The following is a 54,303-nucleotide window of genomic DNA, read 5'->3' on the forward strand; positions in this document are numbered from 1 at the left end:
CTGGACGACATCCTGTGGCTCAACAGGCTCCACAACCACACGCCTCGAAAGTGCCTGGGCTTCCAGACACCCGCCGAGGTCTACGCCCTGTTGCACTTCAAGTGTGAATCCACATCCCGACTTTCGTCGGGATGAGTGGAATCTGAGGGCACGAACAAGCCCGCCTGCCGGGGGACAGACGGGCTTGCCGCACGGGCGGGCCTTTACGCTAAGCGGCCCGCCAGAACCGGTTGGGGCCTAGGCGCGATAGACGTAGGCGCTGCTGACATAGCCGACGCCGACGCCGTCCTGGCCGACGAGGATCCACTTGCCGTCGCCGGTGCGGCCCAGGGCCTGGAACACTTCGCCGGCCTGGACCGAGCCGATCTTGGCGCTGCGGGTCGAGGCCGCGCCGCGCAGGTTCAGGGTCGAGCGGGCGACGTACTTGCCCTTGATCGCGGTCATCGGCGCGGCCTCGACCGAGTCGGCGAGCCGGATGCCGTCGCTGGTGTAGGCCCCGCCGGCATTTTCCGCAGCGCGGGTCTTCTGCATCTGGCAGCCGGCATAGGAGCCCGCGCCCGCGCCGACCACGGCGCCGATGGCCGTGCCCGTGCTGCGGTCATGCTTGGCCAGCTTATTGCCAGCGACGGCGCCCAGCAGGCCGCCGATCACGGCGCCGACTTCCTGCTTGCCGCCCGAGGCGTTGCAGCCGATGACGCCGCCCAGCTTCTGCGACATGGCGCTGGCGCTGGTGGGAGCAACAGCCAGGGTCAGGGCGGTGGCGGTCATGGCCAGGCCCATCCCAATTTGCTTGAGGCCGATCTTCTTGGTCAGAATGATGATGCTCATGGTCGTGGTCCCTTGCGAATGGTGCGGAGCGTACCGGCCCCTTGAGGCACACCATGACAAGGTGAAGCTGAACGGCGACGGGCGGCGCGCCGACAGATTTCGTTCATCTAAGAATTTTCCACGCCGTACGTGGTGCAGCTAAACGCCGCCTCGGCCGTTCACCATTCATGCCTAAACCTTCAAAGCCCGCGCGCATCGGTACCGGCGCGCTCCTCGTGGCCCGCGAAAGCCGCCCCGTCGAATTCGCCGTCCATCTCGTCAATGAACTGAACGGCTCGCGGGGCGGCAAGGGCGCCGTGACCGGCGACCCCGACGCCATGCGCGAAGCCTTCCGCGCCGGCCGCGCCCGCCTGACCCTCGACGACGGGGTCGAGATGGATGTGATGGTGGTCGCCCACTCCGAGGGCAGCGACACGGCTTACTTCCAGGTGGGTTGAGGACTTGCGAAACCCTCTCCCTCCGGGAGAAGGTTTCAGAGCGTCCTATTCCCCCAGCTTGTACGGCCCGCTCTTTTCCAGCGCCGCCTGCCAGGCCGGACGCGCATGCATGCGCTCGATCCAGGCGGCCAGGTTCGGATAGTCGGCGAGCTTGCCGTGCGCCTTGGCGACCTCGGCGATGAAGCTCATCTGGATGTCGGCGCCGGTCAAGCCGTCGCCGACGAAGAAGTCGCGGCCCTCCAGCGCCCCCTCGACATAGGCCAGATGATTGGCGATCTCGCTCTCGATGCGCGGGTGCAGCGGCGCGCCGGCCTCGCCCAGCCGGCCGACATACATCCGCAGCAGCATCGGCAGCATGGCCGAGCCCTCGGCATAGTGCAGCCACTGCTGATAGGCGTCGTAGTCGGCCGAGGCCGGATCGGGCGCCAGCTTGCCGCCGGCGTGGCGGCGGATGACATAGTCGGTGATCGCCCCGCTCTCGATGATCGTGGCGTCGCCGTCGGTCAGCACCGGCGACTTGCCCAGCGGGTGCACGTGCAGCAGGGCTTGCGGCGCCAAGCGGGTCTGCTTGTCGCGTTCGTAGAACCGGATCTCGTAGGGCAGGGAGAGCTCCTCCAGCAGCCAGAGGATCCGCTGCGAGCGCGATTCGTTGAGGTGATGGACGACGAGCATGCTTGTTCCCTGCCTTTTTAGCCTTTGGCCCCCCATTATGTTGCACTGCGGCATTGCTCGCAGGTGCGAAAGGCTCCAGAGTAAAAGAAAACAACTGTTTGGCGCACGGGAGCAAGCCATGACCGATACGGTCGTTCAGGAAACTTCGGAAAGCTTGATCCTGCCGGGTCTGACCGTGCTGTTGCGCGAAGCCGCCAGCGCCGCCCAGCTGTTCGTCGCCGAGGCCAAGCCGGCGGTGAAGGCCGCGATCACGGGCGCAGGCGGCAAGATCGACCGCAAGCTGGCCGATGACAAGCAGCACCAGGTGCACGGCTATGGCTGGTACGCCGCCTATGCCGAGCTGCTGAACCAGGTCGCCGGCTGGGCCGAGCGGCTGGAGGCCGAGGGCCGGTTCGGCGAGATCGAGGCCCTGCTGGCCCAACTGCTGTTTTCCGAATACTGCGCCCAGCTGGTCGGCGGCGTGCCGATGAACCAGGGCGAGATCGTCCGCCCCGCTCATCTGGTCACCGACCGGGCCGTTTTGAACCGGCTTTATTCCAACGGCCTGATGAAGCTGATGGTCGAGGGCGGCACCCAGGCGGTGAAGACCCGCATCGCCCGGCGACTGGCCGAGGCCCGAGGTCGCCCTACGCTGGAAAACACCGGCCTCGACGAAACCTTCGAGATGATCCGCGACCAGTTCCACGCCTTCGCCGAGGAGAAGGTCACGCCCTTCGCCCACCAATGGCACCTGAAGGACGAGCTGATCCCCATCGAACTGGTCGAGGAACTGGGCGCCCTGGGGGTGTTTGGCCTGACCATCCCCGAGGAATATGGCGGGGCCGGCATGGGCAAGATGGCCATGTGCGTGGTCTCCGAGGAGCTGTCGCGGGCCTGGATCGGCGTCGGCTCGCTGGCTACCCGCTCGGAGATCGCCGGTGAGCTGATCCTGACCGGCGGCACCGAGGCGCAGAAGCACTACTGGCTGCCGAAGATCGCCGACGCCTCGATCCTGCCGACCGCCGTCTTTACCGAGCCCAACACCGGGTCGGACCTGGGCAGCCTGCGCACCCGTGCGACCCTGACCGGCGACGCCTATCTAGTGACCGGGAACAAGACCTGGATCACCCACGCCGCCCGCGCCGACGTCATGACCCTGCTGGTCCGCACCGAAGCCGACACCAGCGACTATCGCGGCCTGTCAATGCTGCTGGCCGAGAAGCCGCGCGGCACGGATGAGGCGCCCTTCCCCGCCGACGGCATGAGCGGCGGCGAGATCGGGGTGATCGGCTATCGCGGCATGAAGGAATATGAGCTGGCCTTCGACGGCTTCACGGTGAAGGCCGAGAACCTGCTGGGCGGCGTGCCCGGCCAGGGCTTCAAGCAGCTGATGGCCACCTTCGAGAGCGCCCGCATCCAGACCGCCGCCCGCGCCGTCGGCGTGGCCCAGGCGGCGCTGGAAACCGGCCTGGCCTACGCCCTGGACCGCCAGCAGTTCGGCCAGGCGATCTTCGAGTTCCCCCGCGTCCACAACAAGCTGGCGATGATGGCCGCCGAGATCATGGGCGTGCGCCAGCTGACCTATTTCGCCGCCCGCCAGAAGGACGAGGGCAAGCGCTGCGACCTCGAGGCCGGCATGGCCAAGCTGATCGCCGCCCGCGTCGCCTGGGCCGCCGCCGACAACGCCCTGCAGATCCACGGCGGCAACGGCTTCGCCGTGGAATATGTCGCCAGCCGATTGCTGGCCGACGCGCGGATTCTCAACATCTTCGAAGGCGCCGGCGAGATCCAGGCGCAGGTGATCGCGAGACGGCTGCTGGAGGAGGGGAACTAGCCCCGCCGCCCCGGTCCCGGATCAGCGCGCTACGCGCTTGTCCGGGATGACAGTCGTATTGCCTGACGGCTGGCCCAGGGTCCGAGAAGGATGGTTGTCGGACCTCGAAAACCCTCTCTCATAGAGAGAGGGAGGGGCCCGCCGCGCAGCGGTGGGAGGGTGAGAGGTTTCACCGCCCACCGGAAAATCCTGGTTTCTTCCGTTGAATGCGTCCACGGCCTTGGCTCAAGCTCTCGCCGTGGACACGGCCGCCAACGCTCGTCGCCTTCGTCAGAACCAGACCTTGGCCGAGAGGGTGGTCTGGAAACTTGTCCGAAACCGCCGGCTGGGCGGGTTCAGGTTCCTGCGACAAGTCTCGATAGACCGCTACTTCGCGGACTTCGTCTGCGAGTCGGCGAAGGTGATCGTTGAGTTGGACGGCGTCGCTCACGAGGGGCGTGAAGACTATGACGCGCGTCGCACTCAAACGCTGAAGCTCTTCGGGTACAAGGTTCTGAGGTTCAACAACGAGCGCGTGTTGGCCGACCCCGGCGGGGTAGCGGACGACATCCTGGCGGTGCTCCGATCGGCGAGGGTGTAACCTCTCACCCTCCCACCGCCTTCGGCGGCGGGCCCCTCCCTCTCTCCATGAGAGAGGGATTACTCGACCCTACGCCCTCAACCCCGCCAGATACCCATAACTCACCCCCACCGACTCCAGCCGCGAATGCGCGAACGGCGGCTCCTGCTCGACGAAGAAGTCGCGCACCCCGGCGGCGTAGGCGGCCGGCAGCAACCGCGTCCAGTCGATCATGCCGGAGCCCACCTCGGTCGGGTCCTGGACGAACACGAAGTTGGGCTTGGTCGTCGCCTTGATGTCCTTGACGTGCATGGCCGTGAACCGGCCCGGGTGGGCCTTCAGCAGAGCGAAGGGGTCCTGGCCCGCCGCGGCGACCCAGCCGGCGTCCATCTCGAACTCGACCAGGGTTGGATCGGTGCGGGCCAGCAGGATCTCGTAGCCGGTGCGTGCGCCGGGCTTGCCGTCCGCTAGGAGCCGGAACTCGGGATTGTGATTGTGATAGGCCAGCCTCAGCCCGGACTTGGCCAGCACCGCGCCCTTGGCGTTGAGGAAGTCGGCGTTGAAGCTCCAGTCGTCGGCGGTCATGGCGCCGCCGATCCGGCCCAGGACCTGGCCGAACGCCTCGCCCGCGCGGGGCTTCAGGTCGAAGCGCGCGGGCGTGTAGAAGATCGGCATGACGATCCGCTTGACCCCCAGGATGTGGGCCTCGTCGGCCAGCCGCGACAGGTCGCCGTCGAGGCTGGACTCGCCGCCCTGGGCCTGGACCTGGACGTGGGCGCTGGGCGTGCTCAGCCCCACGGCGTCCATCGCAGCGCGCAGCTGAGCCGGGGTGCGGCCCTGATAGCCCGCCAGTTCGATGGTCTTGAAGCCGATCGCGGCGACGGCGCGCAGCGTGCCCTCCAGATCGGCCTTGGCCTGGTCGGCAAGGGTGTAGAGCTGCAACCCAATCGGCAGGCCGGTGCGCGCGAAGAACGGCTGGGCGGCGGCCAGGCCGACGCCTGGGAAGGTCACTGCGCCCAGGCCAATGGCCCCGACAAGGCCGCGTCGCGTGAGGTCAAGCATTTCCGTTTCCTGCATCTTCCTCGGACTATGCATTGATCCCGCGCCGCGTCGATGGCCGTCGCGCGCCGCGCGCCTTGCCCCAAACACCGACGCAGGCTTAGCTGCGGCCTCTATACGAGGACCCCGCATGATCGCCACCACCCGCCGCGCCGCCCTGTTGTCGGCCTTCGCCACCGTCGGGGCCGGCGCCCTGGTCGCCACGCCGCGTTCGGCGCGGGCCGCCGAGACCGGCCAGGCCGCCGCCGCGATCGACCTCTACGCCCAGCAGGTGATGGCCGCGTTCCCAGACGAGCCGGGCCTGGGGATCTGCGTGGTCGAGGACGGCCAGATCACCCTGGCCAAGGGCTATGGCGTCAAGCGAATGGGCGGGACCGACAGGGTCACCGACTCCACCCTGTTTGGCGTGGCGTCCAACACCAAGGCCTTCACCGCCGCCGCCTTGGCCATGCTGGTCGAGGCCGGCAAGGTCGAGTGGGATGCGCCGGTCACGCGTTATCTGCCCAGTTTCGAGATGAGCGACCCGGTGGTCACCAAGCTGATGACGGTGCGCGACCTGCTGTGCCACCGCAGCGGCCTGACCCTGGGGGCCGGCGACCTGATGATCTGGCCCAACCCCACCCACAGCCGCGCCGACATCGTGGCCGGCATGAAGCACCTGCCGCTGGGCGAGGGTTTCCGCACCGGCTACGCCTATGACAACGTGCTCTATGTGGTGGCCGGCGAGGTGATCGCCGCCGTCACCGGCAAGCCCTGGGAAGACTTCATCCAGACGCGGATCCTGGATCCCCTGGGCATGAGCGACAGCGTGCCCCTGCCCTCAATGATCGGCGATCGATCGCGGGCCGAGCCGCATGCGCGGATGGGTCCGCCGGTGCGGGGCCTGGGACCGCAGACCGTGCTGCCGTTCGACGGCAGTTTCGGCGCCGCTGGAGCGGCGGGCGGTCTCAACACCTCCGCGCGCGACATCGGCAAGTGGCTGCAGGTCCAGCTGGGGCTGGGCGCGACGCCCGGCGGGCTAAAGCTGTGGACCGAGGCCTCGTCGCGCGAGATGTGGAAGCCCCACACCATCACCGCCTGGACCGACGGCCCTACCGCCGACAACCCCGTGCGCCCGACGATGCAGGCCTATGGCCTGGGCTGGTTCATCCAGGACCATCGCGGCGAGCGGCTGCTGTCGCACACCGGCGGTCTGGCCGGCTTCATCTCCTATACGGGTCTGCTGCCGGGCCGGAAGTCGGGGATCATGGTGATGACCAACGCGGAGGAGGCCCCGCTCTTCCGGGCGTTGCGCTATGGCGGCCCCGATCGGCTGCAGGGCCGCGCCGACTTCGACTGGATCGGCTCGTCCAAGCGAGTCCAGGCCACCACCGACGCCAAGACCATCAAGGACGCCGCCGAGGCCGTCACCCCCAAGGGCGGCGGCGTCAAGCCAAGCCTACCGCTGGCCGCCTATGTCGGGACCTACCGCGATCCCTGGTACGGCACGATCACGGTCAGCGTGGTGAAGAAGGGGCTCAAGATCGCCTTCGACAAGACCCCCGCTCTGCGCGGCACGCTGGAAACCTTCGATGGGGATACGTTCCGCACGCGGTTCGAGGACCGCTCGCAAGAGGACGCGTTCATGGTGTTCGAGGTCAAGGCCGGGGTGGTTGTGGGGGCCACGATGCGGGCGGTCTCGCCGCTGGCGGACTTCTCGTATGACTATCAGGATCTGCGGCTGACAAAGGTTTAGCCTGCAATTTGAAACCCTCTCCCAGCGGGAGAGGCTTCAAGACGTGCGGCCTCACACTTGCCGGCTGGAGGATTCTCGATCCCGAAAAAGGACACTGATGCCCCGCCCATATCGACGTCTGCGCGCTTTCGCCCAAGACACCAGGGCCGCTTCGGCCGTGGAAAACGCACTGTTGCTCAGCCTGACGGCGGTGATGGTCTACGCGTTCAAGGGGACCGGGGTCGTGAAGCTGGTCCAGCCCACGCGGCAAGCCTTTGACACCCTGATCCGCGCGCTGTCTTAACGCGGCCGCCAGCCTTCGGCGATGAACACGATCTGCTGGTCCATGGCGGCCGCTAGCTCGTTGGCCTGGGCCCCGTTGGCCGCAGCCAGGCGATAGTTCCAGGCATAGGCGGCCTTGAGCACATTGATGGTCAGGTCGGAGTCAAGATCGAGCCGTACGTCGCCGCGCGTCTTTCCGTCGTCCAGCACCTCGCGGAGCATGGAATTGAGCCGTACATTGCGGCCGTAGGGGGTGACGCCAGGGTCGTTGGAGGGGCTGTAGGACGCGGCGATGTGGGCCAGGAACAGCTTCACCCGGCGCGTCTCGAACGCGTAGTGGATGGCGAAGATCGAGGACAGACGGTCGGCGGTCGCACCGCGCAGGAACGGCACCACCCGGTCGAACTCGGCGTAGAGGTCGGCCAGTCGCGTCTCCATGACGTGGCTCAGCACCTCGGCCTTGGAGGCGAAGGTTGTGAAGACGCTGCCGACCGAAACGCCCGCCCGTTCGGCGATCGCGCGGATCGTCGTCTCGTCGTAGCCCGTGTCGTTGAACAGGTCTCGCGCGGCCTCGAGGACCTTCTCACGCGTCGCCTGTTTCTGCTCTTCCCGTACGCCCAAGCACCGTCCCCCCGGATAGCCTGCGTCACAAATGCATCTGGGAGCGGCCTCTCCGGCAAGGGGCGGCCGCCCCCGGTCGGTTCTTAAGCGCGCGCGCCCGCCAGAATGACCTTCAGTTGATCCGAAAGTCGCGACAGCAGTGCCTCAACCGTCCAGGCGTCGAAGATCGCCCGGCGATAGTTGGCGACATACACGTCCCAGATGATCTCGGCGAGCAGCTTAGTGTCGGCGGCGGCTTTAAGCTCGCCGCGTTCGACGCCGCGGATCAGCACGTCACTCAGCAAAGTGAAGATGTGCTTCAGGTGACCGCGGTTACGGCGCTCGGCGGTTTCCGACCGGGTCCAGGACACGGCGATGCTGGCCTGCAACAGGGGCAGTTGCTCAACATGGAAGCCGTAGGCGACGGCGAACATGCCGATCACGCCTTCCTCGACGCTGACGGCATTGGCGCCAGCCTGCTTCATCTGAGCGTAGATGACCTCGTAGTCGGCGGTCAGGATCTCGTCGAACAACTCGCTCTTGTCGGCGAAGCTGGCGAAGACGGCGCCCGTCGACATGCCGGCGGCCTGGGCGATATCGCGGATGGTCGCCCCCTCATAGCCACGCTCGGTGAACAGGCGGCGGGCGGCCGACAGGACGCGCTCGCGCGTGTGCTGCTTGGCCAGCGCCCGGCGGGTCATCTTGATCGGGGTTTCGGTGTTGTACCCGGGATTCAAAGCGACAAAACTCATGCGACGGACTCCAGGCGAGCAAGCGCGGCTTCCGCGCGCTTCTCGAATTCAATGCAATATTCATCGACGACGTTCTGAAGAACCTCGGCGTATCGGAGCGCCAGGGCGCGGCCATCCTGAGCGGCGTCGCGCAGGTCGGTGATCAATTGGCGGACTTCCACCATGGCTTCATCGCGCTCGGACGCGGAAAAATCGGCGGCGGCGTCGGCGCTGCGGGCGCTCTGAGCCATCGGGTCTCTCCTGCCTCGCCGCTGGGAAATGGCGCTGACATGACCTGCGGTGAGGAATTGATCATGTTCAGCGAACGCGTACGGAAATTCGAAGTTGGCGCGTGTACCCTCAGCTTCAAGGGGTTGCAACTCGGAACTGAACTAAAATCGCCGAACAGCAGCGTTTGAGCTGTGTATGGTACCGGTAGATCTGCGTCACTGCGACAAATGCACTCAACGAACAGAGTCGACGAACGCAGTGTCGGATCGGTACGCCGGATCAAACGGCGGTCGGGGGACCCTCCCCTTCTCGGTGCGCTGCGAGACGCTCTGGCCAAGCCTGGAGCGAGCGCCTAGTTTGCCGCCATGGACAAACTGTTCGACCTTCTCGTCCCCGTCACCCTTGGCGCCGTGTTGATCACGCTCTGCTTCGGCATCTTCGCCCTGTTCAAGGGCGGCGACTTCGGACGTTCCCATTCCAACAAGCTGATGCGCCTGCGCGTGGCGCTGCAGTTCCTGGCGGTGGTGGTTTTGATGGCCGCCTTCTGGTGGCGCGGTCGCTAAACCAGACTCCCCTAATGGTCGAGTAAGCCAGAGGGTTGCGCCATTCGCGCTAGGACATCTTGCCCCAGGGCGCCTTGCCACTGGCGCGGCCAACACGGAACCTTCGACCCATGGTGACGCTCAACTGCATCTACACCCGCACCGGTGACAAGGGTCTGACCCGGCTTTCGACCGGACAGCCGGTCAGCAAGGCGTCGATACGGGTTGAGGCCTATGGCGGAGTCGACGAGGCCAACGCCTGTATCGGCGTGGCGCGCCAGCACACGAAGGCAGACGCCGAACTCGACGCCCTGCTTGAGCGCATCCAGAACGACCTGTTCGACCTGGGCGCGGACCTGGCCACCCCCGAGCAGAACGAAAAGCCGGAATGGGAGCCGCTTAGGGTGGTCGACAGCCAGGTCGAGCGGCTGGAGCGCGAGATCGACATGATCAACGCCAGGCTCTCGCCCCTGACCTCGTTCGTGCTGCCGGCCGGCTCGCCCGCCTCGGCCGCCCTGCACGTGGCCCGCACTGTCTGCCGGCGAGCCGAACGCTCGGTCGTGGAGCTGATGAGCGTGGAGGGCGAAATCGTCAGCGAGCCGGCGCTCAAGTACCTGAACCGCCTTTCGGACCTGCTGTTCGTGGCCTCCCGCCGGGCCAATGACGACGGCGCGGCAGACGTGCTGTGGAAGCCGGGGGCGACGCGGTAGGGGGCGTTCGAGAAACCCTCTCCCAGAGGGAAAGGGTCTTATCTACTTCGCCGGCCGAGACACCGACGGACCTTCCATCTTCTGCGGGTCGGTATTGATCGGCGGAAGGTTCGACGGCCGCATGGTCAGGCGCTCGATCGGGTAGACCGTGCCGCACTTCATCCACTTCTCCGCCCAGGCGCCGCCGCGCTCGCCGCAGCGCTCCTTCGGCCACACATAAAAATAGTGGTAGGCGAAGACGCTGGCGCACGAGACCAGGAAGATGCCGAAGAAGATCTTCTGCAGCTGGATGATGTTGCTCTTCATGAACGCCTCATAATCGCCCGCCGAGCCAGTGGCCAGAGGGTTCTACGCACACCCGCGCCAGCGCGGCGCCACGCCAATCCTCAGCTTCAGTGTGCAGCGCAGCAGACGCGGCCGCGCAAGTGGCCTACGATTGTTTGAACGCCTCGGCCGATAATGCATTACGCTTACGTCAGGGGAAACTTGCAAACCTGCCGCAACGCGCTAATTCCGTCGGCGCAGGCAGGAAAAACTAGCCAGGAGGCGGCGTAGACCGATGAAGGTTCTGGTCCCGGTCAAACGGGTTATAGATTACAATGTGAAGGTCCGGGTGAAGCCCGATCAGACCGGAGTCGACCTTGCGAACGTCAAGATGTCGATGAACCCCTTCTGTGAGATCGCGGTCGAGGAAGCCGTGCGTCTCAAGGAAAAGGGCGTCGCCACCGAGATCGTGGTGGTCAGCATTGGTCCGCAACAGGCGCAGGAAACCATTCGCACCGCCCTGGCCATGGGCGGCGATCGCGGCATCCTGATCGTCACCGACGCCGATCCCGAGCCGCTGGCCGTCGCCAAGCTGCTGGCCGCCGTCGCCGCCGAGGAACAGCCGAACCTGATCCTGATGGGCAAGCAGGCCATCGACGGCGACAACAACGCCGTCGGCCAGATGCTGTCGGCCCTGCTGGGCTGGCCGCAAGCCACCTATGCCTCGGCCGTCGAGGTTTCCGGTTCGACCGCCAAGGTCACCCGCGAGGTCGATGGCGGCCTGCAGGTGCTGGACGTCGATCTGCCGGCCGTGATCACCGCCGACCTGCGCCTCAACGAGCCGCGCTACGCCTCCTTGCCCAACATCATGAAGGCCAAGAAGAAAGAGATCGCCAGCAAGACCGTCGCCGACTACGGCGTCGATGTCGCGCCGCGTCTCAAGGTGGTCAAGGTGGCCGAGCCCGCCAAGCGTTCGGCGGGCGTCAAGCTCGAAACCGCCGCCGATCTCGTTTCCAAGCTGAAAACCGCGGGGGTGCTCTGATGGCCGTTCTCGTCGTCGCCGATAACGACAACGCGCACCTGCGCGATGGCACCCACAAGACGGTCACCGCCGCCCTGAAACTGTCGTCCGAGGTGGACGTGCTGGTTCTGGGGTCGGGCGCCGACGCCGTGGCCGCCCAAGCGGCCAAGATCACCGGGGTGCGCAAGGTGCTGCTGGCCCAAAGCGACGCTCTCGGCCACGGTCTGGCCGAGGCGCAGGCCGACGCCGTGCTGGCCCTGGCGGGTAACTACGACGCGATCCTCGTGCCCGCCACCTCGGGCGGCAAGAACTTCGCGCCGCGCGTCGCCGCAAAGCTGGATGTTGCCCCGATCAGCGAGATCGTCGAGGTCGTCTCGGCCGACACCTTCACCCGCCCGATCTATGCCGGCAACGCCCTCGAGACCGTCCAGACCTCGGACGCCAAGAAGGTGATCACCGTGCGCCCCACCGCCTTCGCGGCGGCGGAAGAAGGCGGCTCGGCCCCCGTGGAAACCGTCGGCGGCGCAGAAGCCGGCCAGGCCCGGTTCGTCAGCGAAAAGATGGTCAAGTCCGACCGTCCGGAACTGGCGGCCGCCAAGATCGTGGTCTCCGGCGGTCGCGCCATGGGGTCGGCCGAGGAGTTCTCCAAGGTCATCGAGCCGCTGGCTGACAAGCTGGGCGCCGCCGTCGGCGCCTCGCGTGCGGCGGTCGATGCGGGCTATGCGCCGAACGACTACCAGGTCGGCCAGACCGGCAAGGTCGTCGCCCCGGCGCTGTACATCGCCATCGGCATCTCGGGCGCCATCCAGCACCTGGCTGGCATGAAGGACAGCAAGATCATCGTCGCCATCAACAAGGACAGCGACGCCCCGATCTTCCAGGTCGCCGACTACGGCCTGGTGGGCGACTACAAGACCGTCGTACCCGAACTGATGGACGCCCTGACGGCGGCTGGTAAGTAAGGCTTTCGCGGATAGCGGAATAGAGAAGGCCCGGGAGCGATCCCGGGCCTTTTTCTTTGGGCGCTGCGATGAAGGCGGGGCCCCTCACTTCGGGCTGTGGATCGGCATGGTGGCCGACCACACCGCGTCGCCGTACCGCAGCGGCGGGCCGACATTGTCGCCGGCGGCAACCAGCAGGGACAGCACGGCGACGGCGGCGATCAGGAGGAGTTTCATCGGAGCACCTGTGAGCAAGAATGTCGGCCTCGTCGGCCTGTGCCGCTAAGATGGTCCGACAAAGCGGGGTTTACGAACGACGGTATCTGGGCGACCTTGTCAGCCTGACTAACAAGCCTGAGCCGCCATGCGCCTGCCGCCGTTCCTGACCTTGACCGCCTTGGAGGCCGCCGCCCGGCACCGCAGCTATAGCCGCGCGGCGCGGGAGTTGTTCGTCACCCACGGCGCGGTCAGCCAGCAGATCCGCAAGCTGGAGGACGAACTGGGAACAAAGTTGTTCATCCGCCGGGGCAACGCCATGATCCCCACCGCCACCGGCCAGCGCCTGGCCGATCAGGTCACAGCGGCGCTGGCCACTCTGCGCGCCGGGGTCGATGACGCCCGCGAGGCGACGCGCGGTCCTCTGGTGATCAGCAGCAGCGCCGCCTTCGCCAGCCGCTGGCTTGTCACTCGCCTGGCCCGGCTGGCGGCCGACACCGGCGAGCCGGACCTGATCGTCCGCGCCGAGGACCGCGTCGCCGACCTGACCACCGACGGCGTCGACATCGCCCTGCGGTTCGGCTGCGGCGTGTGGCCCGGCGTCGAGGTCGCCACCCTTATGATCGAGCGGGTGTTTCCGGTCTGCAGCCCCGAGTTCCTGGCAAAGCACCCGATCCGCGAGACGCGGGATCTGCTGGACGTGCCGCTGCTGCGCCACGTCGGCCTGCCCTGGTCGATCTGGTTGACCGCCACGGGGGTGAAAGAGGCGCCGCGCCAGCAGGCCTGGCCTTCGAGGACACCGCCCTGATGCTCGACACGGCCGCCCATGGGGTAGGCGTGGCCCTGGCCCGCAGCGGGCTGGCGGAACGCGACCTCAGCGAGGGCCGGCTGGTGCGGCCGTTCTCCGGCGAGGTCAGCGTCGAGACCGGCAACCACTTCGTCTGGCGCGCCGACAGCCCCAAGCTGGCCCGCATCCTCAAGCTGCGCGACTGGTTCCTGGCCGAAACCGCAACGGCCCGAGCGGAAACGACGGCCGGCTAGCTTCCCCGGGCTAGACCGAACAGGCCCGCCGCCAGCAGCAGGGCCGCGTTCTCGCTGGTCTGGCCTTCGTTGGAGGCCCAGGAGCCGTCGGCCTCGCAGGCGTCCACGAAGCACTTGGCGGGCGGGGTTCCGGCCTCGATGACCGCCTTCAGCCGCGGGTCGGCCCCGGTCAGCCCGCCATTGGGGCCGCCACTGGCCCAGCCCGGCATGACGATCCCCCAGACCCGGCAGGTCCAGTGATACGGACGCCGCGTGGCGCGCGCGCCGTGGCCGGTGACGAAGCCATGGTCCAGGGCGTTGCAGCCCAGGACATAGTCGAGCAGGCGCTGGGCTGTCTCGCGCGCGCCCTCGCCGCCCAGCTCGCTGGCGAACAGGCACAGCACGGCGGTGTTCAGCGCCAGCTCGACCGAGCCCCAGATGTAGGCCTCGGGCCGAACCGTGAATCCGTAGGGATCTTCGGCGGCAGAGCCCGCGACGACCTTGGCGGCTTCCAGGATCGCCGCCCGCGCCGCAACCCCGGCCTCGCCCGTCGTTCGCGCCAAGCTCATCACGCCCAGCAGCTGAGGTCCCGGCCAGAAGAACGGGAAGACGCCCAGGTCCTTTACGCCGGCGGTCGCGCGCGCGGCGAGCTGAGGCGCGCCGGTCAGGACGGCCATCTCGCACGTCGCCCAGAGGATCTCCTGGCGCGGATTGGGGTCGGTATAGGCATAGTCGTCGTGCACGACCTTGGGGTGGGCCTCAAGCCAGTCCCAGGCGCGCAGGGCAGCGGCCTTGCAGCGGGCCGCGAACTCAGGGTCGAGCGGCGCGAACACGCGCGCGGCCTGCAGCATAACCCCAACGAACACCCCCGCGTCGAGGCTGGACGCGCCCTGGGCGGCGCGCGGATGCGGATCGCGCTCGGGCGGCTGGCCCCAGGCGTATTGGCCGCTGGAATCGACCTTGTGCAGCACCGAGCCGTCAGGGTTCTGCATCTTCAGCAGCCACTCCAGGCCCCAGCGCGCCTGTTGCAGCAGGTCGTCCAAGCCTGGCCAGTTTTGGGGAACGCCAAGGGTCAGGGCCTGGGCGGCATCCGGTCGCAGGGTATGCAGCCATAGCATCTGACTGACGCTGATCGCCGCCATGTGGGACCACTTGCCGTAGTCACCAGCATTGTACCAGCCACCCGTCAGGTCACGCGATGCGCCATCGACGAGCAGGGCGGCCTCGCTGAGATGGCCCGCCGCGTGCTGGATCCCGGTCACGGGGTCATCGAGCGCGACATTGGCCCGGATCAGAAAGAAGGCGCGGGCGGCGTCGCGGACCAGCGGGGCGTAGATCGCCGGCCCGACCTCGAACGGCGCCGAGGCGAGCCTGTCGATCCGCACCCGGTAGCGGCCCGCCCGGCTCAAGGCCGAGAAGTCGCCGGTCCGCACATGTTCGCCTGCCGTGGCGGTCGCGTCGTGAACCTCCGGGTCCAGCCGACCGCTGAAGACCCGTTGGCCCGCCAGGGTCTCGACCGTGAACGGCCGAGCCCCCTTATCGCCGGGCGGGACCGGTAGGACGAAGCGCTTGGCGGCCTTGGGCAGGAAGCCCAGTTGGTTGAGCCGGGGTCCGGGAAGTGGCGCGCCGGCGCCGGAGCCGCGCGCCGCGCCAAGGGCCAGCAGACCGGCCGTCACCGCCGTCAGGTCCCGCCGGGTCAGCGCGCTTGGAGAGTTCGACATCCTGGCCACCCCGCTTCGTTCGACCTAAGGTAGCGCTTTGGCCCACCCTCGACAATCGCGGCCGCCGCGCCAGGTTCACGGGAACCCATCGTGGACATCGACAACAGCGTTCCCCAGTCCTGAGCCCAATCAGGCGTGGGAGAAGGTCGTTCCCGCAGCGGCGGCGGTGATCCGGGGCAAGGGGCGAGCTTGGAAAGGAGAGACGCGACCATGGAGCCGCTTGACCTTGGAACAGGCTCGAATGCGTGGGTCCCCGCCCTTGCCGCCGCAGCGCAGCAAAGTCTTGGCGACGGTGGGGGTGCTCGTGCTAGAAAAGCAGGCATGAAATTGGACGGGACGCGCAAGGCCCCGCTCCGCCTCGAAAACGGCCCTCTGACAAGGCTAGTCTGAATGACGGATATCAAGACGGTCGGCGTGATCGGCGCGGGCCAGATGGGGTCGGGCATAGCCCATGTCGTCGCCCTGGCCGGCTACGAGGTCAGGCTGCACGACATCTCGCGCGAGCGCATCGACGCCGGCCTGGCCCTGATCGAGAAGAACATGGCCCGCCAGGTGAGCCGCGGGATCATCGACGAGGCCGCCATGGCCGCCGGCCTGGCCCGCATCACTGCCGCCGAGGCCATCGCCGACATCGGCGCGACCGACCTGGCCATCGAGGCCGCCACCGAGAACGAAGAGCTCAAGAAGGCGATCTTCCGCAGCCTGCAGCCCCACCTGGGCGCCGACACCCTGCTGGCCTCCAACACCTCGTCGATCTCGATCACCCGCCTGGCCAGCGCCACCGACCGCCCCGAGCGGTTCATCGGCCTGCACTTCATGAACCCCGTCCCGCTGATGAAGCTGGTCGAGATCATCCGCGGCATCGCCACCGACGTGCCCACCTACGAGCGCGCCGTGGCCTTCGCCAAGTCGCTGGGCAAGATCACGTCCAACGCCGAGGACTTCCCGGCCTTCATCGTCAACCGCGTGCTGGTGCCGATGATCAACGAGGCGATCTACACCCTGTACGAGGGCGTGGGCACGGTCGACGCCATCGACACCGCCATGAAGCTGGGCGCCAACCATCCGATGGGCCCACTGGAGCTGGGCGACTTCATCGGCCTGGACACCGTGCTGAGCATCATGAACGTGCTGCATGAGGGCCTGGCCGACAGCAAGTATCGCCCCTGCCCGCTGCTGGTGAAGTATGTCGAGGCCGGCTGGCTGGGCAAGAAAGCCGGGCGCGGCTTCTACGACTACCGCGGGGATGTTCCGGTCCCGACGCGGTAGGCGGCGGTCACCAGAGGGTCGGGACGCCGTAGGCCGAGAAGGCATCGTCCTTGGTCATGATCGGGATCTGGCTCCGCGCAGCCTGAGCGATGAGCAGCCTGTCCCAGGGGTCGCGATGGTGACGGGGCAACCTTGCGACCGTCACCGCGTCTTCAGGGGTAACGGCTAACCAGTCAAACCCTTCGGCGAAAACCGCATCGACAAGATCGATTGGAAGCCGCTGAAGTAAGGGATCAACAGGGCGCTTGAGCTCGATTTCATAAGCGCTTACGGCGCTCACCAGCACCTCAACGTCATCGGCGTTGACCACGTCGAAACCGCGAGACGAGAGTCGAGACGGATCGGTGAGCCACCAGATCAACACGTGCGTGTCGATCAGCAGTTTCATTTTTCCGGAAAGATCGGCCCGTCGGCCGCCTCTTCCAAATCGGGATCGGGACGCAGGAAAAGGTTCGGATCCTGCAGCTTCCCGTAATGAGCCCAGACCCCAGGAACCCGTTTTCGTGGCGTGCTCGCCGCCTTCTTCGCACTGTTGATCGTTGCGACAGTCTCGCCGTCACGCAGCAGTTCGAAGTCCTCGCCCGCATCGATGTGCGCGAGGAATTCGGCCAAGTCGGCCAGGTCGCTGACGTTGACGCGGATAGTCATGCGCCAAAATTAGCACAAGACGTGCTTGGCGGCCAATATCACCTCACCCTCTCGCCCAACCTACAAACCCGTATTACGCAAGGCTCCTGCCTCGGGGGAGCCAGTCTTGCGCAATCTGTATCTCGCCACCGTGCTGGCCTTTGTCGTCATGCTCGCGGGTTTTGGACCCAGCTTCATGGGGGCGGCAAGGCCGCAGGATCCGATGCGGGAGGCGCGTGGCGCCCTGGCCGTCGCCTGGATGACCCTGCTGGTGGTCCAGAGCTGACTGATTGGCCATCGCCTATCGCCGCACGATGTTCCTGGTCTGCCTCCGCGGCGTTCACGCGCCTGATCGGCCTGCCGCCGGGTTAGAGCCCTAGCCGCCGCCCATCGCCACGGCGATATGGTAGGTGGCGAACGAGGCCAGATAGGCCAGGGTGGTCATGTAGAGGACCATCACCGCCGGCCAGGTCCAGCCATTGGTCTCGCGCTTGACCACGCCCAGGGTCGCCATGCACTGCGGGGCGAAGATGTACCAGGCGAGGAACGACAGGGCTGTCGCCAAGGACCACTGGTGCGAAAGCAGGGTGCTCAGGGCCACGTGGGAGTCGGCGTCGCCGCCCACGGCATAGACCGTTCCCAGGGCCGCCACGGCCACTTCTCGCGCCGCGAAGCCGGGGATCAAGGCGACGGTCATCTGCCAGTTGAAACCGATGGGCTGCATCACGGGCGCGATCAGATGCCCCAGTCGGCCAGCCAGGCTGTAGTCGATGGCCGGGCCCGTCGCGCCCGCGGGGGGATAGGGGAAGGTCGACAGCACCCAGACCACGATCATCAACGGCAGGATGATGCGTCCGGCGCGGTTGAGGAAGATCTGGGCCCGGGTCCACAGGTTCATCAGCACGTTGCGCGGCTCGGGCCAGCGATAGGTCGGCAATTCCATCATGAACGGCTCGACCGTGCCGCGCCAAAAGATCTTGCGGATCACGAACGACACGACCAGGGCGCTGACGATGCCGGCGGCGTAGAGGCCAAACATCACCAACCCCTGCAGGCTGAAGACACCCCAGACCTGGGTGTGGGGGATGAAGGCGGCGATGATCAGGGTATAGACCGGGATCCGCGCCGAGCAGGTCATCAGCGGGGCGACCAATATGGTGGTCAGCCGATCATGCTTGTTGTCGATCACCCGGGTGGCCATGATCCCGGGGATGGCGCAGGCGAAGCTGGACAGCAGCGGGATGAACGCCCGGCCGTGCAGGCCCGCCCCGCCCATGATCTTGTCCATCAGAAAGGCCGCGCGGGTCATGTAGCCGCTGTCTTCCAGGATCAGGATGAAGAGGAAAAGGATCAGGATCTGCGGCAGGAAGACCAGCACGCTGCCCACCCCGGCGATCAGGCCGTCGGTCAGGAAGCTGCGCAGCAGGCCCTCAGGCAGGACGGCGCCGATCAGCACCCCGACCTGCTCGAAGCCCAGCCCGATCAGGTCCATGACCGGCTGGGCCCAGGTGAACACCGCCTGGAACATCACGAACAGCAAAGCAAACAGGATCAGCAGGCCGCCGACCGGGTTGAGCAGCACCGCATCGACCTTGCCGGTGACGGTGTCGGGGCGCTCGGCCGGGCGGACGCAGGCCTTGACGATGCGCTGGGCCTCGCGGTGGGCGGCGCGGATCTCGGCGGCGTCGGGCTCGCGCCAGACATTGTCCTGCTCGCCGGCATGGCTCAGCACCAGGGCGTCGGCCGCAGCGACCAACTCTTGCAGTCCCCGTTTGCGGGTGGCGACGGTGGGGATGATCGGCGCGCCGATCTCGGCCGATAGCCGCTCCAGGTCGATGCGCAGGCCCTGGCGTTGGGCGATGTCGTACATGTTGAGCGCCAGCACGAACGGCCGGCCCACCTGCTTGAGCTCCAGCACGAGGCGCAGCACCAGCCGCAGGTTGGTGGCGTCGGCCACGCAGATCACCACGTCGGGCGCGGTTTCACCAGCCAGCTTGCCCAGCACGGCGTCGCGGGTCACCACCTCGTCGGGGCTGCGGGCCCGCAAGGAATAGGTGCCGGGCAGGTCGAGCACGTGGGCGCCGCGGCCGCTGGCCAGGGTCAGCACGCCTTCCTTCCGCTCGACGGTGACGCCGGCATAGTTGGCGACCTTCTGGCGGCTGCCGGTCAGGGCGTTGAACAAGGCGGTCTTGCCGGAATTGGGATTGCCGACCAGCGCCAGGCGAACGGGCCGTGAAGCGGCGGACGAAGGGGGCGATGGGGTCGCCGAAGGAGCGACGAGGGTGTCGGGCAAGGTCTCAGGCCTCGTGGAACTGGACGGTGACGGCGGCGGCCTCGCGGCGGCGCAGGGCCACGCGCATGTCGTCGATGCGGACGGCGATGGGGTCGCGACCGAACAGGCCCTCGTGCAGCACCTCGATCAGGGCGCCCTCGACGAAGCCCATCTCCAGCAGCCGGCGTTCCAGCTCGGCCGAATCGACGGCCTCGTGGGCGCCGGTCTGGCCGCTGACCTTGGTGATGACGCCCGCCTGGCCCTTGGACGCCGTGCTGAGCGGCCTCTCCATGCCCAGCGCCGACGCGCCGCTCGCGGCGGGACGGTCCAAGGTTTCGGGAGAGAGGTGAAGGACGTCGGACATGGTCGCACCGCAAAAACTTGCGAACGATTATCAGTCCTAGGTCACGCTGTCATGTCCCGATTAGAGCGGCGGATTGTCGCCGATCAGGAGAGGCGGTCGCGGAAGTCGCTATAGTCGAACTGGCGGACCAGTTTCAGGCAGTCGGTCTCGCTGTTCCACAGCGCGATAGCCGGCAGGGGGACGCCGTTGAAGGTGTTGGTCTTGACCATCGAATAGTGGGCCTGGTCGAGGAAGGCGATGCGCGTTCCCGGCGTCGGCCGCGCGGCGAAGCCATAGTCGCCGATGATGTCGCCGGCCAGGCAGGAGGGGCCACCCAGCCGAACGGTGACCCCGTCGTCTTGCTCGTCCAACATTGCTGGCCGGTAGGGCGCCTCGATGACGTCTGGCATGTGGCAGGTGGCCGAGATGTCGGTGATGGCGACGGGCATGGCGTTGTCGAAGACGTCGAGGATCTCGCCCACCAAGATACCGGTGTCGAGGGCGATGGCCTCGCCGGGCTCGATATAGACCTGCAGCCCGTGGCGTTCGGCGATCTGGCGAAGCAGGCCGACCAGATCGTCGATTCGGTAGTCGGCGCGCGTGACGTGGTGGCCGCCGCCCAGGTTCAACCATTTCAGACCGCCCAGCACTCCCGCCAGCTTCGGCTCCAGCGACGCCCAGATCCGCTGCAGCGGCTCGAAACCCTGCTCGCACAGAGCGTGGATGTGCAGGCCGTCGACGCCCTGCAGATGTTCCGGGCGCAACTTCGACACCGGAAAGCCCAGCCGCGAGCCCCGTTGGCAGGGGTCGTACTTGGCGACCTCCGCCTCGCTGTGCTCGGGGTTAAGCCGCAGGCCGATGTCGAACACCTGGTCCTGCTCGCGAGCCGCCGCGATCAGGTCTGCGAACCGGACGATCTGGTCGGGCGAGTTGAAGATCACCGAGTCCGACAGTCGCAGGATCTCGGGCAGGTCCTCGCGCTTATAGGCCGGCGAATAGGTGGTCAGGTGGCCGGAATAGAACTCCCGCGCCAGCCGCGCCTCCCACAGGCCCGAGGCGCAGACGCCGTCCAGATACTGGCCCACCAGATCGGCCAGCGACCACATCGAGAACGCCTTGAGCGCCAGCAGCACCTTGGCGCCGGACCTGTCCCCGACATCCTTGAGCGTGGCGAGATTGCGCGCCACCGCCACCTCGTCGACCACGAAACAGGGCGACGGAACGCAGCTCAGATCAAAGCGCGCGAAGGTTCCGGGACCGGCGGCTTGGGTTTGCATGGCCATGATCGATCAGAAGGCCAGAGGCGCGTCCAGGTCCTGGACCTTCCAGGGCAGGCCATGCCGGTTCAGCATGTCCATGAACGGGTCGGGATCCAGCTGCTCCATGTTGAACACCCCCGCGCCCTGCCACTGGCCGGTCAGCATCAGGGCCGCGCCGATCATCGCCGGCACGCCGGTCGTGTAGCTGACCGCCTGGTTGCCGGTCTCGGCATAGGCTGCCTCGTGATCGCAGACATTGTTGACATAGACCGTGCGGGCCTGGCCGTCCTTCTGGCCCGTGGCGATGGTGCCGATATTGGTCTTGCCCTTGGTGATCGGGCCCAGCGAGGCGGGCTCGGGCAGCAGGGCTTTCAGGAACTCGATCGGGATGATCTCGCGGCCCTGGAACATCACCGGGTCAATCCGCGTCATGCCGACGTTCTGCAGCACGTCCAGGTGCTTGAGGTAGGAGTCGCCGAAGGTCATCCAGAAGCGGATGCGGCTGATCTCCGGATAGAACTTGGCCAGCGACTCCAGCTCCTCGTGGTACATCAGGTACATGTTCTTCGGACCGACCTGATCGAAGTCGAAGACCTGCTTGTGCGACAGGGCGGGGCCCTCGACCCACTGGCCGTTTTCCCAGTGGCGCGAGGGCGCGGTCACTTCACGGATGTTGATTTCCGGATTGAAGTTGGTGGCGAACGGCAGGCCGGTGTCGCCGCCGTTGCAATCGAGAATGTCGAGCGTGTCGATCCGGTCCAGCAGATGCTTCTTGGTGTAGGTGGTGAACACCGAGGTCACGCCGGGGTCGAAGCCGCTGCCCAGCAGGGCCATCAGGCCGGCGTCCTTGAAGCGGTCCTGATAGGCCCACTGCCAGCTATATTCGAACTTGGCCTCTTCGCGCGTCTCGTAATTGGCGGTGTCGAGATAGTTCACCCCGGCCGCCAGGCAGGCGTCCATGATGTTCAGGTCCTGATAGGGCAGGGCCAGATTGACCACCAGGGCGGGCCTGACCGCCTGGATCATCGCCGTGGTTGCGGCGACGTCGTCGGCGTCCAGCGCTGCGGTGTCGATGGCCACGCCGGTGCGCTGTTTCACGGACTCAGCGATCGCGTCGCACTTGGACTTGGTGCGGCTCGCCAGCGTGATGTGCGAGAAAATCTCGGCGTTCATCGCCATCTTGTGGACGGCGACAGAACCCACGCCGCCTGCACCGATTACCAGAACCCTGCTCATCTGGGCCTCTCCTAACGCCGAATAACCTCTGGCAGCATAGCCGCCTGTCATGGGGGCGGGGGTCTTATCACGACCGAAGGCCTGCTAACCACCCATGGCGGACCCGCAACCTGGCTCCACCCCCGTTCCCTAACGCCTGAATTCGCCTCGCGAGGGCCTTCCCCGACGATCCAGGCGCATTTCCAAGGATGACGACCATGTGCGACGCATCCACGACAGCGCCCTGTGGTTAAGGCGCGGCGTAATGGCCCAAAGGCGTTAATCTGTTCGACTCACGGCCAGCGCGACTCGCATACTGAGCGCGACGATTCGTAGGGATTTCGAATGCGAAGGCTGATGCTGGCGCTGCTGACCGGCGCCTATCTCTGTCTGGCTCTGGTGACGTCCCTGGCCCTGTGGCGCATGGGCGCGGCGCCGTCTGTCGGCCTGGCCGCCTTCATCGGCGCCATGGGCCTGTGCTTCGCCGTTCACGCCGTGATCGCCAGCGCCCTGCAAGGCGCTTCGCTGCGTGTCGACATCGAGACCATCCGCGAGGCCCACGGCATCGTGCTGGAACAGGTCGAGAAGATCGACGCCCGCATCACCGGCCTGCTGGAAACCGTCGTCGACGACGCCCAGCGCCGCTCGGCCGAACTGACCAGCGAGGTCCACCAGCTGGAAGACCTCGTCGCCCAGATGAGCGACCGGCTGGAGCACCAGCTGACCTATCAGGTCGAGGTCGCCCGCGCCGAGCCGCAGCGCCGCTCGCCCCAGTCCAACGCCCTGCTCGAAGTGGTCCAGGACGCCCTGGCCGAGAACCGCGTCGACCTCTATCTGCAGCCGGTCGTCAGCCTGCCCCAGCGCCGCACGGTCTTCTACGAAAGCTTTTCGCGCCTGCGCGACGAGACCGGCCGCATCATGATGCCGGCCGAATATCTGGCCGTGGCCGAGCCCGAGGGCCTGACCGCCGCCATCGACAACCTGCTGCTGTTCCGCTGCGTGCAGATCGTCCGCCGCCTGGCCAAGCAGGACCGCAAGGTCGGGATCTTCTGCAACATCTCGCTGGCCAGCCTGGCCGACGAGGCGTTCTTCGCCCAGTTCCTGGAGTTCCTCCAGGTCAACAAGGACCTGCACGGCGCGCTGATCTTTGAACTGGGCCAGGCCGCCTTCGACGAGCGCGGGTCGGTCGAGGCCCGGCACATGGCCCGCCTGGCCAGTCTTGGGTTCCGCTTCAGCCTCGACAAGGTCACCGACCTGGACCTCGACTTCCAGGACCTGGCCCGCGCCGACGTCAAGTTCCTGAAGATCGGAGCCCAGCTTCTGCTGGACCAGTTGGAAGAGCAGGACGGCAAGCTGGTGATCGCCTCCCTGCCCGACCTCAACGCCCAGGACTTCGCCGGCCTGACCCGTCGCTACGGCATCGAGATCATCGCCGAGAAGGTCGAGCACGAGCGCCAGGTGGTCGACGTCCTGGAACTCGACATCGGCTACGGCCAGGGCCACCTGTTCGGCGAACCCCGCGCCATCCGCGACGCCGTCCTGGCCGAGGCCGATCCGCCGCAAGACTTCATGCGCGGCGCCCTGCGGCGGCGGACGGGGCGGTAGGAGCGACGCTAGAGCAATTTTCGAGCGAAGTGGTTCCGGTTCGCGTGAAGAAAAATGCGTCAAAACAAAAGATTAGAGTTCACGGTCTGACGCAGTCAGGTCGGGAAATGCTCTAGACTCCGCTGGCGCCCTGGGACCGGCCCCGAAGTGTTGAACCGTCTCGCGGCCCTATCGAAAATGAATAGCTGACACGAGCCTCAGCCGCAGACTTGCCAAGCTTGACCAACGCGTCGGGCGACAGGCCATTCGGCTTGTCAAAAACATAACGCGCGCGGCCATCAGCCAATCTTTCGCCGCGAAGGCGGACGGCGCCAGCTGGGATAATAAGATAGGTTGGGCGCACGCATCACTACCTCCGCTTGGCGTCATGAGATGGCGGGAAATCTCGTTCAAAACAACCCGGCGTTGCTGCGTTCGGCGTGGACGGCTAGGAAACGCCCATGCTCATCGAAGCCACCGACGCCCATTTCGCCGCCCTGATCGCTGGCCGTGCGCCGGACGGCCTGACGCTCGCCGAGGGCGGGGTCGAGGCGTCGGAGGTATTGGCCATGCTGCGCGGCCTGTCGGCCGAGGTCGGCGAGAGCTTCGAGCCCAATGCCTGGCTGATCGTCGAGGACGGCGAGGTGGTCGGCCTGTGCTCGCTGGTGCGCCTGCCCTATGTCGGCGGCGCGGTGATGATCGGCTATGGCGTGGCGGCCTCGCGACGGCGGCGCGGGATCGCCGGGCGTGCGGTGGCCGACCTGCTGGACTGGGCGCGGGGCGACTACCGCGTCAGCGAGGTCTCGGCCGAGACCTCGATCCACAACGCGCCGTCGCAGCGGGTGCTAGAGGCCAACGGCTTCGCGCGGTCAGGCGAACGGGAGGATGAGGATGACGGTCCGCTGTTCTGCTGGCGGGCCAGCGTTTAGGGCCACCAATAATTCCGCTCATCCCGCCGAATGCCGGGACCCAGATGGAATAGTTTTGAGGCTGACGCCAGGAGCGCCGCGACCTTCCAATCATCCCATCGGCATGGGATCTGGGTCCCGGCATTCGCCGGGATGAGCGGATATTTTTGAGCTCACCGGCCGGCGACCAGCACCCCATTGCACGCCGCCAAGTCCGCCTCCGAGAACGTCACGCCCCGGAAGCCGAAGCTGCTGATCGGTCCCAGTTCGCGGACCAGGCGGCGGCAGCTGCGCATGGGCGGCATGGCCTTGACCTGGGGCGAGCGGCAGATGTCGGCCTTGCAGCGCCAGACCGCGCCGTCGAACACGGTGTGATCTTGGGTGGTGGGGGTCTGGAGGGTCAGCCAACCCCCCTCTTGTCTAGGGGCGTGCGGCTTGATTTCAGACATGGCGGGGCCGCCCGTCGCGGCCAGGGCCGCGACGGCGATGATGAGGCTGCGCATGGGGTTAGCTCCGGTGATGGGGTTGGGGGTGGGTTCGGTTGGGGACACACACTCACTCCAAGGCCTGGCCAGCCCGGCTCAGTCCCTGGAATGAGTGTGTGTCCCCGTTCACTCGTCCCCGTTTGCCGCCCTAGGCGGCGGCCTTGTAGAGGGCGAACTCTTCGCTCAGGGCCCTGGCCACCGAGGGGCGGGCCTGCAGGCGGTCGCGATAGGCGGCCAGGGCTGGCCAGGGCGCCAGGTCCAGCGCAATGGCGTGGGCCCAGTTCAGGATCACGAACAGATAGGCGTCGGCGACGCTGAACTTGCCGTGCAGGAACTCTCGGCCGCCCAGGTGGGCGTCGAGATAGGCCAGGCGGTCGGCCAGCCGATCGTGGGCGAAGGCCTTGGCGCCGTCCGGCGACGTCGGCCGGAGCAGGACGGTGAACGCCCCGGCGTGAAGCTGAGAGCTGATGAAGCTCAGCCAGCTCTGCACCTTGCGGCGATCGGCGCCTTCGGCGGGGATCAGGCCGGCGGCCGGAAATTGATCGGCGACATATTGCAGGATGACCGCGTTCTCGACGATCAGTTCGCCGTCGTCGGTGCGCAACACCGGCACCTGGCCCACCGGGTTGATGTCCAGAAACGCCGTCCCATCCTCGACCCGCTTGGGCGTCGCCTTGTTGTCGACCCTGAGGAATCGGATCTCCGCGCCCGCCTCATAGGCGGCGATCCGGGTGGCCATCGAACAGGACATCGGAGAGAAGTAGAGATCCATCGGATCCTCCATTTGCATTTCCATACCATTTCGCATAAAAATAATGGACGCAAGGTTTTTATTCGAAATGGTACAAAACTCAGGGCCTGCTGAGCCCGCCAAGCGCCGGGGCCGGCCGCGCGGCTACGACCCCGAGGTCGCCTTGGGCCAGGCGACCGCGACCTTCTGGAACCAGGGCTTCGCCGGCGCCTCGCTGGACGATCTGAGCGCCGCCACAGGCATGAACCGGCCCAGCCTGTACGGGGCGTTCGGCGACAAGCAGGCGCTGTTCCACGCCGCCATGGACGCCTATATCGCCCAGTCGCGGGCGGCGATGACGCAGGCCTTCCGAGCCGGCGGCACGCTGCGCCAGACCCTGGAGCGAATCTATCACGCCGCCTTGGGCCGCTACCTGTCGGGCGATGTCGGTGGGCGCGGCTGCTTCATGATCAGCGCCGGCCTGGGCCAGGCGGTGGTCGATCCGGCGGTGCGGGCGGTCGTCGCCGACGGCCTGCACGAGCTGGATCGCGGCTTCGAACAGTTGCTGGCCCGCGCCGAGGCCAAGGGCGAGCTTCCGCCCGGCGCCGACGCCGCCGCCCTGGCGCGGGTGGCCAGCGGCATGCTCAACGCCCTGTCGGTCCGCGCCCGGGCCGGCGAGACGCGAGCGCAGTTGGACGCCACGATCAAGGCCACCCTGGACCTGATCTGCGGACCGCAAGCATCGGAATGACGGCGGGATAGTCGAGGCGCATGCTCCTGTTCAACGAGAGGAGACCTCGACATGATCGCTTCCATCCCCACGACCGACCCCACCGCTGACGATCTGCGCTGGGAGGCCCTGCGCCGCCGCGACCGCGACCTGCAAGGCGCCTTCTTCATCGCCGTGCGCACCACGGGCGTCTATTGCCTCGCCAGTTGCGCCGGACGGCCGCTGCGCAAGAACGTCGAATTCCACGACACCCGCGAGAGCGCCCGCGCCGCTGGCTTCCGCGCCTGCCTGCGCTGCAAGCCCGACCTGCCGCGCGAGACTTTGCGTTGGGCCACGGTTTCCACCGACCTGGGCCTGGCCCTGGTGGCTTGCTCCGAAGCCGGCCTGCGGCTGGTGACGCTGGGCGACGACGCGGACCTGCTGGCAACGGACCTGGATCGCCGCTTCCGCCACGCAAGGCTGACCCACGATCCCGACGGCCTGCGCCCAGAGCTGGCGGCCATCGCCGCCGAGATCGACGGCAAGGCGCCGGCGCTCGACCTGACCCTGGACGCCCAGGGCACGCCGCTTCAACAGGCCGTCTGGGCGGCGTTGAGGGGGATTCCCGCCGGAACCACGGCGTCCTACGCGCAGGTGGCGCGGAGCATCGGCCGGCCGGCCGCCGCCCGGGCCGTGGCCCAGGCCTGCGGCGCCAATCCGCTGGCGGTGATCACCCCGTGCCACCGGGTGGTGCGGGCCGACGGCGGGCTGGCGGGCTATCGCTGGGGGGTGGAGCGCAAGGCGGCGCTGTTGGCCCGCGAGGCCGCATGAGCCTGGACTGGACGCGGATCGCGACCGATCTGGACGCCCAGGGCTGGGCCCTGACCGGCCCGCTGCTGCCACCGGAAACCTGCTACGGGATCGCCGGCCTCTATGATCAGGAGGCCGGCTTTCGCAACCGGGTGGTCATGGCGCGCCACGGCTATGGCCAAGGCGAGTATCGGTACTTTTCCTATCCCTTGCCCGCGCCCGTGCAGCGGATCCGCCAGGCGCTGTACGGCCCCCTCGCCGCCGTCGCCAACCGTTGGGCCCAGCGGCTGGGCGAGGACCGAACCTTCCCAGACAGCCTCGACGACATGCTGGCCCGCTGCCACGCGGCGGGCCAGGCCAGGCCGACGCCCCTGCTGCTGACCTACGGCCCCGGCGACTACAACTGCCTGCACCAGGACCTCTATGGAGAACACGTCTTCCCGCTGCAGGCCGCCTTCCTGCTGGACGAGCCCGGCCGCGACTTCGAGGGCGGCGAGTTCGTGCTGGTCGAGCAGCGTCCGCGGCAGCAGTCCCGGCCCCAGGTCGTGCCGCTGGGCCAGGGCGAGGGCGTGATCTTCGCCGTTCGCGAACGCCCGGCCGAGGGGTCAAGCGGCGTCCACCGCCGGGTGTTGCGCCACGGCGTCAGCACGGTGCGGTCCGGCCGCCGGCGGGTGTTGGGGGTGATCTTCCACGACGCGACGTGACTGCGAGTAGGGACAGGCGCATGCGCCTGTCCCTAGCCTCATGCCTAACCCGCGCCCCTAAAGCGTCGCCATGTCGATCACGAACCGATACCGCACGTCGCTCTTCTGCATGCGGACATAGGCGTCGTTGATCTGGTTGATCGAGATGGTCTCGATGTCGGCGACAATGTCGTGCTGGCCGCAGAAGTCGAGCATCTCCTGGGTCTCCTTGATCGAGCCGATCATCGAACCGGCCAAGGTGCGGCGTCCGGGGATCAGGGCGAAGGCGTTGAGCTGGGCCGGTTCTTCCGGCGCGCCGACCAGCACCATGGCGCCGTCGATCTTCAGCAGGTTGAGGTACGCGCCCCAGTCCAGCGCCGCCGAGACCGTGCAGATGATCAGGTCAAAGGTTCCGGCCAGGGTTTCGAAGGTCGCCGCGTCGCTGGTCGCGTAGTAATGATCGGCGCCCATCTTCAGGCCGTCGTCCTGCTTGGAGAGGGTCTGGCTCAGCACCGTCACCTCGGCCCCCATGGCGTGGGCGATCTTGACGCCCATGTGGCCCAAGCCGCCGAGACCGAGGATGGCGACCTTCTTGCCGGGGCCGGCGTTCCAGTGGCGCAGCGGCGAATAGAGCGTGATGCCAGCGCACAGCAGGGGCGCGGCCGCGTCGAGCGCCAGGTTGTCGGGGATCGACAGGACATAGCCTTCCTTGACCACCATGTGGTCGGAATAGCCGCCATAGGTGGGCAGGTCGCAGCCGGGCTGCGGGCTGCTATAGGTCTGGACTAGGCCCGGCATGTACTGCTCCAGGTCCAGGTCGCGCTGGGCGCAGGTGGTGCAGCTGTCGACGAAACAGCCGACGCCCACTTGGTCGCCTTCCTTGAACCGGCTGACGCTGGAGCCGACGGCGGTGACCACGCCGGTGATCTCGTGGCCCGGCACCAGCGGATAGACGCTCATGCCCCAGCCGTTGTCGACCATGTGGATGTCGGAGTGGCACACGCCGCAATGCTTGATGGCGATGACGACGTCGTCGGCGTTGGGCTCGCGACGTTCGAAGGTGAAGGGGGAAAGCTTGTCGGACGCGGCTTGGGCCGCATAGCCCTTGGCTGTGGCCATCGGAAGTTCCTCGATTTTCGGGAGCACGATCTGGGGAGCGATCGGAGACCAAGGTCTTGCACGCTTTCGCCGTCGCGCGTTAGGCCGATCCCGTCCATCTGATGCACGATCCTGTCGCGCGCGCCGACCCGTTCGACCCGGCGCGGAAAGCTTGGCTGGCCTTTCGGCAAAGGTCTGCTGGCCTTGGGGCCGCCGCGTCCCTACATCCGCAACCGTTGACGCACCTGTCCCCGCCCGGTACCGCCCCTGTCCATGACCGATCTGCCCCCTGGCCTCTCCACCCTCGCCGACCGTTATGACGTGCTGCTGTGCGACGTCTGGGGGGTGATCCACAACGGCGTCGAAAGCTATCCCGAGGCCTGCCAGGCGCTGATGAATTGGCGCGCCCACCACGGGCCGGTGATCCTGATCTCCAACTCGCCTCGGCCCTCGGCCGCCGTGGTTGAGCAGTTGGACGCCCTGGGCGTGCCGCGCGAGGCCTGGAGCGCCTTCGTCACCTCGGGAGATGCGACGCGGACCTTGCTGGCCGAACGCGCCCCTGGCCCGGCCTGGATCGTGGGCCCCGAGCGCGACTTCACGCTCTATGAAGGCCTGGGCCTGGAGACCGCCGGCCCCGAGGCCGCCGCCTTCGTCGCCGTCACGGGTATGGTCGATGACGAGAACGAGGCGCCCAGCGACTATACGGACCGCCTGGCGATCGCCGCCGAGCGCGGCCTGACCCTGATTTGCGCCAATCCCGACCGGGTGGTGCAGCGCGGCGACCGCCTGATCTATTGCGGCGGATCCCTGGCCGACCTCTATGAGAGCCTGGGCGGGCAAGTGCTGATGGCCGGAAAGCCCTTCGCGCCGATCTACGACCTGGCCCTGGCGCAAGCCGCGGCCCTGAAGGGCGGACCGGTCGATCGCACGCGCGTGCTGTGCATCGGCGACGGGGTCATCACCGACGTCAAGGGCGCCCACGACCAGCAGTTGGCCTGCCTGTTCATCGCCAAGGGCATCCATGGCGAGGCGGCGATCGGCGCCGACGGCAAGCTGGATCCGACAAAGGTTGCGGGCCTGCTGGCAGCTGAAAACCTCGGCGCCACTCACGCCATGGGCGATCTGGTCTGGTGAAGCCTGTCCTGACCGCTAGATTGGGCGCCACGCACAATAAGAACGAGGGGCGCGGGATGCAGGGAATGTTTCTGGAGGATCTGAGCGTCGGCCAGTCGGCCGAGTTGGTCCGCAACGTCGCCGAGGCCGACATCGTCGCCTTCGCGGCCGTGACCGGCGACAACAACCCCGTCCACTTGGACGCCGACTATGCGGCGACCACCAGCTTTGGCGAGCGCATCGCCCACGGCATGTTGTCGGCCGGCTACATCTCGGCCGTGCTGGGCACGACCTTGCCGGGCCCCGGCGCGATCTATCTGTCGCAGAGCCTGAAGTTCAAGCGGCCGGTCAAGATCGGCGACGCGGTCACCGCCCGCGCCACCGTCACCGAGATCGATGAAGCCAAGGCCCGGGTGACCTTCGCCACCGTCTGCCTGGTCAATGGCAAGCCGGTGGTCGATGGCGAGGCCGTGGTCATGGTCCCGCGAAGGGCCGCGTAGGAAGGTTCGCATGCGCTTGAAGATCGTTCATGGCTGGAAGGACCTGCCCGTCGAGGCGCGGGGCGCGGCCGTTGCCCTGGGCAATTTCGACGGCGTGCATCGTGGCCACCAGCAGGTGATCGCCCAGGCCGCCAAGGCCGCGCTGGCGGCCAAGGCGCCGCTGGGGGTGGTCACCTTCGACCCCCACCCGCGCCGACTGTTCCGGCCTAGCGAGCCGGCCTTCAAGCTGATGACCCACGACCAGCAGGCCCGCGCGCTGCAGGCCCTTGGCGTGGACATCCTCTACCTGCTGCCGTTCGACTTCGAGATGGCCAGTTTCGGCGACCGGGATTTCGTCGATCAAGTGCTGGTGAAGGGTCTGGGGGTCCGGCACGTGGCCGTCGGCTTCGACATCTCGTTCGGACGCGGCCGCAGTGGCAGCGCCGCGCTGATGGAGACCTATGGCGCGCAGGACGGCTTCTCCGTCTCGGTGGCCGAGCCGGTGGCCAGCCGCGACGGCGACAAGTTCTCGTCCACCGCCGTGCGCGACGCCCTGCGCGATGGTCATCCCGAACGGGCCGCGCGGATCCTGGGAAGACCCTTCGCCATCGAGGGCGTGGTGCGTCGCGGCCAGCAGTTGGGCCGGACGCTGGGCTTCCCGACGGCCAATGTCGAGGTCGAGGACTATGTGGTGCCGAAACTCGGCGTCTACGCCACCCGTACCCGCCTGCCTGACGGCCGCGAAGTGCCCGGCGTGGCCAATCTGGGCAACAACCCGACCACCGGCGAGGTCGAGACCCGGCTTGAGACCTGGCTGTTCGACTTCGACGAGGATCTCTACGGCCAGGTCATCGAGACCGACCTGATCGCCTTCCTGCGGCCCGAGCTGAAGTTCGCCAGCATCGCGCTGATGGTGGAACAGATCCTGCGCGACGAGCAGGCGGCCAGGGCGATCGTCGCGCCGGGGTTTTAGAATCCTTCTCCCCTTGTGGGAGAAGGTAGGGACGACGACTTCAAGACAATCGAGTCATCAAGCGCATGGCGTCACAGTCCGGCCGGGTCTATCGTGGCGCATGAAAATCCACCTGACCGAAGCCGATCACCTGCTGCTGGACCGCTATCTCGACTGCGTGCTGCTGCGGCACGCCGAAGGCGTCTACAACCTCGAAACCGCTCGTGCCGAGTTGGCCGAGGCCTTCACCCAGATGACCCGCGAGGAGCCGGCCTTCCGCGACCACATGCAGGGTGTGCTGGACGCCCGCGACGACGCCTAGAGCGTTTGCCGACCTGATTGCATCAGGCCGGGGCTCTAGGTTTTTGTTTTACGCATTTTCTTCACGCGAACCGGGATCCACTTCGCTCGAAAATGCCCTAGACAGCCGACTCGCCAACCGCAGTTCTTGCCGTTAACCTTTGCCGCACACGAGGCGGGGGCCGGGATGAAAGCGCGCAAGTACGAACGGTTCGCCCAGGCGCGAAAGCCCGCAAGCCCGCGCCGTCACGAAATTCTAGCCTATCCCGACGAGGCCCTCTTCGTCTTCGATCCCGGCGAACTGCCCCAGGCCGGCGGGGCGGCCGCCGACGACACGATCCTGGACGCCTATTCCAACGCCGTGGTCCGGGCCGTCGAGGCGGTGGGACCCAGCGTCGTGCGCATCCATCCGATGCTGGAGGACCCGCGCATCCAGGGCGTGGGCTCGGGCTTCGCCATCGCCGCCAATGGCCTGATCCTGACCAACAGCCACGTGGTGCAGGGCGCGGCGCGGTCCATCGTGATCACCGCCGAGGGCCGCAGCCTGACCGCCCGCTGCGTCGGCGACGATCCCGACACCGACCTGGCCTTGCTGCAGCTTGACCAGCGCGCCAACCTGCCGGTGGCCCGCCTGGGCAATTCCAAAGCCCTGCGGCGCGGCCAGCTGGTGATCGCCATCGGCGCGCCGCTGGGCTTCGAGGCGACGGTGACCACCGGCGTGGTTTCCGCCCTGGGCCGCAGCCTGCGCGGCGAGCGCGGTCGGCTGATCGAGGACCTGATCCAGACCGACGCCGCCCTCAATCCCGGCAACAGCGGCGGGCCGCTGGTCAGTTCCAACGGCGAGGTTGTCGGCATCGCCACCGCCGTGATCGCCGGCTACCAGGGCCTGTGCTTTGCCGTGGCCTCCAATACCGCGACCTTCGTGATCGCCGAGTTGATCGCCCATGGCCATGTGCGGCGCGGCTCAATCGGCCTCGTCGCCCAGCAGGCCCCGATCCCCCCCGGCCTGGCCCGCGCCACCGGCGTCAACCAGGGCTATGCGGTGTTCGTCGCCCAGATCGACGCCGGCGGTCTGGCCGCCAAGGCCGGGGTGCGCGAGGGCGACCTGCTGGTCAGCGCCGCCGGCCGGCCCCTGACCGGCCTGGATGACCTGCTGCGCGCCCTGGACCACCACAGCATCGAAAAGGCCACCGCCTTCGTCCTGATCCGCGAAGGCCGTTTGATGACCGTGACCATCACCCCGAAAGCCCGAAAACGCGGCTGAGGCGGCCAGATCGCCGAAATCGACAGAACGCCGGTTTTCTCCGTGGACGCGACCCTTTGACGCGCCTACACCTTTCACGGCAGTGTAGAAGGGGCGTGGTCTTGACCTATGATTTCGCGGGGCGTGGATTTTGGAGACGAACGCTTAGCGCCGCCAAGCGCCTGATACCGCCTCGCCTGACGCCTCCTTCCCGCGAAGGCCGCCTGTTGGCCGCGCTCTGGACCCTGGCCGCCCTGATCACCCTGGGCGTCGCCCTGAGCCAGAGCCTGCTGATGTTTCTGCTCTCGATGGCCGCGGTGCTGTTTGGCACCTACGCGGCGCTGTGGGCGATGAACGGCGCGGCGCGGCGGTAGGGGCGAAAATGATTGTCATCCCGGACGAGCGCGCAGCGCGAAGATCCGGGATCGACGCGTGAGGGCCAGCGTTTCCGGCGGTCCCGGATCTGCGGCCTTGCGGGCCTTGTCCGGGATGACAGGTTTGGTTGGTGAGTGGAGGTTTGCCCCCCTCCCCCACCTCTGCTATCCCCCGCCCATGTCTTTCGTTCGGAAAACCTCGCGAATTAGCCGCCCGGCGTGACGCCGCTGGACGCTTGCCGGTGCGCGTGCCGGGATCAGACCCGCACCCCTCTTCCGAACCCCTACGCTGGATAGCTTTGCCATGGCCGACGACGCCACGCCCGCTCGCGACTACCGCGAAACCGTCTTCCTCCCCGACACCCCGTTCCCGATGCGTGGCGGCCTGCCCAAGAAGGAGCCCGAGATCCTGGAGGGCTGGGCGGCGCTGTCCGACAAGGGCCTGTACGGCGCGGTGCGTGCAGCGCGCCAGGCGGCCGGCGCCCCGCTGTTCGTGATGCACGACGGCCCGCCCTACGCCAATGGCGCGATCCACATCGGTCATGCCCTGAACAAGACGCTGAAGGACTTCGTGGTCCGCTCGCGCTTCGCCCTGGGCTACGACGTCGACTACGTGCCCGGCTGGGACTGCCACGGCCTGCCGATCGAGTGGAAGATCGAGGAAGAATTCCGCGCCAAGGGCCGCCGCAAGGACGAGGTGCCGGCCGCCGAGTTCCGCAAGCGCTGCCGCGAATACGCCGCCGGCTGGATCGAGGCCCAGAAGGTCGAGTTCCAGCGCCTGGGCGTGCTGGGCGATTGGTGGAACCGCTACGCCACCATGGACTACAGCAGCGAAGCCACCATCGTCGCCGAGTTCCACAAGTTCGCCACCAGCGGCCAGCTCTATCGCGGCTCCAAGCCGGTGATGTGGAGCCCCGTCGAGCGCACGGCCCTGGCCGACGCCGAGATCGAGTACCACAACCACGTCTCGCCGACGGTGTGGGTGAAGTTCCCGGTCAGGGCCTATGACGAGGAGCACTTCTCGCTGTCCGGCAACAAGGACGGTGACAACGTCTTCCGCCTGCAGCCGAACGACGCCAGCGTCGTGATCTGGACCACCACCCCGTGGACCATCCCGGCCAACCGGGCGATCAGCTTCAACCCCAAGGTCGAGTACGGCCTCTACGAGGTCGAGGCCCTCGAGGAGAACCTGGAGTTCGCCCCGTGGTCCAAGGTCGGCGACCGGCTGATCGTCGCCGACAAGCTGGCCGAGGAGGTCCGCAAGGCCGCCAAGGTCGCGTCCTGGCGCCGGGCCGAGCCGGTCGATCCGACGGGCCTGATCTGCGCCCACCCCTTGGCGACCTTCGACCCTAATCCCGATGGGGGCTACGGCTTCGACGTGCCACTGCTGGCTGGCGATCATGTGACCGACGACGCCGGCACGGGCTTTGTCCACACCGCCCCAGGCCACGGCGCCGACGACTATCTGGTCTGGCTGAAGAGCGGCTACGCCCTGGACTCCATCCCCGACACCGTCGATCCCGACGGCGCCTATTTCCCGCATGTGCCGCTGTTCGCGGGCCTGAAGGTCATCGAGACCGAGGGCAAGAAGACCGGCAAGTTCGGGGCCGCCAATGGCGCGGTGATGGACAGGCTGATCGAGGCCGGAAACCTGCTGGCGCGCGGCCGGGTCGAGCACAGCTATCCGCACAGCTGGCGCTCCAAAGCCCCGGTGATCTTCCGCAACACCCCGCAGTGGTTCATCCGCATGGATCAGGCCGTGCCGACCCTGGGCGGCCAGACCCTGCGCGAGGTGGCCGTCAAGGCCATCGCCGACACCGCCTTCCACCCCGAGGCCGGGCGCAACCGCATCGGTTCGATGGTCGAGTCGCGTCCCGACTGGCTGATCAGCCGACAGCGCGCCTGGGGCACGCCGCTGGCCATGTTCGTCGACAAGGAAACCGGCCGGCCGCTGATCGACCCGGCCGTCAACGACCGTATCCTGGCGATCATCCGCGAGGGCGGCAGCGACGCCTGGTTCGAGCGTCCCGACGAAGATTTCCTGGGTCCGCTCGATCCCGTCCAGTACGAAAAGGTCGTCGACATCCTCGACGTCTGGTTCGACAGCGGCAGCACTCACGCCTTCACCCTGGAAGGCCGCAACGACAGCGCGTCGCCGGCCGACCTCTATCTGGAAGGCTCTGACCAGCATCGCGGCTGGTTCCAGTCCAGCTTGCTCGAAAGCTGCGGCACGCGCGGCCGCGCGCCCTACAAGGCGGTTCTCACCCACGGGTTCACCCAGGACGAGAACGGCGAGAAGATGAGCAAGTCCAAGGGCAACACCGTCGAGCCCCAGACCATCACCAAGGAGAGCGGCGCCGAGATCCTGCGGCTGTGGGCGGCGATGGTCGACTATTCCGAGGACCAGCGGATCGGCAAGACCATCCTGGCCACCACCACCGACGCCTATCGGAAGCTGCGCAATACCACCCGCTACCTGCTGGGCGCCCTGGCCGGCTTCGACGAGGCCGAGCGGGTGCCGAACTATGCCGACTTCCCGCCGCTCGAGAAGTATATCCTGCACCGGCTGTGGGAGCTCGACGGCCAGGTCAAGGCCGCCTACGAGGCCTACCGGTTCAGCGACGTGATCCGGCCGCTGATCGACTTCTGCCAAGGGGATTTGTCCAGCCTGTTCTTCGACATCCGCAAGGACTGCCTCTATTGCGACATCCCCACGGCCCTGCGCCGCCGGGCCTATCGCACGGTGCTGGACCATGTGTTCGAGCGCCTGACGGTGTGGCTGTCGCCCCTGACCAGCTTCACCATGGAAGAAGCCTGGACGACGCGCTTCCCCGAGGCGGGCAGCAACGTGCTGCGGGTGATGCCGGAGACGCCGGCCGCCTGGCGCAATGACGCCGAGGCCGCGCGGTGGGCCAAGGTCGAGACCGTGACCTCGGTGGTGACCTCGGCCTTGGAAGTCGAACGTCGTGAAAAGCGACTCGGCTCGGCCTTGGAAGGCGCGCCGGTGGTGCACATCAACGACGCCGCCCTACTGGCAGCCTTCGACGATTTGGACGCCGCCGAGGTGTTCCGCACCAGCGCCGCGACGCTGGTGGCCGGCGAGGCCACCGGCGCGTTCGCGCTGGACGAGGTCAAGGGCGTGGCCGTGGAGCCAAAACTCGCCGACGGCAAGAAGTGCGCGCGCTCCTGGCGCATCCTGCCGGAGGTGGGAACCGATCCGCGCTATCCCGAGCTTAGCCTCCGCGACGCCGAAGCGGTGGCGTGGTGGGATCGCGAACACGCGGTTTAAGATCTCCCTCTCCCAGAGGGAGAGGGAGGGGCCCGCGCCGCCAGGCGTGGGAGGGTGAGGGGTTAAGATGCTAGACGGCGTGCCGGCACGCCGGCAAACAGCGTAACCCCTCACCTTCCCGCCGCTACGCGGCAGGCCCCTTCCTCTCCCTCTGGGAGAGGATCAAAGGAAGAGCGACGAACCATGAAATCGATCACCCGCCTCGGCTTGACCGCCTACGCCATCGCCGCGATCACCGTCGTGCTGGACCAGCTCAGCAAGGGTTGGATCCTGGCCACATTGGGGACCGAGCAAGGCGCCAGCCTGCCGGTGGTTGGCCCGCTGTACCTGACCCTGGTCCATAACCAGGGCATGAGCTTTGGCCTGTTTCGCGGGCCGGAATATCGCTGGCTGCTGACCCTGTTCTCGGCCGCCGTGGTCATCGGCCTGGGGATCTGGGCGCGCAAGGCGATCCGGCCGCTGATGGCCTCGGGCCTGGGCTTCATCATGGGCGGGGCGATCGGCAACAACCTGATCGACCGCATCCGCTATGGCCATGTGATCGACTTCATCGACGTCTCGCGCCTGCATTTCCCCTGGGTGTTCAATGTCGCCGACGCGGCGATCAACCTCGGCGTGGCCCTGCTGCTGCTGGACAGCTTCCTGTCGGAAGAAAAAAAGCTGGCTCATCCCGACGGGCACGGCCTCTGAAGCCTTAACGGCGCCACGTTTCCAAGGAAGATTGGCGCCCGGCCCCGGATGTCGTATCGAGGGCGTCCGAAATTTGGCCTACCCGGGGGCGGGCCGCTGGAGCACGGTTTTCATGAGTTTCAATCGGGTCGCGACCCTTGGCGTCCTGGCCGCAGTGGCCGCTGCAGGCCTGGCCGGCTGCCAATCGACCTCCAAGGCCCTCGGCATGGCCAAGGTGGTGCCGGATGAGTTCCGCGTCGTCACCAAGGCGCCGCTGGTCGTGCCGCCGGATTACAGCCTGCGCCCGCCGGCCCCCGGCGAGCCGCGCCCGCAGGAACTGCAGCCGGAAAGCGCCGCACGCCAGGCCCTGATTGGCCAGAGCAACGCCGCCGGCCGCTCCGACGGCGAGAAGCTGCTGGTCGCCAAGGCCGGCGTCGACAAGGCCGACCCGCTGATCCGCTTCGTCGTTGATGACGAGAACGGCGACCTGGCCCACAAGGACGAGAGCTTCGCCAGCAAGGTGATGTTCTGGAAGAAGGGCGACAAGACCGCCGCCCCCACCGCCTCGGAAACCGGCGCCACCGAATCCGTGACGGTCGACGCCGCCACCGAAGAGGCCCGCCTGAAAGCCCTGACCGGCGCCGGCACGATCGTCATCACCCGCGAAAAGCAGAGCAGGATCAAGCTTCCGGGGCTGTAGGCTTCGGTCGTTTGTGAGTTCAAGGAATAGCCCGGCGGCGAAAGCTTCCGGGCTTTTTTTGGCCCTCTACCAGAGGGAGAGGGTTTCTCAAGCCTCCTATTCCCCCGGCGTCGACACCGCAAACCCCCGCGCCCGGATCTGGTCCAGCACGCCGCCTTGGGCCACCAGTCCCCGGATGGGGAACAGGGCCACCGCGTGGCCCGGCGTGCGCATGGCAGCGACCAGGGCGTCGATCTCGGCCTGGTTGCCGCGTCGCTCCAGCTCGGCCATGCCCGGCAGGCTGAGCATGCAGCGCTGGAAGTTGCGGGGGCCGTCGATCGCGCCGCGCACGTCGCCTCGGGCCCAGGCCGCCGCGGCGGTCCGCGACGCGCCGGCCCCGGCGGCGACCTCGTCGAGCACGCCCTCCAGGCACACCCGGCCGGCGGCCTCGGAATGTCCGCGCACCGCCGCCTTTGCCAGGGGCATCAACTTGTAGGACGCCACCGGCCGCGCCTTGACGCCATGCTTGCGCGCCAGCCGCCCCACCGTGCGCTCGGGCTCGAACGGGTCGAGCTTGGCGCTCTTGCGATAGTCGCCGGCGATCTCGATCCCGGCCCCCAGCGGGCTCCAGACGCTGTAGGCGTCGGGCCTCTTGCGCAGCTGGGCGCGGACCTGGGCCAGCTTGGGCGCCAGGTCGGGCACGGCGGCGTCGAGGGGCTGGCGAGACTTCAACTTGCCGCGCAAGGCCAGCAGGGCGGGGATGTCGGTGACGCCCGCCTTGCCCTCGGGCGGCAGGATCAGGGCGAAGGCGCCGTCCATCCGCCGCTCCAGCACCGACTTGTCCCACGGCTGGTTGTTGGGCAGCGAGTGCAGGGTGCCGAGCAGATAGAGCGTGGTGTCGCCGTCGGAGATCCGCCACCAGGCCGGCCCCGGCAGCTTGGCGTTGACCACCAGGGCCTCGACGACATTGGCCTCGGGATCGTCGATCACCTGGGCGTGGGCCGTTCCAGCGACCAGGGCGAAGCTCGCCAGCATCCAGGGCCATGATCGCCGCATGTCGGGTCTCCGGAGGAAGTTGTTGCTGCATGAGCGCCCCACCTGCCCCTTTTGTTCAACCGTCATCCGGTCATCCCTTCCCTCCCCTTTTTGGCCCTTTATGGGAGGGTGGCGGCGAAGCCGACGGATGGGGCTACGCCGCCTGCCTCATCAAGCCCCACCCGACCCCTTCGGGGCCACCCTCCCCAGAGCGGGGAGGGAAAAGCCATCCATCACTCCCCCGGAGTCGTCACCACGAACCCCCGCCCGCGCAGTTGGTCCAGCACCCCATCCTGCGCCAGCAGCGACCGCAGTTCGATCACCGCCACCGCCTTGCCGGGCTTGCCAAGCGCCGCGGCGATGGCCACCACCGCGTCGTCGCGCCCCGACCGCAGCTCGCGGGCGATCGAGGGGGTCGAGGCCAGGCAGCGCGAGAAGCCGCGATCGGCCAAGACCACGGCCCGCACCTCGCCCCGCGCCCAGCGCTCTGACAGCAGCTTGATCCCACCCTCGCCGCTCTCGGCCTGGCGCAGGCCCGCGTCGAGACACAGTTCCTGCAGCGGCTGGGGCGCGGTCCCCAGGGTCTTGACCGCCTCGACCAGGCTGTAGCCCGGCAAGGTCTGGATGCGCGGCCGGTCGGCGATGTCCTTGCTCCTGGCGATCTCGCGGATCGTGTCGGTCACCCCGCCCACGCTGATCGACAGATTGCCGTCCTGCGAATTGGCGACCACAAAGCCGGCGAACGCGGGCTTGACCTCATCCAGGCTGTCCAGCTTCTGTTTGCTGGCCAGCAGCCGCGCCTCCAGCCGGGCCCGCAGCTCGGGCGGCAGGGTCTGGCGCATCGGCGTCGAGCTGATGAAATAGCGTTTGCCGCCCAAGGCCAGGGCGACGATCCGCACCAGGCTGACATCGGCCTCCTGGCCCATGATCAGCACATTGGCCCCGTCCAGCCGCCGCTTCAGCACCGAGCTGTCGACGTCCAGCTTCGAGGGCGTCAAGGCCGGCACGCCCAGCACGTAGATCACGGTGTCGGCGTCGCTGACCTTCCACCAGGCCGGACCCGGCAGGCGGGCATTGACCACCAGGGCCTCGACCAGATTGGCCTCGGGATCGACGCGGTGAAGTTCGATCGGGCCCGAGGCGTCGACCGCCTGCTGGGCCAAGGCGGGGGTGGAGATCAATAGCAACCCGGCCAGGCTGGCGGCGAGACGTCCAATCATCACTATCTGTGATCCTCGAAGGGCGGCGGAATCGATCTAGGATGATCGGTCTTCCCGCACTTGGACGGCCCCGAGCTTGGCCGGTCAAATTACGAAGACGCAATGCGGTCCTTCCGCGCCCGAAAGCCCACTCCCGATGCCGATCCGCCGCCTGCCGCCCGAGACCGTCAACCGCATCGCCGCCGGCGAGGTGGTCGAACGACCCGCGAGCGCCATCAAGGAGCTGGTCGACAACGCCATCGACGCCGGCGCCACGCGGATCGAGGTCGAGGCCCATGGCGGCGGCCTGACCCGCATTCTCGTCGCCGACGACGGCTGCGGCCTCTCTGCCGAGGAGCTGCCGGTGGCCATCGAGCGCCACGCCACCAGCAAGCTCGCGCCAGACGCCCAGGGCCTTTGGGACCTGCTGGCCATCCACACCCTGGGCTTTCGGGGCGAGGCCCTGCCGTCGATCGGCTCGGTGGCGCGGCTGTCGATCGCTTCGCGAGCAAAGGGCGCGCGCGACGCCTTCGCCATCCTGGTCGAGGGCGGCAGCGTCGGCGACGTGGCCCCCGCCCCCTTCGCCGGCGACCACGGGGCGCGGATCGAGGTGCGCGACCTGTTCTACGCCACCCCTGCCCGGCTGAAGTTCATGAAGTCCGAGCGCGCCGAGGCTCTGGCGATCACCGAGGAGATCAAGCGCCAGGCCATGGCCAACGAGTCCGTCGGCTTCAGCCTGGACATCGACGGCCGCCGGGTCATCCGCCTGGCGCCCGAGCATCCCGGACCGCAGGGCCGCCTGGCTCGGTTGTCGGCCGTGCTGGGCCGCGACTTCCAGGACAACGCCATCGAGATCGACCAGACCCGCGACGGCGTGCGCCTGACCGGTTTCGCCGGTCTGCCGACCTACAACCGCGGCAACGCCGCCCACCAGTACCTGTTCGTCAACGGCCGGCCGGTGCGCGACCGGCTGCTGCAGGGCGCCCTGCGCGCCGCCTATGCGGACTTTCTCGCGAGGGACCGCCACCCGACGGCGGCGCTCTACATCTCCCTCGACACCTCGGAGGTGGACGTCAATGTCCACCCGGCCAAGGCCGAGGTGCGGTTCCGCGACCCGGCCCTGGTGCGCGGTCTGATCGTCGGGGCGCTGCGCCATGCGCTGGCGGGGGCGGGACACCGGGCCTCGACCACCACGGCAGCGAGCGCGCTGGAGGGCTTCCGGGCGCAGTCCTTGTCGGGAGGCGGCTACCCACACTACCAGCCCGGCTCGTCGCCAGCCGGCTTCTCGGCCTGGCAGGCTGGCGGCTGGACGCGGCCTTCGCCCCAGGACTTGCCGGGACTGTCGGACGTCTCGGCGCGGGTCGAGGCAAGCCCTGACTATGGCGGCGGCTACGGCGTCGCCGAGGCGGTGCGCGACGCGGCCTATGGCGACTATGACGCCGCGCCCAATGTGGCCTATCCCGGCTTCGGAGACGGCCGAGCCGCGCCCTTCGACCCCGTCGATTTCCCGCTGGGCGCGGCCCGGGCCCAGGTGCACGAGACCTATATCGTCGCCCAGACCCGCGACGGCGTGGTCATCGTCGACCAGCACGCCGCCCACGAGCGCCTGGTCTATGAGCGCATGAAGGGCGAACTCAGCGCAGGCGGCGTCGCCCGCCAGGCCCTGCTACTGCCCGAGGTGGTGGAGCTGGACCCCGCCGAGGCCGAACGCGTGGTCGCTCGCGCCGACGAGCTGGCGGCCCTGGGCCTGGTGATCGAGAGCTTCGGCCCCGGCGCCGTCCTGGTCCGCGAGACCCCCGCCCTGCTGGGCAAGACCGACGCCGCCGGCCTGGTCCGCGACATCGCCGACGACCTGGCCGAGAACGGCCAGGCCCTGGCCCTCAAGGAGCGCCTGGAAGAGGTCTGCTCCACCATGGCCTGCCACGGCAGCGTCCGCGCCGGGCGGCGGCTCAATGGCGCGGAGATGAACGCCCTGCTGCGCGAGATGGAGGCCACGCCGCACTCCGGCCAGTGCAACCACGGGCGGCCGACCTATGTGGAACTGAAGCTGGCGGATATCGAGCGGTTGTTTGGGCGAAGGTAGGGGGCGACAGCTTGTGGCTAACTCTAAATCTACCTTTGGGAAGTCCAGTTGACCGCAGCCGGAACCCGGGCGTTTAGCCAGCCAGGAAAATGGCGGCTAAGCGAGTATCGCCAGGCCAAAGTTACTCATGAATGTATCGCAGTCCATGTCGAAGAGATTGGCCACCCCGTCGATGCGCTCCAAGCCAACAAGGCTCGTCACCCGGCTAACGAAGACGTCACGCGTGAAGCCTGATTCGCGGAACGCTGTCCCGAATATCCGCTTCGATTGGTGGGGCCCAGGGCCATCGAGCAACTGCATGTTTTGAGGATGGAACGCGAATCCGAGAAACAGTAACATCTCGCATTGCTGTATCGCCTTCTGGATTTCGCGCAGATCTTCTTCGTCATGAGACTGTTCGGTGAACGTTAGTATTTGTTCCGAAATACGGCCAAGCTCCATCCCTCCTATGGATTGACCGAAAGGGATTGCCGTGCCTTCCCAAGGGAGCGCTCCGACTTTCCCGTAAGGGTGTATGATGTGTAGATTTTTCATCAGGCTGGACGCCTGGTCACTATCTATCCTGAATGCTCGCTGCATCGCGTGGAACACGTAATATTCAACACACCTATCATAGTTAAAATTTATTATAGTCAACCCGTTAAATACGTCAGCAATGCGTGTCTTCTGCAAATTCGATTGCAGAAGTATAAGCAGTTGATTGAGCCAACTTCCCCCTGCACTTCCTAAGGCGGCATCTTGAACGAGTCGCTCACGTGCCTCAATGTGCTTGAGAATTGAAGAACGTTCAGCATTGAGGATTGCGCGCGCGATGGCAAGCTTCCCCGTTTTGATCATTTGAGGATCATGACCGTGCTTGTATAGAAAATCGTCTATCGACAACGAGTATGGCAAACCTTCCGCCACCCTGGCGGCTGCAGCCCACAGTTTTTGCGCCTCGCTATTCCCCTGCGCCACGAAGTAGTCGTGTATTCCCGCATCGCCCTTCGAGCGCTTGTAGCCTTCCTCATAGATGAATGTGACCATCGCAGCGATGGTGGCTCCAAGCGCTGGTCCGGCTGGCAGTTTGAACCCCACGCTCGATCCGGCACCAAGGACGATCGTTGTCTTTCGTATGGCCACTAAAAGATCCCCGAACCGCGATTTCCGCCAGGCTGGACTCGGCTCCAACTTAAATCGTTGGTGGAGGGGAGCTCTGGCGTCTGGTCGAGTCAAGGACCGGCTGCTTGGCCGGCCGCGGCGCGGCGGCCCTTCGGGCAGTCCTTGACGCGGTCGGACGTTAGAGCAAGCTCGCCCGCCAGGGTTCAAGGCGCGGCCTCGGCGCTGCGGGCGGCGGTCGGGAGTGGGCTCGGAGGGTCCCAAATTCCGTCTCCCCGGCGAAGCCCGGGGCCCAGATTCAGCCTGGGCGTCTGGGGATCTGGGTCTCGGCCTTCGCCGGGAAGACGGATGGTGGGTAAAGCCGCTAAGCCGCCGTCACCACCGCCTTCTGCTCCGGACCCGACGACCATTCGTGCATCGGCAGGCTTAGCGACGACAGGCTGGTGGCGCCCACCGGGGCCTCCAGCAGGTCGGTGACCGCCGCTCCGGTCAGAAACGGCGCGCCGAGGTCGAGGCAGTGGTTCAGCTCGCGCCGGGTGCGCACGTCGTTGAGGCCTTGCCAGACCTTCTTGCGGCGATAGGCGTCGGCCTCGCGGATGAAGCGCGTGACCGCCGCCAGCCGGGCCTTTTCCTCGCCCGCCGGCAGCACCAGGGTGACGCTGCTGGCCAGGTCGACGGGCAGTTCGTCGACCTGGAAGGCGGGGTCGGTGACCCTCAGGTCCAGGCGGCAGAAGAACGGCTCCAGGAAGCGCCGCGCCTGCGACAGGGCCGAAAAGGACGGCGCCCGGGGCGTGTCATAGATCGAGGCGGCCAGCCGCCCACGCGAGGCGCGGGGCAGGGCCTCCAGGTGCGGCAGCAACGCGGCGCGGGCGCCGGGCTTGACCAGGGTGGAGAAGCTGATCGGGAAGAACATCACCCCGACCGGCACGCTCGCCAGCGCCGCCGCGACGCCGCCCAGGGTGGCGATGTCATTCTCCGGATGGTCGATGTCGGCATGCGAGGCGGTGAAGCCGAAGGCCGACGGCACATTGGCCGCGCGCCAGGTGGCGCCGCTGCCAATGAACACCTCGCGGCCGGTGTGGTAGACGCCGCGATACACCGTTCGGGCGGGGGGACCCGCGTCCTGGGCGACCGGGTCCAAGGCGGCCAGTTCCTCCATCGGAGGCGTTCCGCACACCGGTCCGCCCTGGGGCACGACCGAACTGACCTCGGTGGGGGTGATGCGACAGATCCGGCCAACCAGCGAGCCGTCGTCCTCGCCGTTCAGCAAGGCCTTGAGCTGCGCCCCGCCAATGCCGGCGAACTTCATGACGTCGGTCTGGTCGCCCTCGAACATCAGCAGGGCGATGTCGCCCTCGCCCTTCTCCCCAAACAGCTTGAACTGCAGATCACGCGCCAGGGCCTGCAGCTCACGCGCGTCCAGCTGGGTGGCGCGGGGGTCGGCCAGAACGAAGGAAAACGGCGCGACCAGGCCATAGCGGCGCGGCCACAGCCAGGTGGTCTCCAGATAGGCCCCGGCCACCTTGCCGACCAGGGCGGCCATGGTGTCATTGTCGGCGAACCGCAGTTCGTCGCCCACGAAGACCTTGAGGCATGCGATCGCTGTCATGCGCGGGACGGTGCGCCGGAACGGTTAGCGAAGTCGTGCTCCGGATGCGCGACTGACTGACGCATTGGTTTATGATTGGGCTTTTTCGAACGCCTCGAAATCGCGGTCGAGCTTCCACTGCAGGGCGGCCTTGGGGCTCTTGGCCAGGAAGGCGTCGCAGGCCTTGCCCGCCTTGATGCAGGCGGGCGCCCGCCCGCCCGCCCAGCCCCGCAAGGGCTCTCCGGGCAGGAAGGCGACATCCAGGCTGGTGCGGGCCATGGCCTTGAGGTCGGCATAGCGCAGGCCGTGCTCGACGGCGGCGCGCAGATATTCATTGGTCATGTCGATGCGCGAGACGCCCTCGTCGTCGGTCGACAGCACCACCGGCACCCCGGCCTGGCGATAGAGGGTCAGCGGGTGGTCGGCGCCCTTGACGCCCAGGATGAGGTCGTTGCTGGTCAGGTTGATCTCGACGGCGATCCCGTCGTTGGCCATCCGGTCCAGCAGGGCCTGGGCGCCGTCCTCGTGGACGATATCCACGCCGTGGCCGATGCGGCTGGCGCCGGCCACCTCGACGGCGTCGCGGATGTGGAAACGCAGGTCGCGCGGCGGGACTAGGCCCAGGGCCAGCTCGCCAGCGTGCAGCGACAGCTTCACCTTCGGATAGCGGGCGTGCAGGAAGGCCAGCATCCGCATATGCATGGCATAGTCACTCAGCGCCGTCGGATCGTCCTCAGGGGCGACGATATTGACCCCTACGAAGCGCGGATCAACGTCGGCCAAGGCGAAGGCCGCCACCAGCTGGGCGAAGACGACGGGCGGCGGCAGCACCCGCACGCCGAACGCCTGATAGCCCAGCACCACGGCGCAGGGGCCCGTCCGGACGGGCTTGGCGGCGCAGCCCTGCTGGCGATCGGCCTCGGCTTCGGCGGTGTCCATTTCGCGGCGCGTCCGGGCGGTGAAGGCGGGGATGCCGGGCTCGAGGCCGGCCAGGGCCTTGGCAAAGTCGCCGTCCCAGGGCCGGTCGCGCGAACCCTTGACGAAGGCGTACATGGCCACCGGGTTCACCGAGGTCTCGACATAGGAGACATGGTCGTCGGCGGCCTGTTCGCGCACCGCCGCCAGCATGGCCGGCAGGTGGCCGTCGGTCACGGCGCTGAACCGGGCGAAGGTCGAAAAGAACTGGTCGTGGCCCGAGGGCAGGGCCCCGTCCGCGCCGGGTTGGTAGTTGCGCATCGACAGGGCGTTGATCGCCCGGCCGTACAGCGCCGGATCGCGGGTGGTCAGGCCCTGGGCCGCCGCCTTGCCCGGCGCGTCGCAGGGGCCGGCGACGATGGCCGGCAGGGAGCCGGTGGTGACGCACAGGCCGTCGGCGGCCGCCCAGGCCAGGAAGTCCTCAGCATAGATCGCGCCCGCCAGGTGATTGTGCAGGTCGCCGCCCTTGGGCATGGCCCGCAGGAACAGTCGCAGCTTGGCGCGGTCGTGGACGATGGCGTCGAACCGGGCGGCCGTGCGGGCCTCGGGCGTGACGGACGAGGCCGCCGCGCCGGCCGGTCCGCCGAGCAAGGCGAGCAGCGCGCCGGCATAGATCGCCCATGCCCGAAACCGATGTCCGCCGATCGCCATGTCGTCGCCCCGCCGCTGTCCACCCCTCTTGCAGGGTGATTTGCGGCGTTTGACAAATCAACGCTCGGCGAGCGACGCGAAAAGCTTGGCTAGGCGACTTTCAGTGGCAGGTCGCGCGCTTGACTGGCGCCAACGGGGCTGGCCATCAGGTCGGTGATCGCGGGGCCGGAGACGAAGCGCAGGCCCGCCGCGCGACAGGCGTCCAGCTCCTTTGCGTCGCGCAGGCCGGTGATCGCCTGGCGCACGCCCTTGGCGCGGCACGAGCCCTGGATCGCGGCGAACTTGGCGATGGCCTCGATGCGCACGCGCAGCTCTTCGTCCAGCAGAGACAGGGTGATGCTGGTGGCCAGCTCGCCCGGCAGGGTGGCGACGGGGAAGTTGGGCTCGGTGATGTTCAGGTCGATGAAGCTGAAGGTCGACTGCAGGAAGGTCTTGATCTGGCCCAGCGTGCCCAGCGACGGCTCGCGCGGGGTGTCATAGATCGTCGCCCCCAGACGGCCCTGCATGGCCAACGGGAAACGCGACAGCCGGCGCTTGTAGGCTTCCAGCGACGAGGGATTGGTCAGGTTCCAGAAGCTGAAGGGCAGGAACAGCACCGCCGCCTCGTCACCGCCCTGACCGGTGGACAGGCGGGCGAAGGCGGCGTGGGCGTCGTTCAGGCAGGTCAGGTCGCGGGCCAGCAGGGCGGCGTCGTCGGCGGGACGCGCTCGGTTCAGATCGACACGCAGGCCGATCGCGGCCCCGACGAAGGACTCCGACGGCGGATGATAGACCCCCCACCAGCCGGTGGCGGCGGGCGGCGGCGGCTTTACGGCCGAAGCGATGGGGGGCGCCGGGGGCTTGGCGGCGTTCTCGACGGCGGGCGCGGGGCTGGTCGCCCCAAAGGCGGGCGGGATCGGCCCGGCGGTCGCGGCGACCTCGGCCTCGGTCGCGGCCGGGGCGCTGGGCACGGCGCGGATCTCTTCGGCGGTAATTACCTGCACGTGGCCGGGCGGGCCGGCATAGCCGCGGCCGGCGATCAGCCCCGCCAGCGCGGCCTGGGACAGGCTGGCGAACTGCAGGACGGCGCTCTCGTCACCCTCGAAGGTCAGCAGGCACACCTGGCCCGCCCCCTTTTCGGAATGGGGTTGGCGGGGGAAAAGGCCCGCTTCCAGTTCGACGGCGAGGGCCTGCATCTCGACCGGATCCAGGCGCTCGGCCCGGCTGTCGGCCAGCACGAAGGCCAGGGGCGCCACGGCGCCATAGCGGCGTGGGGCCTTCCAGCAGTGCTTCAGATACAGGTCCGCGGCGGCCTGCACCTGGGGGGCCGGCGTCGGGCGACCCGTCTCGGGGTCCCCAATGGCGACCAGAATTCTCAAGCAAGCAATAGCCGTCATGGCACCGCAACATACATACGAAGGCTTGGCGAATTCTTTACAAGAACTTGGATAACGCCATCTCAACCTCAAAAATCGACGTTATCCGTCAACCGTGACCATTGGACGCGGCCCGCCGTGGGTCAGGTCAGTTGACGCCGCGCGGCCTCCAGCGCCGCCTCGGCCCGCGAATTGATGCCCAGCCGGCGATAGATGGTCTTCACATAGCCCGACAGGGTCGAGGGGCTGAGACCCAGAACCTCCGCGGCCTCGTTGACGGTCAGGCCCCGGCCGACCAGGCGCAGCACGTCGGTCTCGCGCGGGGTCAGGACGACGGCCTCGCCCTGGTCGGCGGTCATGAAGGCGGCGCGCAGCCGGAAGTGCTCAAGGATCTTGCGGGCCATGGCCGGCGAGATCGGCGGCTCGTCCACCGCCAGGCCGCGCAGCCGCTCAACCAGGCTGTGGGCGTCCCTGTCCTTCAGCAGATAGCCCTGGGCGCCCGCCGCCATGGCTCGCATCAGGTTGTCGTCGTCGTCATAGATGGTGGCGACCACCACGGTGACGCCCGGCGCCGCCCGCAACAGTTCGCGGATGAAGTCGGCGCCGGAGCCGTCCGGCAGGCCCAGATCGACCAGGGCCAGCGAGCGCAGCCCCGGCCGCGCCAGGGCGGCGACATGGCCGCGCGCGCCGGCGAGCGTGGCGGCGGTGACGATCTCGACTTCGCCGAACGCCTGGAGCACCACCTCGCGCAGCCAGGCGCAGGTGTCGGGCAGGTCCTCGACGATGAGCACCTGATCGTAGAGCGACGCGACGCCGCCAAGGGTAGCTTGAGCTTCCACGTCCCCAACCTAACCCATCGCCGCCGCGACGCCAGACGGCGGACGGCCCCCTGTTTGGGGGGTAGAGGCCGGCCCCCACCGCGCCCATCCTGCCGGGACGATGTCGGAGGGGCGTCGCTCAGGGGAATCCGGTCATGAACGAACTAGCCTATCTGTCCGGCCTGCTGGTGCTGGTGGCGTGTTTCGTGATGGTGATCCACGCTCTGTTGAAGGACTGACGGCGGCCGCGTCAGGCCGCCGGGCGACTGGGCGTCACCTAGCACCTTCCCCCCACTTCCATTGATCCCGACGCAAGTCGGGACCCAAGCCGAGTCGGCTCAAGGGTTCACGGCTGTCCCGTTCGCAAGCCTCAATCCGGATAGAGCGCTTGGGTCCCGACTTTCGTCGGGATGAAGAGAATTAAAGGGGGGAAGATCCAAGAACGGGGACCTCCCATCAAACACAAAAAAGCGCGGCGAACCGAAGTTCGCCGCGCATTTCCCTGCGTCGAAAGACGTCCCGCTAGCGCTGGACGGCCATCGCCGAGGAAATCCAACCGCGATTGCCCTGCTCGTCATCGACCTCGATCCACACGCCGTTGCGCTGGCCGGTCGGATAGACGGCGGTTCCGGCGGTCATGGCCCGCACAACGGCCGCGCTGGGCGAGGCGGTAGCCTTCAAGCCGACATCGCCCTTCAAGCTCAGGCTGGACGGCGCGGCGGCCGGGACGGTCCGCGTCGAGACCGTCGTGACCGTGGCCTGGGTCCCACAAGCCTTGCCCTGATAGACGCCGTTCATGATCGCGCGGCGCTGCTGGGCGATGGCGATCTGTTCGCCTTCGCGGGCGACCTTGGCCTCGGCGCTGGCCCGGGCGGCGCTGACCGCGGCGTTGGCGAACATTCCGAGGCCCGGCATGCGGGCCAGGGCTCCGCTGCGCATCGCGGCGTTGAGGCCCAGGGCGGCGCCGCTCTGCGCCATGCGGGACTGACCCTCGGCGCCGGAGATGGCGGTGTTGGAGGCGCCCATCATCTGGTCCATGCGGGCGACCTCGGCCTGCAGTTGCTCGCAGCTTAGCTGGGCGTCGCCGGCCTGGCTGACCTGCAGCGCCTGGGCTTGGGCCGAGCCCTGCGCGGCGGCGGCCAAGGCGAGGCCCGCGAGTATCGCCGCCAAGGGCGTGGTGATGGACTTGGTCATTGAAACATTCTCCCCACGGCGTCCCGACGCCGTTCCTGCCCGTGGTTGTTGAAGATCGGGGCGTGGGCCGCGACCCCCTCTTCAGGGGGATGACCGCTCCAGGCCGCGCCGCGCGGGGGCGCCGCGACGCTCGCCGAACGCCCGGATCGACGCAGATGAACGCCAAGGCCATGCTTTCCTTCGACAAAGCCGCCGTGACGTGGAAACTGGCGGGAGTCCCCGTCGGCTTCGAGTTCAGTCCCCGTGCTCACCCTAACCCCATGATCGACACCTCAGCCCCCCAGGCCAAGTCTCCGTCCCAGGGGCTCGCGCGGCCGAACGCCGTGCGCGGCGTGCGGGCGCCGGCCAGCCGGATCCTGCTGCTGGGTCATGTGGCGGCGCTGCTGGCGCTGCTCGTCGTCTGGTCCGCATTGCAGATGCCCGCCGCCGGCCTGAGGGTGGTCCCCGCCCGCGACCAGGTCGCCCTGATCGGACCGGACCGCCAGGTGCTGGCCGTGCTGTCGCCCGGCGCGACGATCACCCTGACCGGGTCGAGGGGCGTCGTCACCGATCGGGCCGAGGGCTTCCTGCAGGACTATGCGCCGGTCGGCGATCCGGCCGCGATCGCCCGCTGGTACGCCGACCGCACGCGGCTGACCGCGATGATCGCCGAGGGACCGGTTCGGGCCCGCTATGCCGCCGAAGGCCGCGTCCAGACCCTGAGCCTGTCGGCCCGTCCCCGCGCGCTGTCGGACCTGTCTCTCGACGTCTGGATGCTGCTGGGCGGCGGGCTGGCGGTGTTCGTGGTCGGGGTGTGGATCTGGGCCCTGCGGCCGCGCGACTGGGCGCCCAGGATGCTGGCCGTGGCCGCGTTCGGCATCCTGGTCACGGCCTTCAGCGGCGCGCTGTTCGACGCCAAGGAACTGACCGCCGACGGCCGCCTGCTGTTGACGCTGAACGCCCTGAACCTGATCGGCAGCAGCCTGTGCTCGGCGGCGACGGTGGCGCAGTTCCTGTTCTTTCCGACCCGGTTGGCCCGACCGTTCTGGCTAGTTCCGGCTGGCCTAGCCGCCATCGCCTGGGGCCTGGCCGGGGGACTGGGGTGGCTTCTGGCCAGCGTCTATTACGCCGGCCTGCTGGCGCACCTGCCGGTGCTGGCCGCCCTGCTGGCCCTGCAATGGCGGCGGGTGGAGCACCGGCCGCTGGATCGCGGGGCCCTGCGCTGGATCGGACTGATCACCCTGTGCGGCTCTGGCCTGCTGGTGGTGATGATGGCCGCGCCCAAGCTGCTGGGCGGCCCCTCGGCGGCCAGCGACGGCTTCGCCTTTGTGCCGCTGATCTTCGTCTATGGCGGCATGGCCCTGGCGGTGGGGCGCTACCGCCTGTTCGACCTCGACCTCTGGGCCTATCGCATCGTCATCGGCGCCCTGACCGCCCTGGCCCTGCTGGCCCTGGACGCCCTGCTCGTCATGGCCCTGCATGTCGAGGGCGGCGCGGCGCTGGGCGTGTCGATCGTGGTGGTGGCGCTGGCCTATCTGCCGCTACGGGCCTGGGTGTGGAAGCGGTTGGCCGGACGGGCGGCGATCAGCGATGACGCCCTGTTCGAACTGGCCGCGTCGGTGGCCTTCAAGCCCGACGCCGCCGAGCGTCGCGCCGACTGGACCGCCCTGCTGCGACGGATGTTCGATCCCCTGGAGGTCAGCTTCAGCGACCTCTCGCCGAGCGCCCCGGCTTTGCTGGAGGACGGGCTGGCCCTGGTGGTGCCGGCCGCAGCGGGCGAGGCGGCGACCACCCTGCGCTATCCGTTCCAGGGTCGGCGGCTGTTCACCGCCACCGACACCCGGCTGGTCGCCCAGCTGGTCCTGTTGATGGGCAAGGCCGAGGCCGCCCGCGACTCCTATGCGCGCGGCGTGCTGGAGGAGCGTGAGCGGATCGCCCGCGACCTGCACGACGACGTCAGCGCCCGCCTGCTGACCAGCCTGCACCGCGAGGACGTTCGCGAAGTGCGACGCGACGTCCGCGACGCTATGGCCGACATCCGCGTCATCCTCAGTGGCCTGTCTGGCGACCAGGTCGAGCTGAACCAGATCCTCGCCGATCTGCGCCACGAAACCGCCGAGCGGCTGAAGGTGGCGGGCATCGCCTTGGTGTGGCCCATCACCTTGACGGGCGTCGAGCGCCGGGTGCTGGACTACGCCCTCTACAAGACCCTGATCTCGGCGATCCGCGAGATCGTCACCAACACCATCAAGCACGCCCGCGCCACGCGGTTGTCAGTCGAGGTCCGCGAGGAGGTCAGCGCGCTGCGGGTCGTGTTGTCCGACGACGGCTGCGCTGTCGCCGATGCGGCGCACGCCACCGGCGGAGGGCACGGGTTGAAGAACATCCGTTTCCGGCTGGAGCGGATCGGCGGGACGCTGGTGTTCGAAGGCGCCGCGACCGGAGCGCGGACGGAGCTGGTGCTGCCGCTTTAACCCCTAAACAAAACTCTCCTGCAGCCGGTAATCCAGCCGCTGCTTGACCCCCGGCCAGTCGGCGTCGGTGATCGAGAACACGGCGGTGTCGCGCACGTGGCCGGTCCAGGTGATCTTGTGGTTGCGCAGCACACCGTCCTTGTCGGCGCCCAGCTTCTCGACCGCCGCCTGGCTGCGCGAATTGCGAACGTCGATCATGAACTCCACCCGGATCGCCCCGGCGTCAAAGGCGTGGCCCAGCAGCAGCCGCTTGGACTCCGGATTGATCGGCCCCGAGCGGGCGTCGGGATGCAGGAAGGTCGAGCCGACCTCCAGGCCCTTGTGCAGCTTGCGGATGTTCAGATAGCTCGATGTGCCGACCACCTTGTTGTCGCTCAGCCGGCGGATGGCGAAGCCGATCCGCTCGCCGCGCTCGGTCTCGCCCTTCAACGCGCCCCACCAGTCGGCGAAGCCCTCGCCGCAGCCGTTGGTCGACATGATCTCCCAGCTGTCGGGATCGCAGTCGATCGCCCCCTTCAGCTCGGACCGCAGTTCGCCAGGCAGTTGGGGGGTGATCGGTTCCAGCCGAACGTAGCGGCCTTCGAGGGGACGAATCTGGATGTTCATGGTCATGACTTTGCGGGGCCGCGCGACGATCAGCAACCCTGGCCGCCACTCCGCTTGCCGTCGGCCTCCGTTCAAGCTAGAAATCGTTCAAACAACTGTTTGACGGCCATAAGAACGGGATCGGGAACGCCATGGATTTCGAAATCTCCGCCACCCAGCGCGGTTTCCTCGACCGCGTCACCGCGTTCATGGACGAGCACATCAAGCCGGCCGTCCCGGTCTATGAGTCGGAGATGAACGTGCTCGGGGCCGAGCGCTGGAAGGTGGTGCAGGTCGTCGAGGAACTGAAGGCCAAGGCCAAGGCCGCCGGCCTGTGGAACTTCTTCATGCCGCCCCACAGCGGCCAGGTGCATGTGGACGACACGTTCCAGTTCGAGGGCGTCCAGCTGACCAACCTCGAATACAGCCTGATCGCCGAACAGCTGGGCAAGATCGGTTTCGCCTCCGAGGTGTTCAACTGCTCGGCGCCCGACACCGGCAATATGGAAGTGCTGATGCGCTATGGCACGCTGGAGCAGAAGGAGCGCTGGCTGCGCCCGCTGATGAACGGCGAGATCCGCAGCGCCTTCCTGATGACCGAGCCGGAAGTCGCCAGCTCCGACGCCACCAATATCGAGACCCGCATCGAGCGCGACGGCGACGACTATGTGATCAACGGCCGCAAGTGGTGGAGCTCGGGCGTCGGCGATCCGCGCTGCAAGGTCGCGATCGTCATGGGCAAGACCGACCCCGACAACGCCAGCCGCCACCAGCAGCAGAGCCAGATCCTGGTGCCGATGGACAGCCCCGGCATCGAG

57 protein-coding genes (1 of these 57 only partly in view) are annotated in these 54,303 nt (G+C 67.6%); 30 read left to right on the forward strand and 27 right to left on the reverse strand.

The window, feature by feature from the left end:
* Positions 1-237 precede the first annotated feature (237 nt).
* Positions 238-828, reverse strand: a complete 591-nt coding sequence (locus tag ACP7AG_RS11070) for an SH3 domain-containing protein (protein WP_426030858.1) — start codon at positions 826-828, stop codon at positions 238-240.
* Positions 829-1,043: 215 nt separating this feature from the next.
* Here ACP7AG_RS11070 and ACP7AG_RS11075 point away from each other — a divergent pair, with 215 nt between their 5' ends.
* A complete protein-coding gene (locus tag ACP7AG_RS11075) occupies positions 1,044-1,265 on the forward strand; it encodes a hypothetical protein (RefSeq protein WP_426009334.1) in 222 nt (73 codons plus the stop codon).
* 45 nt (positions 1,266-1,310) lie between these two features.
* Here ACP7AG_RS11075 and ACP7AG_RS11080 read toward each other — a convergent pair whose 3' ends face one another.
* Positions 1,311-1,937 carry a glutathione S-transferase family protein gene (locus ACP7AG_RS11080; protein WP_426030859.1) on the reverse strand — a complete coding sequence of 209 codons (627 nt, stop codon included), beginning with the start codon at positions 1,935-1,937 and terminating at the stop codon, positions 1,311-1,313.
* Positions 1,938-2,055: 118 nt separating this feature from the next.
* Between ACP7AG_RS11080 and ACP7AG_RS11085 the strand changes: the two genes are divergently transcribed.
* Entirely contained in the window at positions 2,056-3,750 is a 1,695-nt protein-coding gene (locus ACP7AG_RS11085; protein WP_426009340.1) for an acyl-CoA dehydrogenase family protein, read from the forward strand.
* Between the two features lie 238 nt (positions 3,751-3,988).
* Positions 3,989-4,330 carry an endonuclease domain-containing protein gene (locus tag ACP7AG_RS11090; protein WP_426030913.1) on the forward strand — a complete coding sequence of 114 codons (342 nt, stop codon included), beginning with the start codon at positions 3,989-3,991 and terminating at the stop codon, positions 4,328-4,330.
* 69 nt (positions 4,331-4,399) lie between these two features.
* Here the strand turns inward: ACP7AG_RS11090 and ACP7AG_RS11095 are convergent, their stop codons facing one another.
* A complete protein-coding gene (locus tag ACP7AG_RS11095) occupies positions 4,400-5,371 on the reverse strand; it encodes a sugar phosphate isomerase/epimerase family protein (protein WP_426030860.1) in 972 nt (323 codons plus the stop codon).
* Positions 5,372-5,498: 127 nt separating this feature from the next.
* On the opposite strand from ACP7AG_RS11095, the gene ACP7AG_RS11100 reads away from it, so the two are divergent.
* Positions 5,499-7,103 (forward strand): serine hydrolase, encoded by a 1,605-nt coding sequence (locus tag ACP7AG_RS11100; protein ID WP_426030861.1) that lies wholly within the window; start codon positions 5,499-5,501, stop codon positions 7,101-7,103.
* Between the two features lie 97 nt (positions 7,104-7,200).
* Positions 7,201-7,386 (forward strand): hypothetical protein, encoded by a 186-nt coding sequence (locus tag ACP7AG_RS11105; RefSeq protein ID WP_426009351.1) that lies wholly within the window; start codon positions 7,201-7,203, stop codon positions 7,384-7,386.
* Here the strand turns inward: ACP7AG_RS11105 and ACP7AG_RS11110 are convergent.
* The 3 genes from ACP7AG_RS11110 to ACP7AG_RS11120 form a co-directional block, all read right to left on the reverse strand.
* Positions 7,383-7,985 carry a TetR/AcrR family transcriptional regulator gene (locus ACP7AG_RS11110; protein WP_426009354.1) on the reverse strand — a complete coding sequence of 201 codons (603 nt, stop codon included), beginning with the start codon at positions 7,983-7,985 and terminating at the stop codon, positions 7,383-7,385. The genes ACP7AG_RS11105 and ACP7AG_RS11110 overlap by 4 nt on opposite strands.
* An 83-nt stretch (positions 7,986-8,068) precedes the next feature.
* The gene (locus ACP7AG_RS11115) at positions 8,069-8,716 is read right to left on the reverse strand and encodes a TetR/AcrR family transcriptional regulator (protein ID WP_426009356.1); all 648 of its coding nucleotides are present in this window, start codon (positions 8,714-8,716) and stop codon (positions 8,069-8,071) included.
* Entirely contained in the window at positions 8,713-8,946 is a 234-nt protein-coding gene (locus ACP7AG_RS11120) for a hypothetical protein (RefSeq protein ID WP_426009358.1), read from the reverse strand. The genes ACP7AG_RS11115 and ACP7AG_RS11120 overlap by 4 nt, the downstream gene beginning before the upstream one ends.
* Before the next feature lie 345 nt (positions 8,947-9,291).
* On the opposite strand from ACP7AG_RS11120, the gene ACP7AG_RS11125 reads away from it, so the two are divergent.
* On the forward strand, positions 9,292-9,489 hold the full coding sequence (locus tag ACP7AG_RS11125) for a twin transmembrane helix small protein (RefSeq protein WP_426009361.1): 198 nt from the start codon (positions 9,292-9,294) through the stop codon (positions 9,487-9,489).
* Between the two features lie 110 nt (positions 9,490-9,599).
* Complete coding sequence (locus tag ACP7AG_RS11130) at positions 9,600-10,178, forward strand: cob(I)yrinic acid a,c-diamide adenosyltransferase (RefSeq protein WP_426030862.1); 579 nt, start codon at positions 9,600-9,602, stop codon at positions 10,176-10,178.
* A gap of 42 nt (positions 10,179-10,220) precedes the next feature.
* Here the strand turns inward: ACP7AG_RS11130 and ACP7AG_RS11135 are convergent, their stop codons facing one another.
* Entirely contained in the window at positions 10,221-10,484 is a 264-nt protein-coding gene (locus ACP7AG_RS11135) for a hypothetical protein (RefSeq protein WP_426009366.1), read from the reverse strand.
* Between the two features lie 253 nt (positions 10,485-10,737).
* Here ACP7AG_RS11135 and ACP7AG_RS11140 point away from each other — a divergent pair, with 253 nt between their 5' ends.
* Positions 10,738-11,484 carry an electron transfer flavoprotein subunit beta/FixA family protein gene (locus ACP7AG_RS11140; protein ID WP_426009369.1) on the forward strand — a complete coding sequence of 249 codons (747 nt, stop codon included), beginning with the start codon at positions 10,738-10,740 and terminating at the stop codon, positions 11,482-11,484.
* Positions 11,484-12,425, forward strand: coding sequence for an electron transfer flavoprotein subunit alpha/FixB family protein (locus ACP7AG_RS11145; RefSeq protein ID WP_426009371.1), 942 nt, complete (start codon positions 11,484-11,486; stop codon positions 12,423-12,425). The genes ACP7AG_RS11140 and ACP7AG_RS11145 overlap by 1 nt, the downstream gene beginning before the upstream one ends.
* 84 nt (positions 12,426-12,509) lie before the next feature.
* Here ACP7AG_RS11145 and ACP7AG_RS11150 read toward each other — a convergent pair whose 3' ends face one another.
* Positions 12,510-12,641 (reverse strand): hypothetical protein, encoded by a 132-nt coding sequence (locus ACP7AG_RS11150; RefSeq protein ID WP_426030863.1) that lies wholly within the window; start codon positions 12,639-12,641, stop codon positions 12,510-12,512.
* Between the two features lie 127 nt (positions 12,642-12,768).
* Between ACP7AG_RS11150 and ACP7AG_RS11155 the strand changes: the two genes are divergently transcribed.
* Together ACP7AG_RS11155 and ACP7AG_RS11160 are read left to right on the forward strand one after the other, a co-directional pair.
* Positions 12,769-13,428: a LysR family transcriptional regulator gene (locus ACP7AG_RS11155; RefSeq protein WP_426030864.1), complete on the forward strand. Its 660-nt coding sequence runs from the start codon at positions 12,769-12,771 to the stop codon at positions 13,426-13,428.
* Complete coding sequence (locus tag ACP7AG_RS11160) at positions 13,359-13,661, forward strand: LysR substrate-binding domain-containing protein (RefSeq protein WP_426030914.1); 303 nt, start codon at positions 13,359-13,361, stop codon at positions 13,659-13,661. Before ACP7AG_RS11155 ends, ACP7AG_RS11160 begins: the two co-directional genes overlap by 70 nt.
* Here the strand turns inward: ACP7AG_RS11160 and ACP7AG_RS11165 are convergent.
* Positions 13,658-15,361, reverse strand: coding sequence for a glycoside hydrolase family 9 protein (locus tag ACP7AG_RS11165; RefSeq protein WP_426030865.1), 1,704 nt, complete (start codon positions 15,359-15,361; stop codon positions 13,658-13,660). The two genes, ACP7AG_RS11160 and ACP7AG_RS11165, sit on opposite strands and share 4 nt — an antisense overlap.
* A gap of 390 nt (positions 15,362-15,751) precedes the next feature.
* Here ACP7AG_RS11165 and ACP7AG_RS11170 point away from each other — a divergent pair, with 390 nt between their 5' ends.
* On the forward strand, positions 15,752-16,630 hold the full coding sequence (locus ACP7AG_RS11170) for a 3-hydroxybutyryl-CoA dehydrogenase (RefSeq protein ID WP_426009383.1): 879 nt from the start codon (positions 15,752-15,754) through the stop codon (positions 16,628-16,630).
* A gap of 7 nt (positions 16,631-16,637) precedes the next feature.
* Here ACP7AG_RS11170 and ACP7AG_RS11175 read toward each other — a convergent pair whose 3' ends face one another.
* Positions 16,638-17,018 carry a type II toxin-antitoxin system VapC family toxin gene (locus tag ACP7AG_RS11175; RefSeq protein ID WP_426030866.1) on the reverse strand — a complete coding sequence of 127 codons (381 nt, stop codon included), beginning with the start codon at positions 17,016-17,018 and terminating at the stop codon, positions 16,638-16,640.
* Positions 17,015-17,278, reverse strand: a complete 264-nt coding sequence (locus tag ACP7AG_RS11180) for a hypothetical protein (RefSeq protein ID WP_426009387.1) — start codon at positions 17,276-17,278, stop codon at positions 17,015-17,017. Before ACP7AG_RS11180 ends, ACP7AG_RS11175 begins: the two co-directional genes overlap by 4 nt.
* Before the next feature lie 106 nt (positions 17,279-17,384).
* Here ACP7AG_RS11180 and ACP7AG_RS11185 point away from each other — a divergent pair, with 106 nt between their 5' ends.
* Positions 17,385-17,543, forward strand: coding sequence for a hypothetical protein (locus tag ACP7AG_RS11185; RefSeq protein ID WP_426030867.1), 159 nt, complete (start codon positions 17,385-17,387; stop codon positions 17,541-17,543).
* Between the two features lie 90 nt (positions 17,544-17,633).
* On the opposite strand, the gene feoB is transcribed toward ACP7AG_RS11185, so the two are convergent.
* The 4 genes from feoB to ACP7AG_RS11205 all read right to left on the reverse strand — a co-directional run bounded on the left by feoB (position 17,634) and on the right by ACP7AG_RS11205 (position 22,367).
* Entirely contained in the window at positions 17,634-19,550 is a 1,917-nt protein-coding gene (gene feoB / locus ACP7AG_RS11190; protein WP_426009391.1) for a ferrous iron transport protein B, read from the reverse strand.
* A gap of 4 nt (positions 19,551-19,554) precedes the next feature.
* On the reverse strand, positions 19,555-19,893 hold the full coding sequence (locus ACP7AG_RS11195; RefSeq protein ID WP_426009394.1) for a FeoA family protein: 339 nt from the start codon (positions 19,891-19,893) through the stop codon (positions 19,555-19,557).
* Between the two features lie 83 nt (positions 19,894-19,976).
* Entirely contained in the window at positions 19,977-21,149 is a 1,173-nt protein-coding gene (locus ACP7AG_RS11200; RefSeq protein WP_426030868.1) for a carboxynorspermidine decarboxylase, read from the reverse strand.
* Positions 21,150-21,161: 12 nt separating this feature from the next.
* Entirely contained in the window at positions 21,162-22,367 is a 1,206-nt protein-coding gene (locus ACP7AG_RS11205) for a saccharopine dehydrogenase C-terminal domain-containing protein (protein ID WP_426030869.1), read from the reverse strand.
* Positions 22,368-22,691: 324 nt separating this feature from the next.
* Here ACP7AG_RS11205 and ACP7AG_RS11210 point away from each other — a divergent pair, with 324 nt between their 5' ends.
* Both ACP7AG_RS11210 and ACP7AG_RS11215 read left to right on the forward strand, forming a co-directional pair.
* Positions 22,692-23,951 carry an EAL domain-containing protein gene (locus ACP7AG_RS11210; RefSeq protein WP_426030870.1) on the forward strand — a complete coding sequence of 420 codons (1,260 nt, stop codon included), beginning with the start codon at positions 22,692-22,694 and terminating at the stop codon, positions 23,949-23,951.
* Between the two features lie 440 nt (positions 23,952-24,391).
* Positions 24,392-24,859 (forward strand): GNAT family N-acetyltransferase, encoded by a 468-nt coding sequence (locus ACP7AG_RS11215; protein ID WP_426030871.1) that lies wholly within the window; start codon positions 24,392-24,394, stop codon positions 24,857-24,859.
* 152 nt (positions 24,860-25,011) lie between these two features.
* Here the strand turns inward: ACP7AG_RS11215 and ACP7AG_RS11220 are convergent, their stop codons facing one another.
* Together ACP7AG_RS11220 and ACP7AG_RS11225 are read right to left on the reverse strand one after the other, a co-directional pair.
* Entirely contained in the window at positions 25,012-25,341 is a 330-nt protein-coding gene (locus ACP7AG_RS11220) for a CC_3452 family protein (protein ID WP_426030872.1), read from the reverse strand.
* A gap of 130 nt (positions 25,342-25,471) precedes the next feature.
* Positions 25,472-26,095 carry a glutathione S-transferase N-terminal domain-containing protein gene (locus ACP7AG_RS11225; RefSeq protein WP_426030873.1) on the reverse strand — a complete coding sequence of 208 codons (624 nt, stop codon included), beginning with the start codon at positions 26,093-26,095 and terminating at the stop codon, positions 25,472-25,474.
* Positions 26,096-26,162: 67 nt separating this feature from the next.
* Here ACP7AG_RS11225 and ACP7AG_RS11230 point away from each other — a divergent pair, with 67 nt between their 5' ends.
* From ACP7AG_RS11230 to ACP7AG_RS11240, 3 genes are read left to right on the forward strand one after another with little or no spacing between them, the layout of a single operon-like run.
* Complete coding sequence (locus ACP7AG_RS11230) at positions 26,163-26,804, forward strand: TetR/AcrR family transcriptional regulator (protein WP_426030874.1); 642 nt, start codon at positions 26,163-26,165, stop codon at positions 26,802-26,804.
* A gap of 51 nt (positions 26,805-26,855) precedes the next feature.
* Positions 26,856-27,593, forward strand: coding sequence for a methylated-DNA--[protein]-cysteine S-methyltransferase (locus ACP7AG_RS11235; RefSeq protein WP_426030875.1), 738 nt, complete (start codon positions 26,856-26,858; stop codon positions 27,591-27,593).
* Positions 27,590-28,276, forward strand: coding sequence for a 2OG-Fe(II) oxygenase (locus tag ACP7AG_RS11240; RefSeq protein ID WP_426030876.1), 687 nt, complete (start codon positions 27,590-27,592; stop codon positions 28,274-28,276). Before ACP7AG_RS11235 ends, ACP7AG_RS11240 begins: the two co-directional genes overlap by 4 nt.
* 57 nt (positions 28,277-28,333) lie before the next feature.
* Here the strand turns inward: ACP7AG_RS11240 and ACP7AG_RS11245 are convergent, their stop codons facing one another.
* Positions 28,334-29,374 (reverse strand): NAD(P)-dependent alcohol dehydrogenase, encoded by a 1,041-nt coding sequence (locus ACP7AG_RS11245; RefSeq protein WP_426030877.1) that lies wholly within the window; start codon positions 29,372-29,374, stop codon positions 28,334-28,336.
* A gap of 252 nt (positions 29,375-29,626) precedes the next feature.
* On the opposite strand from ACP7AG_RS11245, the gene ACP7AG_RS11250 reads away from it, so the two are divergent.
* The 9 genes from ACP7AG_RS11250 to ACP7AG_RS11290 all read left to right on the forward strand — a co-directional run bounded on the left by ACP7AG_RS11250 (position 29,627) and on the right by ACP7AG_RS11290 (position 38,472).
* Entirely contained in the window at positions 29,627-30,487 is an 861-nt protein-coding gene (locus ACP7AG_RS11250; protein ID WP_426030878.1) for a TIGR01459 family HAD-type hydrolase, read from the forward strand.
* A 56-nt stretch (positions 30,488-30,543) separates the two neighbouring features.
* Positions 30,544-30,966, forward strand: coding sequence for a MaoC family dehydratase (locus ACP7AG_RS11255; RefSeq protein ID WP_426030879.1), 423 nt, complete (start codon positions 30,544-30,546; stop codon positions 30,964-30,966).
* 10 nt (positions 30,967-30,976) lie between these two features.
* Positions 30,977-31,918, forward strand: coding sequence for a bifunctional riboflavin kinase/FAD synthetase (locus ACP7AG_RS11260; protein ID WP_426009432.1), 942 nt, complete (start codon positions 30,977-30,979; stop codon positions 31,916-31,918).
* A gap of 100 nt (positions 31,919-32,018) precedes the next feature.
* Positions 32,019-32,219 carry a hypothetical protein gene (locus ACP7AG_RS11265; RefSeq protein WP_426009435.1) on the forward strand — a complete coding sequence of 67 codons (201 nt, stop codon included), beginning with the start codon at positions 32,019-32,021 and terminating at the stop codon, positions 32,217-32,219.
* A gap of 165 nt (positions 32,220-32,384) precedes the next feature.
* Positions 32,385-33,461, forward strand: a complete 1,077-nt coding sequence (locus ACP7AG_RS11270; protein WP_426030880.1) for a S1C family serine protease — start codon at positions 32,385-32,387, stop codon at positions 33,459-33,461.
* A gap of 206 nt (positions 33,462-33,667) precedes the next feature.
* On the forward strand, positions 33,668-33,814 hold the full coding sequence (locus ACP7AG_RS11275) for a hypothetical protein (protein ID WP_426009440.1): 147 nt from the start codon (positions 33,668-33,670) through the stop codon (positions 33,812-33,814).
* A gap of 304 nt (positions 33,815-34,118) precedes the next feature.
* Positions 34,119-37,103, forward strand: coding sequence for an isoleucine--tRNA ligase (gene ileS / locus ACP7AG_RS11280; protein WP_426030881.1), 2,985 nt, complete (start codon positions 34,119-34,121; stop codon positions 37,101-37,103).
* Positions 37,104-37,286: 183 nt separating this feature from the next.
* On the forward strand, positions 37,287-37,793 hold the full coding sequence (gene lspA / locus ACP7AG_RS11285; RefSeq protein ID WP_426009445.1) for a signal peptidase II: 507 nt from the start codon (positions 37,287-37,289) through the stop codon (positions 37,791-37,793).
* Positions 37,794-37,905: 112 nt separating this feature from the next.
* Positions 37,906-38,472: a DUF3035 domain-containing protein gene (locus tag ACP7AG_RS11290; RefSeq protein ID WP_426030882.1), complete on the forward strand. Its 567-nt coding sequence runs from the start codon at positions 37,906-37,908 to the stop codon at positions 38,470-38,472.
* 96 nt (positions 38,473-38,568) lie between these two features.
* On the opposite strand, the gene ACP7AG_RS11295 is transcribed toward ACP7AG_RS11290, so the two are convergent.
* Positions 38,569-39,507 (reverse strand): TraB/GumN family protein, encoded by a 939-nt coding sequence (locus ACP7AG_RS11295; RefSeq protein WP_426030883.1) that lies wholly within the window; start codon positions 39,505-39,507, stop codon positions 38,569-38,571.
* Between the two features lie 212 nt (positions 39,508-39,719).
* Complete coding sequence (locus tag ACP7AG_RS11300; protein WP_426030884.1) at positions 39,720-40,706, reverse strand: TraB/GumN family protein; 987 nt, start codon at positions 40,704-40,706, stop codon at positions 39,720-39,722.
* 136 nt (positions 40,707-40,842) lie between these two features.
* Between ACP7AG_RS11300 and mutL the strand changes: the two genes are divergently transcribed.
* Entirely contained in the window at positions 40,843-42,768 is a 1,926-nt protein-coding gene (mutL, locus tag ACP7AG_RS11305; protein WP_426030885.1) for a DNA mismatch repair endonuclease MutL, read from the forward strand.
* Between the two features lie 96 nt (positions 42,769-42,864).
* Here the strand turns inward: mutL and ACP7AG_RS11310 are convergent, their stop codons facing one another.
* The 6 genes from ACP7AG_RS11310 to ACP7AG_RS11335 all read right to left on the reverse strand — a co-directional run bounded on the left by ACP7AG_RS11310 (position 42,865) and on the right by ACP7AG_RS11335 (position 50,447).
* Complete coding sequence (locus ACP7AG_RS11310) at positions 42,865-43,890, reverse strand: hypothetical protein (RefSeq protein WP_426030886.1); 1,026 nt, start codon at positions 43,888-43,890, stop codon at positions 42,865-42,867.
* Positions 43,891-44,230: 340 nt separating this feature from the next.
* Complete coding sequence (locus ACP7AG_RS11315) at positions 44,231-45,475, reverse strand: hypothetical protein (RefSeq protein WP_426009464.1); 1,245 nt, start codon at positions 45,473-45,475, stop codon at positions 44,231-44,233.
* A 69-nt stretch (positions 45,476-45,544) separates the two neighbouring features.
* Positions 45,545-47,080, reverse strand: coding sequence for an adenosine deaminase family protein (locus ACP7AG_RS11320; RefSeq protein WP_426030887.1), 1,536 nt, complete (start codon positions 47,078-47,080; stop codon positions 45,545-45,547).
* Positions 47,081-47,169: 89 nt separating this feature from the next.
* Positions 47,170-48,456 carry a hypothetical protein gene (locus tag ACP7AG_RS11325; RefSeq protein WP_426030888.1) on the reverse strand — a complete coding sequence of 429 codons (1,287 nt, stop codon included), beginning with the start codon at positions 48,454-48,456 and terminating at the stop codon, positions 47,170-47,172.
* Between the two features lie 122 nt (positions 48,457-48,578).
* Positions 48,579-49,274: a response regulator transcription factor gene (locus tag ACP7AG_RS11330; RefSeq protein WP_426009472.1), complete on the reverse strand. Its 696-nt coding sequence runs from the start codon at positions 49,272-49,274 to the stop codon at positions 48,579-48,581.
* Positions 49,275-49,775: 501 nt separating this feature from the next.
* Positions 49,776-50,447: an SH3 domain-containing protein gene (locus ACP7AG_RS11335; RefSeq protein ID WP_426030889.1), complete on the reverse strand. Its 672-nt coding sequence runs from the start codon at positions 50,445-50,447 to the stop codon at positions 49,776-49,778.
* A 155-nt stretch (positions 50,448-50,602) separates the two neighbouring features.
* Between ACP7AG_RS11335 and ACP7AG_RS11340 the strand changes: the two genes are divergently transcribed.
* Entirely contained in the window at positions 50,603-52,900 is a 2,298-nt protein-coding gene (locus ACP7AG_RS11340; protein ID WP_426030890.1) for a sensor histidine kinase, read from the forward strand.
* 3 nt (positions 52,901-52,903) lie between these two features.
* On the opposite strand, the gene ACP7AG_RS11345 is transcribed toward ACP7AG_RS11340, so the two are convergent.
* Complete coding sequence (locus ACP7AG_RS11345) at positions 52,904-53,506, reverse strand: GNAT family N-acetyltransferase (RefSeq protein ID WP_426009481.1); 603 nt, start codon at positions 53,504-53,506, stop codon at positions 52,904-52,906.
* A 131-nt stretch (positions 53,507-53,637) separates the two neighbouring features.
* Between ACP7AG_RS11345 and ACP7AG_RS11350 the strand changes: the two genes are divergently transcribed.
* Positions 53,638-54,303, forward strand: partial view of an acyl-CoA dehydrogenase family protein gene (locus ACP7AG_RS11350; protein ID WP_426009484.1) — the 5' portion only. 642 nt of this gene lie beyond the right edge of the window; only the first 666 of its 1,308 coding nucleotides appear in the window; its start codon is at positions 53,638-53,640; its stop codon lies beyond the right edge, outside the window.

Source organism: Caulobacter sp. DWP3-1-3b2 (assembly GCF_049896325.1).
Lineage (GTDB): Bacteria > Pseudomonadota > Alphaproteobacteria > Caulobacterales > Caulobacteraceae > Caulobacter.

What these genes read in the sequence shown, in the direction of transcription:
- ACP7AG_RS11070 (WP_426030858.1), bottom strand. Translation starts at nt 828, where the DNA reads ATGAGCATCATCATTCTGACCAAGAAGATCGGCCTCAAGCAAATTGGG.
- ACP7AG_RS11080 (WP_426030859.1), bottom strand. Translation starts at nt 1,937, where the DNA reads ATGCTCGTCGTCCATCACCTCAACGAATCGCGCTCGCAGCGGATCCTC.
- ACP7AG_RS11085 (WP_426009340.1), top strand. Translation starts at nt 2,056, where the DNA reads ATGACCGATACGGTCGTTCAGGAAACTTCGGAAAGCTTGATCCTGCCG.
- ACP7AG_RS11095 (WP_426030860.1), bottom strand. Translation starts at nt 5,371, where the DNA reads ATGCTTGACCTCACGCGACGCGGCCTTGTCGGGGCCATTGGCCTGGGC.
- ACP7AG_RS11100 (WP_426030861.1), top strand. Translation starts at nt 5,499, where the DNA reads ATGATCGCCACCACCCGCCGCGCCGCCCTGTTGTCGGCCTTCGCCACC.
- ACP7AG_RS11105 (WP_426009351.1), top strand. Translation starts at nt 7,201, where the DNA reads ATGCCCCGCCCATATCGACGTCTGCGCGCTTTCGCCCAAGACACCAGG.
- ACP7AG_RS11115 (WP_426009356.1), bottom strand. Translation starts at nt 8,716, where the DNA reads ATGAGTTTTGTCGCTTTGAATCCCGGGTACAACACCGAAACCCCGATC.
- ACP7AG_RS11120 (WP_426009358.1), bottom strand. Translation starts at nt 8,946, where the DNA reads ATGGCTCAGAGCGCCCGCAGCGCCGACGCCGCCGCCGATTTTTCCGCG.
- ACP7AG_RS11125 (WP_426009361.1), top strand. Translation starts at nt 9,292, where the DNA reads ATGGACAAACTGTTCGACCTTCTCGTCCCCGTCACCCTTGGCGCCGTG.
- ACP7AG_RS11130 (WP_426030862.1), top strand. Translation starts at nt 9,600, where the DNA reads ATGGTGACGCTCAACTGCATCTACACCCGCACCGGTGACAAGGGTCTG.
- ACP7AG_RS11135 (WP_426009366.1), bottom strand. Translation starts at nt 10,484, where the DNA reads ATGAAGAGCAACATCATCCAGCTGCAGAAGATCTTCTTCGGCATCTTC.
- ACP7AG_RS11140 (WP_426009369.1), top strand. Translation starts at nt 10,738, where the DNA reads ATGAAGGTTCTGGTCCCGGTCAAACGGGTTATAGATTACAATGTGAAG.
- ACP7AG_RS11145 (WP_426009371.1), top strand. Translation starts at nt 11,484, where the DNA reads ATGGCCGTTCTCGTCGTCGCCGATAACGACAACGCGCACCTGCGCGAT.
- ACP7AG_RS11150 (WP_426030863.1), bottom strand. Translation starts at nt 12,641, where the DNA reads ATGAAACTCCTCCTGATCGCCGCCGTCGCCGTGCTGTCCCTGCTGGTT.
- ACP7AG_RS11155 (WP_426030864.1), top strand. Translation starts at nt 12,769, where the DNA reads ATGCGCCTGCCGCCGTTCCTGACCTTGACCGCCTTGGAGGCCGCCGCC.
- ACP7AG_RS11165 (WP_426030865.1), bottom strand. Translation starts at nt 15,361, where the DNA reads ATGTCGAACTCTCCAAGCGCGCTGACCCGGCGGGACCTGACGGCGGTG.
- ACP7AG_RS11170 (WP_426009383.1), top strand. Translation starts at nt 15,752, where the DNA reads ATGACGGATATCAAGACGGTCGGCGTGATCGGCGCGGGCCAGATGGGG.
- ACP7AG_RS11175 (WP_426030866.1), bottom strand. Translation starts at nt 17,018, where the DNA reads ATGAAACTGCTGATCGACACGCACGTGTTGATCTGGTGGCTCACCGAT.
- ACP7AG_RS11180 (WP_426009387.1), bottom strand. Translation starts at nt 17,278, where the DNA reads ATGACTATCCGCGTCAACGTCAGCGACCTGGCCGACTTGGCCGAATTC.
- ACP7AG_RS11195 (WP_426009394.1), bottom strand. Translation starts at nt 19,893, where the DNA reads ATGTCCGACGTCCTTCACCTCTCTCCCGAAACCTTGGACCGTCCCGCC.
- ACP7AG_RS11200 (WP_426030868.1), bottom strand. Translation starts at nt 21,149, where the DNA reads ATGCAAACCCAAGCCGCCGGTCCCGGAACCTTCGCGCGCTTTGATCTG.
- ACP7AG_RS11205 (WP_426030869.1), bottom strand. Translation starts at nt 22,367, where the DNA reads ATGAGCAGGGTTCTGGTAATCGGTGCAGGCGGCGTGGGTTCTGTCGCC.
- ACP7AG_RS11210 (WP_426030870.1), top strand. Translation starts at nt 22,692, where the DNA reads ATGCGAAGGCTGATGCTGGCGCTGCTGACCGGCGCCTATCTCTGTCTG.
- ACP7AG_RS11215 (WP_426030871.1), top strand. Translation starts at nt 24,392, where the DNA reads ATGCTCATCGAAGCCACCGACGCCCATTTCGCCGCCCTGATCGCTGGC.
- ACP7AG_RS11220 (WP_426030872.1), bottom strand. Translation starts at nt 25,341, where the DNA reads ATGCGCAGCCTCATCATCGCCGTCGCGGCCCTGGCCGCGACGGGCGGC.
- ACP7AG_RS11225 (WP_426030873.1), bottom strand. Translation starts at nt 26,095, where the DNA reads ATGGATCTCTACTTCTCTCCGATGTCCTGTTCGATGGCCACCCGGATC.
- ACP7AG_RS11230 (WP_426030874.1), top strand. Translation starts at nt 26,163, where the DNA reads ATGGTACAAAACTCAGGGCCTGCTGAGCCCGCCAAGCGCCGGGGCCGG.
- ACP7AG_RS11235 (WP_426030875.1), top strand. Translation starts at nt 26,856, where the DNA reads ATGATCGCTTCCATCCCCACGACCGACCCCACCGCTGACGATCTGCGC.
- ACP7AG_RS11240 (WP_426030876.1), top strand. Translation starts at nt 27,590, where the DNA reads ATGAGCCTGGACTGGACGCGGATCGCGACCGATCTGGACGCCCAGGGC.
- ACP7AG_RS11245 (WP_426030877.1), bottom strand. Translation starts at nt 29,374, where the DNA reads ATGGCCACAGCCAAGGGCTATGCGGCCCAAGCCGCGTCCGACAAGCTT.
- ACP7AG_RS11250 (WP_426030878.1), top strand. Translation starts at nt 29,627, where the DNA reads ATGACCGATCTGCCCCCTGGCCTCTCCACCCTCGCCGACCGTTATGAC.
- ACP7AG_RS11255 (WP_426030879.1), top strand. Translation starts at nt 30,544, where the DNA reads ATGCAGGGAATGTTTCTGGAGGATCTGAGCGTCGGCCAGTCGGCCGAG.
- ACP7AG_RS11260 (WP_426009432.1), top strand. Translation starts at nt 30,977, where the DNA reads ATGCGCTTGAAGATCGTTCATGGCTGGAAGGACCTGCCCGTCGAGGCG.
- ACP7AG_RS11265 (WP_426009435.1), top strand. Translation starts at nt 32,019, where the DNA reads ATGAAAATCCACCTGACCGAAGCCGATCACCTGCTGCTGGACCGCTAT.
- ACP7AG_RS11270 (WP_426030880.1), top strand. Translation starts at nt 32,385, where the DNA reads ATGAAAGCGCGCAAGTACGAACGGTTCGCCCAGGCGCGAAAGCCCGCA.
- ileS (WP_426030881.1), top strand. Translation starts at nt 34,119, where the DNA reads ATGGCCGACGACGCCACGCCCGCTCGCGACTACCGCGAAACCGTCTTC.
- lspA (WP_426009445.1), top strand. Translation starts at nt 37,287, where the DNA reads ATGAAATCGATCACCCGCCTCGGCTTGACCGCCTACGCCATCGCCGCG.
- ACP7AG_RS11290 (WP_426030882.1), top strand. Translation starts at nt 37,906, where the DNA reads ATGAGTTTCAATCGGGTCGCGACCCTTGGCGTCCTGGCCGCAGTGGCC.
- ACP7AG_RS11295 (WP_426030883.1), bottom strand. Translation starts at nt 39,507, where the DNA reads ATGCGGCGATCATGGCCCTGGATGCTGGCGAGCTTCGCCCTGGTCGCT.
- ACP7AG_RS11300 (WP_426030884.1), bottom strand. Translation starts at nt 40,706, where the DNA reads ATGATTGGACGTCTCGCCGCCAGCCTGGCCGGGTTGCTATTGATCTCC.
- mutL (WP_426030885.1), top strand. Translation starts at nt 40,843, where the DNA reads ATGCCGATCCGCCGCCTGCCGCCCGAGACCGTCAACCGCATCGCCGCC.
- ACP7AG_RS11315 (WP_426009464.1), bottom strand. Translation starts at nt 45,475, where the DNA reads ATGACAGCGATCGCATGCCTCAAGGTCTTCGTGGGCGACGAACTGCGG.
- ACP7AG_RS11320 (WP_426030887.1), bottom strand. Translation starts at nt 47,080, where the DNA reads ATGGCGATCGGCGGACATCGGTTTCGGGCATGGGCGATCTATGCCGGC.
- ACP7AG_RS11325 (WP_426030888.1), bottom strand. Translation starts at nt 48,456, where the DNA reads ATGACGGCTATTGCTTGCTTGAGAATTCTGGTCGCCATTGGGGACCCC.
- ACP7AG_RS11335 (WP_426030889.1), bottom strand. Translation starts at nt 50,447, where the DNA reads ATGACCAAGTCCATCACCACGCCCTTGGCGGCGATACTCGCGGGCCTC.
- ACP7AG_RS11340 (WP_426030890.1), top strand. Translation starts at nt 50,603, where the DNA reads ATGAACGCCAAGGCCATGCTTTCCTTCGACAAAGCCGCCGTGACGTGG.
- ACP7AG_RS11345 (WP_426009481.1), bottom strand. Translation starts at nt 53,506, where the DNA reads ATGAACATCCAGATTCGTCCCCTCGAAGGCCGCTACGTTCGGCTGGAA.